51 protein-coding genes and 1 tRNA gene (1 of these 52 running past the window's edge) are annotated in these 57,671 nt (G+C 40.1%); 11 read left to right on the forward strand and 41 right to left on the reverse strand.

Going from position 1 to position 57,671, the window contains the following annotated elements; all coding sequences use genetic code 11:
* Positions 1-196 precede the first annotated feature (196 nt).
* From lysS to rbsR, 5 genes are all read right to left on the reverse strand, one after another.
* Positions 197-1,681: a lysine--tRNA ligase gene (lysS, locus tag ACJQWY_RS04520; RefSeq protein WP_407076562.1), complete on the reverse strand. Its 1,485-nt coding sequence runs from the start codon at positions 1,679-1,681 to the stop codon at positions 197-199.
* 26 nt (positions 1,682-1,707) lie between these two features.
* Positions 1,708-2,568: an Hsp33 family molecular chaperone HslO gene (locus tag ACJQWY_RS04525; RefSeq protein WP_407076563.1), complete on the reverse strand. Its 861-nt coding sequence runs from the start codon at positions 2,566-2,568 to the stop codon at positions 1,708-1,710.
* Between the two features lie 792 nt (positions 2,569-3,360).
* On the reverse strand, positions 3,361-4,035 hold the full coding sequence (gene rpiA / locus ACJQWY_RS04530) for a ribose-5-phosphate isomerase RpiA (protein WP_407076564.1): 675 nt from the start codon (positions 4,033-4,035) through the stop codon (positions 3,361-3,363).
* A gap of 19 nt (positions 4,036-4,054) precedes the next feature.
* Positions 4,055-4,981 (reverse strand): ribokinase, encoded by a 927-nt coding sequence (gene rbsK, locus ACJQWY_RS04535; RefSeq protein ID WP_407076565.1) that lies wholly within the window; start codon positions 4,979-4,981, stop codon positions 4,055-4,057.
* A gap of 138 nt (positions 4,982-5,119) precedes the next feature.
* Positions 5,120-6,124 (reverse strand): ribose utilization transcriptional repressor RbsR, encoded by a 1,005-nt coding sequence (rbsR, locus tag ACJQWY_RS04540; protein WP_407076566.1) that lies wholly within the window; start codon positions 6,122-6,124, stop codon positions 5,120-5,122.
* Between the two features lie 231 nt (positions 6,125-6,355).
* On the opposite strand from rbsR, the gene ACJQWY_RS04545 reads away from it, so the two are divergent.
* The 3 genes from ACJQWY_RS04545 to ACJQWY_RS04555 all read left to right on the forward strand — a co-directional run bounded on the left by ACJQWY_RS04545 (position 6,356) and on the right by ACJQWY_RS04555 (position 9,695).
* Positions 6,356-7,642: a NupC/NupG family nucleoside CNT transporter gene (locus ACJQWY_RS04545; RefSeq protein WP_407076567.1), complete on the forward strand. Its 1,287-nt coding sequence runs from the start codon at positions 6,356-6,358 to the stop codon at positions 7,640-7,642.
* 105 nt (positions 7,643-7,747) lie between these two features.
* Entirely contained in the window at positions 7,748-8,689 is a 942-nt protein-coding gene (gene rihC / locus ACJQWY_RS04550; protein WP_407076568.1) for a ribonucleoside hydrolase RihC, read from the forward strand.
* A 49-nt stretch (positions 8,690-8,738) separates the two neighbouring features.
* The gene (locus tag ACJQWY_RS04555; protein WP_407076569.1) at positions 8,739-9,695 is read left to right on the forward strand and encodes a nucleoside hydrolase; all 957 of its coding nucleotides are present in this window, start codon (positions 8,739-8,741) and stop codon (positions 9,693-9,695) included.
* Positions 9,696-10,049: 354 nt separating this feature from the next.
* Here ACJQWY_RS04555 and ftsH read toward each other — a convergent pair whose 3' ends face one another.
* The 8 genes from ftsH to pth form a co-directional block, all read right to left on the reverse strand.
* Positions 10,050-12,122, reverse strand: a complete 2,073-nt coding sequence (gene ftsH / locus ACJQWY_RS04560) for an ATP-dependent zinc metalloprotease FtsH (protein WP_407076570.1) — start codon at positions 12,120-12,122, stop codon at positions 10,050-10,052.
* 152 nt (positions 12,123-12,274) lie between these two features.
* Positions 12,275-12,865, reverse strand: a complete 591-nt coding sequence (gene hpt / locus ACJQWY_RS04565; RefSeq protein ID WP_407076620.1) for a hypoxanthine phosphoribosyltransferase — start codon at positions 12,863-12,865, stop codon at positions 12,275-12,277.
* Positions 12,866-12,956: 91 nt separating this feature from the next.
* On the reverse strand, positions 12,957-13,946 hold the full coding sequence (gene tilS, locus ACJQWY_RS04570; protein WP_407076571.1) for a tRNA lysidine(34) synthetase TilS: 990 nt from the start codon (positions 13,944-13,946) through the stop codon (positions 12,957-12,959).
* A gap of 77 nt (positions 13,947-14,023) precedes the next feature.
* Positions 14,024-14,407: an FtsB family cell division protein gene (locus ACJQWY_RS04575; protein WP_407076572.1), complete on the reverse strand. Its 384-nt coding sequence runs from the start codon at positions 14,405-14,407 to the stop codon at positions 14,024-14,026.
* A gap of 123 nt (positions 14,408-14,530) precedes the next feature.
* A complete protein-coding gene (locus ACJQWY_RS04580; protein ID WP_407076573.1) occupies positions 14,531-14,788 on the reverse strand; it encodes an RNA-binding S4 domain-containing protein in 258 nt (85 codons plus the stop codon).
* Positions 14,789-14,806: 18 nt separating this feature from the next.
* A complete protein-coding gene (locus ACJQWY_RS04585) occupies positions 14,807-16,414 on the reverse strand; it encodes a putative polysaccharide biosynthesis protein (RefSeq protein ID WP_407076574.1) in 1,608 nt (535 codons plus the stop codon).
* The gene (gene mfd, locus ACJQWY_RS04590; RefSeq protein ID WP_407076575.1) at positions 16,380-19,907 is read right to left on the reverse strand and encodes a transcription-repair coupling factor; all 3,528 of its coding nucleotides are present in this window, start codon (positions 19,905-19,907) and stop codon (positions 16,380-16,382) included. Before mfd ends, ACJQWY_RS04585 begins: the two co-directional genes overlap by 35 nt.
* Positions 19,908-20,006: 99 nt before the next feature.
* Positions 20,007-20,573, reverse strand: coding sequence for an aminoacyl-tRNA hydrolase (gene pth, locus ACJQWY_RS04595; protein ID WP_407076576.1), 567 nt, complete (start codon positions 20,571-20,573; stop codon positions 20,007-20,009).
* A gap of 256 nt (positions 20,574-20,829) precedes the next feature.
* Between pth and cbpA the strand changes: the two genes are divergently transcribed.
* Complete coding sequence (gene cbpA, locus ACJQWY_RS04600) at positions 20,830-21,480, forward strand: cyclic di-AMP binding protein CbpA (RefSeq protein ID WP_407076577.1); 651 nt, start codon at positions 20,830-20,832, stop codon at positions 21,478-21,480.
* A gap of 490 nt (positions 21,481-21,970) precedes the next feature.
* On the opposite strand, the gene ACJQWY_RS04605 is transcribed toward cbpA, so the two are convergent.
* From ACJQWY_RS04605 to ACJQWY_RS04655, 11 genes are all read right to left on the reverse strand, one after another.
* Positions 21,971-22,558, reverse strand: coding sequence for a DUF805 domain-containing protein (locus ACJQWY_RS04605; RefSeq protein ID WP_407076578.1), 588 nt, complete (start codon positions 22,556-22,558; stop codon positions 21,971-21,973).
* Between the two features lie 208 nt (positions 22,559-22,766).
* On the reverse strand, positions 22,767-23,078 hold the full coding sequence (gene trxA / locus ACJQWY_RS04610) for a thioredoxin (RefSeq protein ID WP_407076579.1): 312 nt from the start codon (positions 23,076-23,078) through the stop codon (positions 22,767-22,769).
* A 39-nt stretch (positions 23,079-23,117) separates the two neighbouring features.
* Positions 23,118-25,256 (reverse strand): cation:proton antiporter, encoded by a 2,139-nt coding sequence (locus tag ACJQWY_RS04615; RefSeq protein WP_407076580.1) that lies wholly within the window; start codon positions 25,254-25,256, stop codon positions 23,118-23,120.
* Between the two features lie 118 nt (positions 25,257-25,374).
* Positions 25,375-25,680: a hypothetical protein gene (locus ACJQWY_RS04620; protein WP_407076581.1), complete on the reverse strand. Its 306-nt coding sequence runs from the start codon at positions 25,678-25,680 to the stop codon at positions 25,375-25,377.
* 96 nt (positions 25,681-25,776) lie between these two features.
* Entirely contained in the window at positions 25,777-26,964 is a 1,188-nt protein-coding gene (locus ACJQWY_RS04625) for a sensor histidine kinase (protein ID WP_407076582.1), read from the reverse strand.
* Complete coding sequence (locus ACJQWY_RS04630; protein ID WP_407076583.1) at positions 26,961-27,662, reverse strand: response regulator transcription factor; 702 nt, start codon at positions 27,660-27,662, stop codon at positions 26,961-26,963. The genes ACJQWY_RS04625 and ACJQWY_RS04630 overlap by 4 nt, the downstream gene beginning before the upstream one ends.
* A gap of 127 nt (positions 27,663-27,789) precedes the next feature.
* Positions 27,790-28,110, reverse strand: a complete 321-nt coding sequence (locus tag ACJQWY_RS04635) for a YdbC family protein (RefSeq protein ID WP_407076584.1) — start codon at positions 28,108-28,110, stop codon at positions 27,790-27,792.
* Positions 28,111-28,147: 37 nt separating this feature from the next.
* Positions 28,148-29,146 (reverse strand): asparaginase, encoded by a 999-nt coding sequence (locus ACJQWY_RS04640; protein ID WP_407076585.1) that lies wholly within the window; start codon positions 29,144-29,146, stop codon positions 28,148-28,150.
* Positions 29,139-29,627, reverse strand: coding sequence for a phosphatidylglycerophosphatase A family protein (locus ACJQWY_RS04645; RefSeq protein WP_407076586.1), 489 nt, complete (start codon positions 29,625-29,627; stop codon positions 29,139-29,141). Before ACJQWY_RS04645 ends, ACJQWY_RS04640 begins: the two co-directional genes overlap by 8 nt.
* A gap of 220 nt (positions 29,628-29,847) precedes the next feature.
* The gene (locus ACJQWY_RS04650) at positions 29,848-30,540 is read right to left on the reverse strand and encodes an MIP/aquaporin family protein (RefSeq protein WP_407076587.1); all 693 of its coding nucleotides are present in this window, start codon (positions 30,538-30,540) and stop codon (positions 29,848-29,850) included.
* An 85-nt stretch (positions 30,541-30,625) separates the two neighbouring features.
* Complete coding sequence (locus tag ACJQWY_RS04655) at positions 30,626-30,967, reverse strand: hypothetical protein (protein WP_407076588.1); 342 nt, start codon at positions 30,965-30,967, stop codon at positions 30,626-30,628.
* A gap of 112 nt (positions 30,968-31,079) precedes the next feature.
* Here ACJQWY_RS04655 and ACJQWY_RS04660 point away from each other — a divergent pair, with 112 nt between their 5' ends.
* From ACJQWY_RS04660 to ACJQWY_RS04675, 4 genes are all read left to right on the forward strand, one after another.
* Complete coding sequence (locus ACJQWY_RS04660) at positions 31,080-31,751, forward strand: NAD(P)H-hydrate epimerase (protein WP_407076589.1); 672 nt, start codon at positions 31,080-31,082, stop codon at positions 31,749-31,751.
* A gap of 2 nt (positions 31,752-31,753) precedes the next feature.
* The gene (locus ACJQWY_RS04665) at positions 31,754-33,622 is read left to right on the forward strand and encodes an FAD/NAD(P)-binding protein (protein ID WP_407076590.1); all 1,869 of its coding nucleotides are present in this window, start codon (positions 31,754-31,756) and stop codon (positions 33,620-33,622) included.
* Between the two features lie 29 nt (positions 33,623-33,651).
* Entirely contained in the window at positions 33,652-34,893 is a 1,242-nt protein-coding gene (locus tag ACJQWY_RS04670) for an aminopeptidase (protein WP_407076591.1), read from the forward strand.
* A gap of 79 nt (positions 34,894-34,972) precedes the next feature.
* A tRNA-Lys gene (locus ACJQWY_RS04675) sits at positions 34,973-35,045 on the forward strand.
* Positions 35,046-35,168: 123 nt separating this feature from the next.
* Here ACJQWY_RS04675 and ACJQWY_RS04680 read toward each other — a convergent pair.
* Together ACJQWY_RS04680 and ACJQWY_RS04685 are read right to left on the reverse strand one after the other, a co-directional pair.
* Positions 35,169-36,125: a glycosyltransferase family 2 protein gene (locus ACJQWY_RS04680; protein ID WP_407076592.1), complete on the reverse strand. Its 957-nt coding sequence runs from the start codon at positions 36,123-36,125 to the stop codon at positions 35,169-35,171.
* 132 nt (positions 36,126-36,257) lie between these two features.
* Positions 36,258-36,683, reverse strand: a complete 426-nt coding sequence (locus ACJQWY_RS04685; protein WP_407076593.1) for a hypothetical protein — start codon at positions 36,681-36,683, stop codon at positions 36,258-36,260.
* Between the two features lie 181 nt (positions 36,684-36,864).
* Between ACJQWY_RS04685 and ACJQWY_RS04690 the strand changes: the two genes are divergently transcribed.
* Complete coding sequence (locus tag ACJQWY_RS04690; RefSeq protein WP_407076594.1) at positions 36,865-37,794, forward strand: glycosyltransferase family 2 protein; 930 nt, start codon at positions 36,865-36,867, stop codon at positions 37,792-37,794.
* A gap of 251 nt (positions 37,795-38,045) precedes the next feature.
* A complete protein-coding gene (locus ACJQWY_RS04695; RefSeq protein ID WP_407076595.1) occupies positions 38,046-39,833 on the forward strand; it encodes a glycoside hydrolase family 73 protein in 1,788 nt (595 codons plus the stop codon).
* A gap of 164 nt (positions 39,834-39,997) precedes the next feature.
* Here the strand turns inward: ACJQWY_RS04695 and ACJQWY_RS04700 are convergent, their stop codons facing one another.
* From ACJQWY_RS04700 to arcA, 8 genes are all read right to left on the reverse strand, one after another.
* Positions 39,998-40,552 (reverse strand): hypothetical protein, encoded by a 555-nt coding sequence (locus tag ACJQWY_RS04700; RefSeq protein ID WP_407076596.1) that lies wholly within the window; start codon positions 40,550-40,552, stop codon positions 39,998-40,000.
* A 96-nt stretch (positions 40,553-40,648) separates the two neighbouring features.
* Positions 40,649-42,481 carry an N-acetylmuramoyl-L-alanine amidase gene (locus tag ACJQWY_RS04705; protein WP_407076597.1) on the reverse strand — a complete coding sequence of 611 codons (1,833 nt, stop codon included), beginning with the start codon at positions 42,479-42,481 and terminating at the stop codon, positions 40,649-40,651.
* Between the two features lie 165 nt (positions 42,482-42,646).
* Positions 42,647-44,737 carry a hypothetical protein gene (locus ACJQWY_RS04710; RefSeq protein ID WP_407076598.1) on the reverse strand — a complete coding sequence of 697 codons (2,091 nt, stop codon included), beginning with the start codon at positions 44,735-44,737 and terminating at the stop codon, positions 42,647-42,649.
* A 226-nt stretch (positions 44,738-44,963) separates the two neighbouring features.
* Positions 44,964-46,115 (reverse strand): polysaccharide pyruvyl transferase family protein, encoded by a 1,152-nt coding sequence (locus tag ACJQWY_RS04715; RefSeq protein WP_407076599.1) that lies wholly within the window; start codon positions 46,113-46,115, stop codon positions 44,964-44,966.
* A gap of 191 nt (positions 46,116-46,306) precedes the next feature.
* The gene (arcC, locus tag ACJQWY_RS04720; protein WP_407076621.1) at positions 46,307-47,248 is read right to left on the reverse strand and encodes a carbamate kinase; all 942 of its coding nucleotides are present in this window, start codon (positions 47,246-47,248) and stop codon (positions 46,307-46,309) included.
* Positions 47,249-47,282: 34 nt separating this feature from the next.
* Complete coding sequence (locus tag ACJQWY_RS04725; protein ID WP_407076600.1) at positions 47,283-48,728, reverse strand: basic amino acid/polyamine antiporter; 1,446 nt, start codon at positions 48,726-48,728, stop codon at positions 47,283-47,285.
* 11 nt (positions 48,729-48,739) lie between these two features.
* Positions 48,740-49,786 carry an ornithine carbamoyltransferase gene (argF, locus tag ACJQWY_RS04730; protein WP_407076601.1) on the reverse strand — a complete coding sequence of 349 codons (1,047 nt, stop codon included), beginning with the start codon at positions 49,784-49,786 and terminating at the stop codon, positions 48,740-48,742.
* A 132-nt stretch (positions 49,787-49,918) separates the two neighbouring features.
* On the reverse strand, positions 49,919-51,160 hold the full coding sequence (gene arcA, locus ACJQWY_RS04735; protein ID WP_407076602.1) for an arginine deiminase: 1,242 nt from the start codon (positions 51,158-51,160) through the stop codon (positions 49,919-49,921).
* A gap of 435 nt (positions 51,161-51,595) precedes the next feature.
* Between arcA and ACJQWY_RS04740 the strand changes: the two genes are divergently transcribed.
* Positions 51,596-52,735, forward strand: a complete 1,140-nt coding sequence (locus ACJQWY_RS04740) for a PucR family transcriptional regulator (RefSeq protein ID WP_407076603.1) — start codon at positions 51,596-51,598, stop codon at positions 52,733-52,735.
* A 106-nt stretch (positions 52,736-52,841) separates the two neighbouring features.
* On the opposite strand, the gene ACJQWY_RS04745 is transcribed toward ACJQWY_RS04740, so the two are convergent.
* The 7 genes from ACJQWY_RS04745 to ACJQWY_RS04775 form a co-directional block, all read right to left on the reverse strand.
* On the reverse strand, positions 52,842-53,120 hold the full coding sequence (locus tag ACJQWY_RS04745; RefSeq protein ID WP_407076604.1) for a hypothetical protein: 279 nt from the start codon (positions 53,118-53,120) through the stop codon (positions 52,842-52,844).
* Positions 53,120-53,344 carry a hypothetical protein gene (locus ACJQWY_RS04750; protein WP_407076605.1) on the reverse strand — a complete coding sequence of 75 codons (225 nt, stop codon included), beginning with the start codon at positions 53,342-53,344 and terminating at the stop codon, positions 53,120-53,122. Before ACJQWY_RS04750 ends, ACJQWY_RS04745 begins: the two co-directional genes overlap by 1 nt.
* 201 nt (positions 53,345-53,545) lie before the next feature.
* Positions 53,546-54,436, reverse strand: a complete 891-nt coding sequence (locus ACJQWY_RS04755; protein ID WP_407076606.1) for a YihY/virulence factor BrkB family protein — start codon at positions 54,434-54,436, stop codon at positions 53,546-53,548.
* A gap of 143 nt (positions 54,437-54,579) precedes the next feature.
* Positions 54,580-55,434, reverse strand: coding sequence for an undecaprenyl-diphosphate phosphatase (locus tag ACJQWY_RS04760; protein ID WP_407076607.1), 855 nt, complete (start codon positions 55,432-55,434; stop codon positions 54,580-54,582).
* 52 nt (positions 55,435-55,486) lie between these two features.
* Positions 55,487-56,494: a DUF4097 family beta strand repeat-containing protein gene (locus ACJQWY_RS04765; RefSeq protein WP_407076608.1), complete on the reverse strand. Its 1,008-nt coding sequence runs from the start codon at positions 56,492-56,494 to the stop codon at positions 55,487-55,489.
* The gene (locus ACJQWY_RS04770) at positions 56,487-57,119 is read right to left on the reverse strand and encodes a DUF1700 domain-containing protein (protein ID WP_407076609.1); all 633 of its coding nucleotides are present in this window, start codon (positions 57,117-57,119) and stop codon (positions 56,487-56,489) included. Before ACJQWY_RS04770 ends, ACJQWY_RS04765 begins: the two co-directional genes overlap by 8 nt.
* Before the next feature lie 222 nt (positions 57,120-57,341).
* Positions 57,342-57,671, reverse strand: partial view of an LCP family glycopolymer transferase gene (locus ACJQWY_RS04775; RefSeq protein ID WP_407076610.1) — the 3' portion only. It continues 966 nt past the right edge of the window; 330 of the gene's 1,296 nt are visible here — the last part of the coding sequence; its start codon lies beyond the right edge, outside the window — the gene reads right to left on this strand; the stop codon is at positions 57,342-57,344.

The raw sequence follows: 57,671 nt of genomic DNA on the forward strand, positions 1-57,671 counted from the left end.
AATTAATATACAACATCCCCGAATGTTCGTCAACTCCTAATTTATATCTATTTTTACGAACATTAACTAACCCCTCCCATAACCGATTATGCTAATAAGTAATCAGCCTTCGCTACCTACCTTCTGTTATTAATTTTAAAAGCATCAAAAAAGCGTCAAGCTAAGCAAATCTTAGCTTGACGCTTTTCATAAATTTTTAACGCATTGTTGGGAATAACAAAACATCACGAATAGTATCTGTATCCGTTAATAACATTACTAACCGATCAATCCCAACGCCAAGTCCGCCAGTTGGTGGCATTCCATATTCTAAGGCCTCAATGAACTCTTCATCAATTCCCTCAGCCTCATCATTACCGTTAGCTGCTTCCGCTGCTTGAGCCTCAAACCGCTCGCGTTGATCAATTGGGTCATTTAATTCAGTAAAGGCATTGGCATATTCGCCGCCCATAATGAATAATTCAAAACGATCCGTAAAACGTGCATCATCAGCATTCTTCTTAGCCAAAGGTGACACTTCTACGGGGTGACCATATACAAATGTAGGTTGAACTAATGTCTTTTCCACAAATTCTTCAAAGAAGGCATTAATAATGTGTCCCACCGTCCAAAATGATTGAACTTCAATATTATTCTCAGATGCTAATTGCTTAGCCGCGGCTAAGTCCATTGGTTGCCAAAAATCAATTCCCGTCTTTTCCTTAATTAAATCAACCATATGCTTACGAGCAAACGGCTTCCCCAAATCTAAATCTGTTCCCTGATAAGTAACCTTTAAATCAGGAGATACTACGGCAGCCGCTGCTTTAACAATGTTTTCCGTCTCCACCATAACATCATTAAAGTCCCAATATGCAGCATAGGTTTCCATGACTGTAAATTCGGGGTTATGTTTTGGATCCATTCCCTCATTTCGGAAGACACGGCCAATTTCATATACCTTCTCCATACCACCTACGATAAGCCGTTTCAAATGGAGTTCTAAGGCGATTCGAAGATACATATCAATATCTAATGCATTATGATGTGTCACGAATGGACGGGCCGCGGCCCCTCCAGCAGCGTTTTGCAAGATTGGTGTCTCAACTTCAATAAAACCATCCCCATCCATATAACTCCGGATAGCCGTAATAATTTTTGAGCGCTGTTCAAAACGTTTGAACGATTCATTATTTGCGATTAAATCCAAATAACGCTTGCGATAACGTGTCTCGACATCGCTCAACCCATGAAACTTATCTGGAAGTGGGCGCAAAGCTTTTGACAAATGCGTGATCGTTTCAACATTCACTGACAATTCACCAGCCTTGGTCTTCATCATTGTCCCTGAAAAGCCAAGCAAGTCACCTAAATCTGACTTTTTTAATAATTCATATGCTTCTTCACCAACCACGGGCTTTTGCACAAAAATTTGGATTGATCCAGTCCGATCATTAATATTAGCAAATGTGATCTTACCTGAACGCCGCTTAGTCATCATCCGTCCAGCAATCGTTACTTGGACGTGCGCAGCTTCTAGTTCTTCCATAGTTTGCTCATCATAACTAGTATGTAGTTCTGCCGCATGGTGACTTGCTTTAAAATGATGTCCAAACGGGTCAATCCCGTTATCGCGTAATTCTTGCATTTTTTCGCGTCGTGCAATCATTTGATCATTTAATGATATTTCTTTTCCTGCCATTTTCTCTTCCTTTATTTTCAGTTTAGTTATTGCTGTTCCAAAATATTTTGTAATTCTGCAGTACTAAATTGGATTTTATTACCTGTAAAACGGTCTACAATTTCAGCTCCTTGACCATCATCAATCATTTCTTGCAACTGACTAGCATGCAAAGTTTCCAACATGCGAGCATAGTCTGCCTTAGTAATGTCTGGGTATAAGTTGACTTCTTCAATTGAAAGCTGCTTAACTTGACCTGCCCCAAACAGCGGGCTCAACAAATCCAATGGTGCATGATTTTCCATGAGCACATCCGCAAGATCTGGCATTTGATCCACTGCCGCATAAAATTGCTTAAGTGCATCTTCTTTGGCGTCAGGCAAGGCTGAAACAATTACTCCACCCGCAGCTTCTACTTGACCATTCGCATTAATTTTAACGCGAGCCATAACCACAGACGGAATTTGCTCTGATGTGAGCATATAATATGTAAAGTCGTCATCAATCTGCCCATTCGCTAATTGAACTGAACCAGTAAAGGGCTTGCTTTCTTCATCCATTTCCTTCGTGATTTGCAAAAAGCCATCAATTCCCACTGCAGCAGAAACACTATCTGTTACAATTCGGGGATTAGTGACATAGCCCCGGACTAATCCCGTAGCACTCGCTTCAGTTACGATTTTACCCGCAGGTCCTTGCCCATCTAACGTAACTGCTAATCGTTCGTCACCTTTTAAAACAGCATTAGCCACTAACAATGAGCTAATTAAAGCCTTACCTAAAATTTCTACCCCCAAAGGTGTTGCTTGGTGAAATTTTGATGCTTTTTGTAGCATCTGAGTCCCATCCATGGCGATTGCGCGAAAATTATTATCTTTTGTTACAGCACGTACAATTGTATCAGCCATTTCTTTCACCTCATTCTTTATTTTATTTAGTAATTTTAACATATATTTTAAGCGAAAGGACCGTTACCTAACAATCTTGCGCAATAAAAAAACTAATGTGCACTAAACCACATTAGTCAAATAAATCATCTTTTAGCCATAAAATATACACAATAAACTAAATATTTTATGGTTCAACTCAATCATTTTAGCTTTGCACAACAATAGTAATCACAAAATATTCAGTATACTAACAGTCCTTATGCTCAAACCCAATCGCTAATCGATTCATCAGTAGCTAACGTCTGATTCCTTTAAATTGCCGGGCGACCACTGATAACAATCTAATTATCAAACACATCATCATTTACAAAACGATTGACTGAAAGCATAACATTATTGCAGATTTGGCTTTTTCCAAAAATCGTCAGCATAATCCTCACATAACCATCGCTTCCTAATATCGGGTATCTTTCATTTTTACCAATCGGTCCTTTTTATTTAAATTAACATTATCCCTAAAACAGCTTTAACATTCACTGTAATATTAAAAGCATTACCAAGGTGATGCCAAACACACCCGATCCTCCAAGAACAGATACCACTGATTTTAATAAATTTACATCAAACTCGCCGATGTAACATTTATCTACTCTATTAAAATCAATCCAATTAATGCGCAGCACCTAAATGAATTTTTCGCCCATGAACACTTAAACCAAACGCTGATACATAAAAATGTTTTCCTGAATTTTTGTGGAATTGATTAAATAAAAAATGGCCTTGAGACCAGGGCTCAAAACCATTCAAAAATTAGTGCTGTCGATTCAAAACTTGGATTTCATCCCCACCAACAATTACTGTATCAGCAGTATTCAAGAACAAACCATGTTCTACAACACCAATTTCATTTGATAGGAATTGTGATAACAATTCTGGGCTATCAATGCCATTCAAATGCAAATCCAAAATATAGTGACCACCATCGGTTACTAATTTCTCACCGGAATCTGTCATCCGGAAGGTTGGGTTCAAGCCCTTCGCTGCCAATTTACGTTCCAATTGACCACTTCCATAAGGGACGACTTCAACTGGCAAGGGGAAGGTTCCTAAAGTTGGCTTAACTTTACTTTCATCCACAATCCAAATGTTCTTATTTGAATTTTTAGCTACAATCTTTTCCATCAATAGGGCAGCTCCCCCACCTTTGATTCCATTCAAATAAGTATCAACTTGATCTGCTCCGTCAACTGTGACATCGATATGATCAACCTCATCAACATCGACAATCTTCAAGCCTAATTCAGCCCCACGTTCTGCCGTGCGGTTTGACGTGGTAACACCGGTAAATTCAATGTTCTTTTCCGCTAAAGCATCTAAGAAAAAGGCCACAGTTGAACCTGTTCCGAGTCCCACAGTCATTCCGGCTTCAATATATTTTGTCGCAAATTCAGCGGCTTTCTTTTTATTTAAATCTTGTACATTCATCTTTTCATCTCCATTAAATTTATTCAGCTGCTAATCCCGCGTCGACTTCAGCCTTCATTGGAATCGAAGCAATCGCCCCTGAGCGCGATACCGCTAAAGAGCTTGCCTTACTACTACGCTGGACCATCGTTTGAATATCGCCCGTTATCTTCCAATTTGCTGCCAAAGTTCCAATAAAAGTATCACCAGCAGCGGTTGTATCAATCGCTTGAACTTTAAAAATTGGAGCTGTGCCTTGCTGATCAGCTACGTTATAGTATACCCCATCGCCACCCAAAGTGATAATTAAATTCTTCACACCTTGACTCTGCAAACGCTCGACAATCGTCGCTTCTAAAAGTGCAACATCAGTGGTTGGATTGGTTCCAGCCAGGGCCGCCGCTTCCGTTTCGTTGGGCACTATCAAATCTGTTGCTGCCAACAACGCCGTGTCTAATGTTGCCGTTACCGGAGCGGGATTTAAAATCGTCGTAGCTCCATGCGCTTTTGCAAGTTCAAAGCCAGCCACCACCGCTGCACTTGGTACTTCTAACTGTGCCACGACCACATCAGCTTCCATTAAGGCTGCTGCGGCTGCTTGCACATCTGCCACTGTCAAAGCCATATTGGCACCACCATGCACCATGATAGTATTGTGCCCGTCAGCTTCTAGTAAAATCGTCGCTGAACCAGTGGGTTGTTGTTCCTTAGTATAGATATATTGGGTATCAATTCCCTCATCTGCTAATAAGGCTTTAAAAGCTTTTCCCCGTTCATCAGCCCCCACGGCACCAATAAATGTCACTTCGGCTCCTTGACGAACAGCCGCCACCGCTTGGTTAGCACCTTTACCACCAAAATTTTCCGCTTCGTCTTCCACCGTAATCGTTGCCCCCTGCGCTGGCAAATGATCAAGCATCAAAGCAACATCAATATTTAGACTTCCAATCACCACAACTTTTTGCATTTAGCATCCCCTTATAATCTCTAAACCGTGTTCCTACTTTAGGTAAAACGTTTTACTCAACTCAAGGATATCTTATTAATTTTCCCACCAATTGTCAATCTTTAATTATGCCAAATGAGCAGCATAAAATACTTATCATTAAGCTGTGCCCCCAGGGACTGGGCCTGTTGATTCACGTTCAATCAATTGTAAATCTAACATATTCATCTGTTGTGACCGATTCAAATTTTCTAACCGTTTAATGATTAAATTTAAGGCGGCTCTGCCAATTTGTTGCACAGGTTGGCGCACCGTCGTTAAGGCCGGCACAGTAAATTCAGCATAATCCGTATCGTCATAGCCCACCACTGAAATATCCGCGGGCACCTGAACCCCTTGATTATATAAACCACGTACTAATCCAATCGCAATTTCATCATTTAACGCAAAAACCGCCGTGGCCCCACTTGCTATCACGGCATCGGTTGCGGCTAAACCACCATGTTTTGATAAGGCCGTTTGCAGGCGTGCTACTGGTTTTAAATGATGCTGCGTTAATGTTTCTAAAAAGCCGTATTCGCGTTGATGCATATTATCAGTCATCGTGTCAGCCATTAATAACGCAATTTTTTGGTGCCCCAAAGCCACTAAATGTTCAGCAGCTAAATGCCCGCCTTGCTTTTCTTGCACCATCACGCGATCTTTCGCTCCTAAATCGACACTTTGATCTAATGAAAGGAATGGGATTCCGCGTTTATTTAAAAACTGGCTCACAGCTTTATGCTTGGGGATGGGGCGTCCAAAAATCAACGCGTCCACGCCACGATCAACCAATGCATAAATTGATTTCTCCAAATTTTCATCTGTAGCACCCATGAAAACCAAGTCAATGTGGTCTGGCACATTCATCTGCATACTTTGAATTAAATCCGCAAAAAATGGCAACCGAAAAGAAGGGATAATAACCCCAATTAGAGGACTTTTTGAGCCTTTCAATTCTTTGGCCGCCACATTGGCAACGTAACCTAACTCATCTCGAGCGGCTATCACTTTATTAATTGTTTCTTCAGAAAAGCGTTCTTGTTTATTATTAATAATTTGTGACACGGTTGCAATTGAGACCCCGGCAAGTTTAGCAACATCCTTAATCGAAGCTTTTTTCATACTTTTAACATCCTTATCGTCGGTTCCTTAAATATAACTTAAATGTAACCGTTTTTTTATCATAGATATAGTATAATACATAATAACTTTTATTGTTTAACAGAAATCGATAATATTGTTTGAAAGCGGTTGCAATCGAACTTTAATTAGTGTATTCTTTGTTTCAGTTAAACGATTTAACGTTGTTGGTATTTTTTTGTTTCTCATCTGTATTTTCGAAAGGATTCGATCATGTATTTACTTATTAACATCGTCGGAATTTTCGTTACGATTGGAGTGGCGTATCTCTTCTCTCGTGATAGAAAGCATATTCAATGGAAGTCCGTTGGAATTGTAACGGCCTTGCAATTATTCTTAGCTTGGTTCTTCGTCAACTTCAGCGCTGGACGCCAAGCCGTCGTAGCCGCTGCCAATGGGTTCAATTGGCTTGTAGCAACTTCATACAAAGGAATTGCCTTTGCGCTTCCTGATTTTGTTTCAAAAACAATTCCCGGGGCTGGGGGAACTCTTGATGGTAACATGAATTTCGTTACCTCTGCCTTGATGCCAATTCTTTTGGTCGTACCTTTATTTGACATCCTAACTTACATCGGCTTCTTACCTTGGCTAGTTAAATGGATTGGGAAGGGTCTTTCATTCATCACTGGTCAACCACGTTTTGAAGCTTTCTTCTCAATCGAAATGATGTTTCTTGGAAACACAGAGGTTCTGGCCGTTTCTAAGGGTCAATTAACCCAAATGAACGAAGAGCGTAACTTAACAATCGCTTTGATGTCAATGAGCTGTGTTACTGCTTCAATCATCGGAGCATATACACAAATGATGCCTGGACAATACGTTTTGACGGCGGTGCCTTTGAACATCCTAGGCGCTATCATCATTTCCGCAATCTTAAATCCAGTTGTCGTTGATCAAAAAGATGATATTATCGTCGAAGTGAATGAACCGGTTGAAGTTCAACAAGCTGACGGTACCGTTAAGATGGAACGTCCTAAGAAAGAGCCTTTCTTCTCATTCTTGGGAGACTCAATTCTTGGTGCTGGAAAGTTGATTTTAATCATCGCTGCTTCAGTTATGGCCTTCGTGGCTTTGGCTAATTTGATTGACCAAGTCTTCTTATTGACTGGTTTGAAGTGGCTTTCATTAGAAAACATCTTCGGAGTAATCATGTTCCCATTCGCTTGGTTACTTGGTTTCAACCCACAAGACGCTTTCCAAATCGCGCAATACATGGGGACGAAGTTAGTTACAAACGAATTCGTTGTTATGGGTGAAGTTTCAAAGAGCGTCATGGCCGGAACTGGTTTGTTTGCTAACAAGCACGCCATCGCTGTCTTGACTGTCTTCGTTACTTCATTTGCCAACTTTGGAACGGTCGGAATGATTATTGGAGCCTTCAAGGGCTTGGTTTCAAATGAAAAGGTGAATTTAATTTCTAAAAATGTACCTTTGATGCTGATTTCAGGAATCTTAGTTTCATTGCTTTCTGCCGGAATGGCCGGGCTGTTTGCTTGGTAATCTAGCTTATTTTAAAGAGGTTTGGAAGCGTACTCCTGCCTCTTTTTATTTCAACTTTTTTCAAAATTAACTCTAAATATGCATAATATCGAAAGGAATTACATCATGGCTGAAAAAGAAGCACTTATTTTAGATATGGACCCAGGGATTGACGATGCGGTTGCTTTATCAATTGCCTTAACTCACTCCGAATTTGACCTCAAACTCTTGACCGGGGTCGCAGGAAATGTCAGTGTTGAAAAAACAACGGCTAACCTCTTGAAGCTCGAAGAATTCTTCGGTCGAACTGATATTCCAGTCGCCATGGGAGCTAAAGCCCCTTTGAAACGTGAATTCAAAGATGCTTCATATATTCATGGTGAATCAGGCATGCCTGGCTATGATTTCCCAGCCCTTACCCATCAACCTATTACTAAAGACGCCATTGAAGCTATGGTTGAAGTCTTAGATAATGCTGAACAGGCCATGACGATTGTAGCAACGGGAGCTTACACTAACATTGCCCTCCTATTGCAACAACATCCTGAAGTTAAACCAAAAATTAAGCGTTTAATTTTAATGGGTGGTTCATTATCAGGCGGAAACGTTTCGTCAGTAGCCGAATTTAACGTCTTTACTGATCCTGACGCCGCTGACATTGTCTTCCAAAGTGGTTTAGATATTACAATGATTGGTTTAGATGTGACTTTGAAAGCTTTGCTCTCAAATCAATCAATTAAAGACATTGCCAAGATGGGGGAAGTTGGCGCAATGATTTCTGGAGTCATGACAGCTTATAACGATGCCGAAGGTGATGGTAAGCCAATGCACGACGTTAATACAATTCTATATCTCCTACATCCTGAATTCTTTACGGTTGAAGACCACATGATTTATGTCATTACTGAGGGCCCCGCAATCGGTGGAACCATTTCTGACTTCCAAGATCGGTGGTCAAGCGGTCAAAAGAACAGTCATGTGGCCGTCGATATTGATGCCAAGGCGTTTGAAGACTGGTTCTTAACTGAAATTCCAAAAATGAATGCGGCTAAAGCGGCTAATCAATAATTAGTACATGTTACCGGCTGAAATACAAGTTAATTAAGGGGGAACTTTCATGGCAATTAAAAAAATGATTTTAGATTTAGACACTGGTGTTGACGATGCTTTGGCCCTAGCTTTAGCGGTAGAAGATCCACGCGTAGACCTCATTGGGATTATTGCTTCTTATGGAAATACGCTGGTTGAAACCGCTGCTCAAAATTCGTTAAATTTGCTCCACCTGCTGGGCGCAGATGATGTCCCCGTTTTTATCGGCGAGGCACACTCATCAACTACTAACCATTTCGATGTCATGCCCATTTCAATGGCAATCCATGGCGAAAACGGAGTAGGAAATGTTGAATTACCAACCACCACTCGCAATGTTGAAACCAAGTCGGGAGTTCAATTTTTAATTGATGCGGCCCATGAATTTGGCGAGCATTTAATTTATTTACCAACTGGACCTCTAACTAATTTGGCTGCAGCCATTCAAATTGATCCAGAAGTTGCTACCTTAATCGGCCAAACTACCTTAATGGGTGGGGCGTTAACCGTACCAGGAAACGTCACCCCATTTACTGAGGCCAATATTCATCAAGACCCCGAAGCAGCTGATTTTGCCTTTACTCATCAACAGAATTTAACCATGGTCGGTTTAGATGTAACTTTACGGACCTTAATGACCAAAACGCATACGCAAGCTTGGCGTGAATTAGGAACTGAAGCCGGTCGCTTATATGCCGATTTAATGGACTACTACATTGATGCCTACGACCGTCTTGATATTGATCACCGCGGCGCTGCTTTGCATGATCCTTTAGCAGTGGCCGTCGCAATTGATCCTGACTATGTCCAAACCATTGATTTGAATACTCGGGTCACCTATGATCAAACATCTGGTGATTACGGGCGGACAATTGGCGATCGTGAACGGCTCAATGACCCGACAACGACAAAGATTGCTGTCGATGTTGACGTTGAACGCTTCGTCCGTGATTTCCAAGACTTTATGCTTGATGTTTTGAAATAAAATACCGTATATTGCGTGAAAAAAAGGAAGGTCGTCTCATGAGATGACCTTCCTTTTCTATTTTCCTCCAACCAAACGAGGCAGAATCACCTCCTGGTTTACATCTGCATCCTTGGCTTGTTGGGCATCTTTGAAATAACACCACAAACGTCGTAAGACAATGAATGAAAGCATTAATATGAACCTGTCTGCTGGCTATCACTAACTATTTATAATTTTGACCAATCTGCTTATTTATTATTTTTCCAAACCAGACAATTTTTTTATCCGCCGAACATGCCCTTCGCAAAAGACTCCTGGGTACAAAAAAAGTCATCCATTGCTGAACAATGGATGACCCTTTTCACTTAATTTTTAATTCCGTGGATATAAGATTTCAACCTTTACATCTGATTGAACGTGTTCTTCCTTACGTTCTTCAACCGCTTCGGCAACTTTCTTATTCGCCACTTTTTTAGCTTCTTCGTATGACATTGGTGTTACTTCATCAGTTCCATCACCTGATTTCTCAGGCATTTTACCAGTTTCATACAAACTTAGAATTTGTTTTTCGTCCAAAGTCTCATACTCAAGAAGGGCTTTGGCAATCGCCGCATGTTTATCTGCATATTGCACAATAATATCATGCGCTTGGGCATAACCTTCTGTTGTCAGACGCCGCACTTCTTGATCAATCAACCGCGCTGTATCTTCAGAATATCCAGCACCTTGTCCATGTTGACCATTAAAAGGTTGCCCATTCTTGGCTAATTGCACCATTCCAACCTTATCAGACATTCCGTACTCTGTTACCATCGCACGGGCGATATTAGTCGCCTGCTCAAAGTCATTTGAAGCGCCAGATGATTGTTGCTTAAAGATAACCATTTCGGCAGCCCGACCACCCATCAATCCAGCGATTTGATCTTCAGCATTATCCTTTGACATCAACATCTGATCTTCACGCGGCAACATAATGGCATAACCACCGGCGCGACCACGTGGAACAATCGTGACCTTATGAACAACCCGGGCTTCATTCAAAACCAAGCCCACAATCGCGTGTCCAGCTTCATGATAAGCAACCGTCTCACGTTCCTTCTTCGAAACAACACGATCCTTCTTGGCTGGACCAGCAATCACCCGATCTTCGGCTTCATCCACATCATCGGCTTCAATCTGCTTTTTACCTTGACGCGCAGCTAACAATGCCGCTTCATTCAAAAGATTAGCTAAATCGGCCCCTACAAAGCCAGGGGTCTGTTTTGCAATTTCTTTCAAGTCCACATCTTGGGCCAAAGGCTTATCCTTAGAATGCACTTTCAAGATGGCTTCACGCCCCTTGACATCAGGTTGACCAACCAAAATCTTGCGGTCGAAACGACCTGGCCGTAACAAAGCTGGATCCAAAACGTCCGAACGATTAGTGGCCGCGATCACAATGACACCCTCATTACCTGAGAACCCATCCATCTCAATCAACATTTGATTCAACGTCTGCTCGCGTTCATCATTTCCGCCACCCATTCCTGAGCCACGTTGCCGACCAACGGCATCAATTTCATCAATAAAAATAATTGAAGGGGCAGCCTTTTTAGCATTTTCAAACAAATCACGGACACGACTTGCTCCAACTCCCACAAACATCTCAACGAAATCTGATCCTGAAATTGAGAAGAATGGTACACCAGCTTCACCAGCAACCGCACGTGCTAACAAAGTTTTACCAGTTCCGGGAGGCCCCTCAAGCAAAACTCCTTTGGGAATCTTTGCACCCAACTTAGTAAACTTGCTTGGGCTCTTTAAGAATTCAACCACTTCGACCAATTCTTGCTTTTCTTCTTCGGCTCCAGCCACATCAGAGAACCGGACTTTATTATCGGCAGGATCAGCTGGTTTAGCCTTCGACTTACCGATATTCATCATCCCGCTCGCTCCGCCGCGACCACCTTGGCTCATTCCACTCATCATAAACCAAAGGAACCCTAGCATAACAATCATTGGTAAGAAACTAACAGCTAATGAACCCCAAACATTGGAATCTTCTGGCTTGGTGGTCATTTTAGTGTTCGTCTTGGCCGCTGCATCACTAATCTGCTTGACTGATGAATCATTTGGCAAAACGCTTGCCTCAAAATTAGTTACTTTTGGCACGGCGCTACCCATGACTTTGGCAAAAATACTATTGTTATCAACCTTGAACTTTTTATCTTCAAGAGGTTTGCGGTATTCACCCTTCACCTCATAGACGCCAGCCCCCGGTTGAACTTGAATTGACTTAATTTTTTTCTCATCCAGCTGCTTTATAAACGTCGAAGTATCAACCTTCTTTACTGTTGTCGTATCTTTAGGACCCATAACCCAATATACAAGTCCCAAAATAGCCAACAACATGATTACGTAGAATAAACTTTGCCGAACAAAATTACCACTAGGGCGATTCTTCATTCTTCTACTCTCCTTTTAAGAATATATTTTAACTATACTCTTACTTTATACTGATATTAAATTACTTTATCATGTCCCTCACGCTCGCATAAATATGTAACAAACATTTTGTTCGCCATCATCGGCTAAGCTATGAAGATTATGAATTAAATTTAATGCGTTGGTGTAATCGCATCGTCTACGAGCCCGATGTGTTCTGGTGCATAAACTGATTTCTTTAAGACACCGACATATGGCAAATTGCGGTAAAGCTCTTTTCCATCAACACTATAATCCAGACCATAACCGACCACAAACGCTTTTGGTACATCAAAACCAATATACTCCACGGTCTCAGAGACAACCCGGCCTTCTTTTTTATCTAATAGGCTTGCTGTTTTAACACTCTTGGCGCCACGATCCATCAAAAGTTGCTTCATAAACTTTAATGACCGTCCAGTATCGACAATATCCTCCATAATGATGATATCACGACCATGCACGTCACTTTGAATATCAGTTACTAATGAAACTTCGCCTGAACTGGCAATTCCACCGTTATAACTTGAAACGTTGATAAATTCAACTTCAGTGTACTCCATATAACGCATCACATCGACTGCCCATAATGCGGCACCTTTTAAGACGACTAAAATAATGGGTGTTTTACCTTCATAATCATGTGCCAATTGATGCCCAACGCGCGCCGCCGCTTCCGCAATTTCTGCTTGGCTGTACAGAACACGTTCGATATCGTTATCCATTTTCCATTCACTCATTGAATAGCCCTTTCGCGTTATGTTAATTTTTTAAATATACGTTATTATTTTACCACGAATCAACCATTTTAAGACATTAGTTTTTGTCTGAATCCTGCTTTAAAATCAATTTCTTACCCTGACGATAAACGACCCATGGTTTTACTAATTGAACCATCCCTTGATTGACACTTTGATTACGCATTAACTGCCAAATTTGGGTTAACTGCCGATGTTTCACTTGGTAATATCTTTGCTGCTGCAACCACGCTTGCAATACTAAGCTTGTCTGCATTTCATCGGCTTGCATAAAATCATACGTGCCAGCTTGAATCCGCGCAACGGCTGCTAATATTTCCGGTTGGGCGAGCGCTTCTAACGCCATTAATTGTTGCCCACTGCGTACCATATTTTCGGCAAAATTTTGATTCAACTGCCCTAAAGCTGGCATAATCGTTTGCCGGATCAAATTACGAGCATAATTAGTATCTTGATTCGTACTATCAACAATATAATTTTCAATCGGTGTATCAACTAATAACGGTAGCTCTGTCTTCTTCAGCGCTAAAAACGGTCGGCGAATTTCAAAGTCAGGCATCATCTGACGCGCAGGCATCCCACCTAATTGATGCAGCTGGCTGCCCCGTGCTAATTTAAACAAGATGGTTTCTGCTTGATCATCTTGATGATGCGCAGTAACTATAATCGACGTTCCCCATTGTAAAGCTTGTTGCTTAAGCAAAACATAACGTTGCTGCCGAGCCTGTTCTTCCACTCCATGCTCCGGTCTTACCGGCCAATCCATTTTTAACATTGCCACTTGTTTGAATTGCCTACGATGCTGTTGTAACCAATCTGTGACAAATGCTTCTTCAACCTCTGCGTCGGCACGCAGTTGATGATTTATATAAACTACGCTAACTACTGGTTGCAGGGCTTGTGGTAAATGGCCTTCTGTCAACCATTGCGCTAAATGCAAAGAATCAAAGCCCCCAGATAAAGCTACCACCACGTGTTCACCCGCCCTAAATAATTGTTGCTCTTTTACCGTTTGAATCAACTGGCGTCGGACCTGTTGCTTTTTCATGATTTCCGCTCCAACTTTCATATTAAAATAAAAAAAGCCTAAAACTATTTACTGTTTTAGCCTTTATTCTAACGCAATTACTGATTACTAGGTAGATTAAACACAATCTCCCCATCTTTAGTATACATATACCGTTGCCGCACATACTGTTCAGCAAAGTCTTCATTACTTAAATTATTTTTTAGCGTTGTTAACTGCTTATTATCAGCCTGCGCTTTTTTCACTTGTTTGGTTAAATTCACACTTTGTGCTTCCGCGGCACGCATCTGTGAATAATTTCCAATTCCAGTAATAGTAGCCACCACCACCACCATAAACATTACGCCATAAATAATGCGTTGATGCATTTGCCGGATGCGCCGGATATGCAGGGCTTGACGCTGCGCGTTATAGCGCATAAATTCAGCACCGGCTGAATCTATGGGATAAATTTTGCCATTTTTTTGCTTGTTTTGCGCCATGCGATGCCCCCTGAAACTACTCCTTTGATACCGCTATCATGTCACAAAAAAACAGATTAGTCGACTAATGCACCAAGACCTTAATAAATTCATAATATTTATTATTACCTGAACCAATCCAACCTAATTTAGGTCTTCCTCACGTAAAATTCGATACATGTGCTCCGCATCATCTTTTTTGGTTGTTTCCATGATACGTTCAATTTCTAACACCATCAGCCGATTTCCAAATTTAATCGCGAGCTCATCCCCGACCTTTACATCAGAAGAAGACTTAGCCACCTTACCATTAATCGTAATTCGCCCTTGATCAGCAATTTCTTTGGCGACGGTCCGCCGTTTAATCAAGCGCGAAACTTTTAAAAATTTATCAATTCGCATTTTTATTCCTCATTCATTTCATCTTATTTTAAATCTCTGAATTAGCCGTTCGCCGTATGGTAGTAATTGCCATTCATCAACTGTTAATAATTTACCATAAATCGTTAAAAAAGCACTAATTGCTCCACCTAAAATCACGCCCAAAAATAACAAGACGCTGCTCATTAAACGGGTATTGGGCAATTGCTTCCCAAGCAAAAATAGCGCTAATGCCACAATTATTCCCATTAAGCCGGTGAAACATATACTTTTTAGTAACCAACGAGGGGCAAACGGTGTAGATTGCCGGAGCATTTGGGGCAATTGCCACCAAACGAGGAACCATACCAGGCTAAGACTCAGCACTGTAGAGCAGCTCGCCCCTACCAAGCCCATGCTAGGCATCAAGGCTTGATTTAATAACCATTTACAGCCAATGCCTAACATTAATTTCCAACATAAATACCGTGTTTGGTCTAAGCTCTGTAAAACTGTCACACCAACAGTCATTAAGGTTGCGGGTATCATACTTAAAACATATACATCTAATATGACTGTGCCTTGGCGACTCCCAAATAAAGTTTGATTCAAATAAGGCATCACCGCTATCATACCAACCGTCGTAAGCAGAATCAGAAACAATGAGAGGCGGAAGGAACGTTGAAAATCAAGCTGAAACGCCTGCTTTTTTTGTTGGACGAAAAACTGCCGTAAATTAGGTAACAAAACGGTTCCTAAACTTGTAGCCAAGACCATCCCTAATTGAACGAGGGGCTGACCACGGTCATAAATTCCTTTCCAACTTTCAGCTTGCGTCGCTAAAAAGCCGGAATGAACCAGTAAACCTTTAACCGAAAATGAATCCATCAACTGAAACAAAACTAATAGGGCAGTGACTAAAACGAGCAAGCCGCCTTCATACCATAAACGTTTTACCAAAACTGTCCAACGTAACTGAGGCCAGGCGTCGCGTTCATCCGTCCGCACTTGAATCATCCCAAATTGGCGAAAAGTAGGCCACAAGACCAGACTCGCTACTAAAGCTGCCAAAGGTGCTCCCGCCATGGTACCTTGCCCAGTTTGATAGATTGTCCACTTTTGGGTATTGGCCCACCAAGCTACCCCAACAATAATTAAAACACGTACTAACTGCTCAACAATCTGGGAGATGGCGGTTGGCTTCATATTTAATAAACCTTGAGAATACCCACGGGTGGTGGCTAAAATAGGCATAAATAAAAACATCCATGCCACCATTTGAATCACAGGAATCAACTGTAAATCACCGCCCATCCAACAGGCTAACGTTGGCGCCCCAAAATAGATACTACTAAATAAAATTAAACTGATGACCACCAAAATTCGATGGAGGCGTGCCGCTGCAATTTGAGCCTGGCGCTGACTACTTTGCTCACTAACCACTTTAGCAATCAACATTGGCCACCCACTTAACGCCAAAACAACTCCAATTCCATATAGGGGATATACTTGCTGATAAACATAAAAGCCCGCATTGCCCACCATATTTTGCAAAGGAATCCGATACATTGCGCTTAGAACTTTCGCTATTAAGCCCGTCAGCGTTAAAAGTCCCACCCCTTGCGCCAAGTGCCTACTTGGTGACTGATTCAACATTTGTTTGCTCATTTAAAGCCTCCAAGAAATGCTCTAGACCCAGTAGCCAATCAGCTTCCGTCATTTTCGGTTGAATCACAATATCAATCCGCGCCGGATTAAGCCCCACCGCTTGACCACGCAAATGTTGCGCCTCCAAAACCTTTAACCAATCAACATGTTCCAAATCAGCATCCGCTCCAAAGGTCACATGTAATAAATTATTGGTTTGGCGATCGTGATCAATTTTAATTATACCAACTTGATCCGCATATCGTTTGATTGAAGCCACTTGTAATAATTTAACCGCAGCCGTTGGTAACTCACCATACCGATCCAGTAAGTCATCTTCAATTTCCATAAATTGATTATTATTTTTCGCCCGACTAATGCGTTGATAGAACTCAATCTTTTGTGCGCCTCCAGGAATATAATTAACTGGCAAATAAGCTTCCACATTCAAATTCAATTCTGCATCAGCCTTCTTTTGCTCAACAACTTTGCCTTGCTTAGCTTGAACCGCTTCTTGTAACATTTGCGTGTATAGATCGTAACCAACACTATTAATAAAGCCATGTTGCTGCGAACCTAGGAGGTCTCCAGCACCGCGAATCGACAAATCACGCATCGCAATTTTAAAGCCGGAACCTAACTCCGTAAAATCACGAATCGCTTCCAACCGATGCTCACCCACCTCACTTAACGTTCGATTTGCTGGGTACATAAAGTAAGCATAAGCTAAATTATGCGACCGCCCAACCCGACCGCGAATTTGGTACAGCTGAGCCAAGCCCATCCGATCAGCAGCTTCCACGATTAATGTATTTGCATTGGGGATATCTACGCCAGTTTCAATAATCGTTGTCGTGACTAAGACGTCGTAGTCGCCTTGAATAAAGTCGTACAAAATGCCTTCCAATTGCGTTTCCGTCATGCGACCATGAATGACTGCGACACGCGCATCGGGCACCAAGCTTTCAACATAGGCTTGTGCTTTTCCAATATCCTCAACACGGTTATGCAAGTAGAAAGTCTGCCCCCCACGCGCCATTTCCCGTTCAATCGCTAAAGCAATCTCGCGACCATTTTGTTCCATAACATAGGTTTGAATCGGGAAACGGTTCGCTGGTGGTGTCTCCAAGACTGACAAGTCACGGGCCCCAACCATTGCCATGTTTAAAGTACGTGGAATTGGCGTTGCCGTCAGCGTCAGCACGTCTACAGAAGTTTTCAATTGCTTCAAACGTTCTTTATGCTTAACCCCAAACCGTTGCTCTTCATCGATAATCAATAAGCCTAAATCCTCAAACCCCATCGTTTTACTCAAAATTTTGTGCGTCCCAACGACCATGTCCAAAGTATGGTCCTTTAAGGCCTGCGTAATCTCCCGAGTTTCTTTAGCCGTTTGGAATCGTGACAACATCGCCATTTTAACTCCTGTACCTTCAAAGCGCGCCTGCATGGATTCAAAATGTTGTTGCGCTAAAATAGTGGTTGGTACCAGCATCGCCACTTGCTTATGATCATTGAGCGCCTTAAAGGCCGCCCGGAAAGCAACCTCAGTTTTACCAAAACCAACGTCCCCAACCAACAAACGATCCATCGGCTGAATTTTTTCCATATCTTTTTTAATTTCCGTGGTTGCTTGAAGCTGATCAGGAGTCTCCGGGTAGGGAAAAGCCGCTTCAAATTGACGCATCCGATTATTATCGGGCGAAAATGCAAAACCGCGCTTGGCTTCACGTTCAGCGTACAACTGCAACAATTCATCTGCAATATCTTCAACTTTAGCCGCAACTTTGCGTTTCGCCTTCGCCCATTCCGTACCGCCTAGTTTATTTAGCTTCGGCGCCTTTTCACCAGCACTCACATATTTTTGCACTAAATCTAATTGTGTAATAGGAATAAATACTTTTCCTGACCCTTGATATTGAATCGTGATGTAGTCTTGCTTCACACCCCGAGTTTCAATGGTCGTAATTCCTTGGTAAATTCCGATTCCGTGATTTACGTGCACCACATAATCACCGACTTGAAGTTCGTTATAACTTTTAATTCGTTCTGCATTTGATAAGGTCTGTCGACGAGGCGCCCGTTTCACAACCGTCTGAAAAATTTCCTTTTCGGTCAGAACCACCAATTTTAAGCTTGGAATCTCAAAACCACCATGTAATTCCAAAATTCCAATTTGCGTGCGTCCCACTTTATAGTCCTGATTATTTACTTGATTTGCAGTAATTTTAAAATCACTAAACGTCTGCGCTAATTTCTGTTGCCGTTCACTCGTATTAGTTAAAAAAATGACGGTAAATTGCTGCTTTTGCCAGCGATCGAGTTCGCTTTTTAACACAGGCATCTGGTTATAAAATTGCTGGGCTGGCCGCACAATCACCTGGGTCAAAGAATCTTGCTTCAAATTACCAATACTACGCGCTAACGGTGATAAAACTAAACTCCGATGCTCATCGGCTGCTACCCCAGCAGCTAGGGGTGTTCCCAAATCAGGGCTTTGTAAAACTAATTGCTCTGCTTGGCGATCAGTCCACCATTCTAAGGTATCCAGCTCAACTTGCTTAGCATTTTCTAACGCTCGAGGATAGTCGTCTAAAACTAAGAGTCCGTCAGCTGGTAAATAATCCATCAAGCGCGTCTTATCGGGATATAAATATCCTAAATACTGCCGCATCTCCGGCATAATAGTACCCTGTTTTAAGGCTTCAATCAACGGTCCTAAATTTTCCGTTAAATGGCGTTTCTGCGCGCCTTCCAAGGCATCACGTGCCTTAGTAAAGGCTAATTCAAAGTTAGTTTGCGCGGCTTTTAGTTGCTGCGGCGTCGCAATTAAATCCGTAACTGGCAAAATCTGTAATTCATCAAGGGGCTCTAAGCTCTTTTGATCCTCAGGATTGAAATAACGTAACGAATCCAATTCGGTATCAAAGAAATCCATCCGCACAGGATTCTCATGATTTAACGGATAAACATCAATAATTGACCCTCGCACTGAAAATTCGCCAGGATTAAAAACAGCTTCCGCGCGTTGATATCCCATCATCATTAATTGCGCTTGCAAATTTTTTAAATCGTAATCTGTTTTTTGAAAATTAATTTTTAATTGCGCTTGATTGAAGGTTTCCACCGTGGGTAAATATTGCGTTACACCGGTATAACCAGTCACGACGACTGCAAGTGGATCATTTTGTAAGTGCTCTAACGCCTCTACGCGTGCCTGCACAACTTCTAATGACGTAATTGCCACTTGGGCACTGATTGTTTCTTCTGTAGGAAAATATACCACATGCTCAGCTCCCACTAAGCTCGTTAAATCTTCCGTTAATTGTTGCGCATGAAATTGGCTATCGGCCACCACTAAGAAAGGAATTTGTAATTTTGACCATAAGCCATGCAGATAAACCGCGCGTGCGCCACCTAAGACCCCCGTTAAAACATGCCGACCACCCGTAGCTAGTTGCTGAGTTAACTTTTCAAATTGATTATTCTTCACTAATATATCTGATAATTGCATTAATTTCTCCTGTTGCAAGGTTTTATCCGGTCAACTGCATGCTAGCACAAGCTAACCGGCCTCATGATCCAATAATCACAATCAATTTTAATTTTTTAATTAATTAAATTGATTCATTAGCTCAGACATTGATGTGCCTTGACAAAAGGCTTCCATAATCGCCACAGCCCGATCCAAACTAGCCTGTACGGTAATTGTCTCCTCAGCTTTAAACTTTCCTAAAACAAAATTAACCACTGCCCGTTGATCATGTTTTGGATGGGCAATGCCAAACTTCAAACGGTTAAATTCTGATGTTTTCAAATGCGCAATAATAGATTTTATTCCATTATGCCCTCCAGCTGAACCTTTCATGCGGAGCCGTAGACGCCCTAATTCCATATCCATATCATCTTGAATCACCAACAAATCGTCTAGATTCAATTGATAATACCGCACCAGGCTACCAACAGTTTCACCTGATAAATTCATATAAGTCGTGGGTTTTACTAATAGCACTTTTTCATTATTAACCATCCCCGTCGCAATCAATGCTTGGTGGTTAGCTTCTTGCTTGAAAGTAATTCCTAATTTAGCCGCCATTGCATCGACAGTCATAAACCCAATATTATGCCTGGTTTGATCATATTCTTTTCCGATATTTCCTAAACCAACGATAATTTTCATCTTTTTTTCCTTTTCTTTCCAAATAGATTTGGGGCTGAGTTCAATGCGAACCCACCCCTATTGTCTAAATTTAATTTTTGCTAATTGATTGTATTATTAGTTTACACTTAATAAATGGGTTTTGCCAATCATTTTCACAAAAACCCATTTTGTTTTCAAAACGCGGTGTAATCCCCTTTTATTTCTAGAGCCGCTCTTTTAAAAAGTGGAAATCCATGTTAAAATTATTAGATAAATATTAGAGAAAGAGAATATTATGCTTGAATCACTTATTAAGCCCAAAGATGAGCTGGTTACAGTCAGTGAAGATACCACCATCGCTGATGCCCTTAAAATTTTTGAAACAACGTCTTTCCGTGCATTGCCAATCTTAGATAAAACCGGCAATCTTTTTCGCGGTGTCGTTTATAAAATGCACATCTACAAGGAACAAATTGACCATACAAATTTAAATAATCCGGTCACTTCAATTATGCGTAATAGCACTAAATTTATTCAAGAAGATGCAACCTTTTATGACGTCATCTTTTCTCTACAAGATTTACCATTTATTTCCGTCATTGATTCTAACCATAACTTTATCGGGATTTTGACCCACGCTACGCTCCTCAACATGCTTGCCAACTCATGGCAAACCAACAATGGTAAATATACGCTAACCCTTTTAACTGATGGTGAACGCGGAAGCCTCGTACGTGCGGCCAAATACGTCGCTCGCTATACTAGCATTTCTAGTGCTGTCACGCTAAACCCTGATCAAAACGAATTAACTCAACGGATTGTCTTCACGCTTCCCGATCAAGTTAATGAAGATACCCTTTCCAAAATCATTAAATTATTATCTCGAAAAGGCTTCCGCTTAGAATCTATCGAAGATTTAAATGAAAAATCGTTCTTAGCTAAATAATGCTGTAATTTAAACCCCAGCCAGTCGCTTTGCTCGACTAACTGGGGTTTTCTTTTGTTAAATGATTGTTCTCCTCATATCAATGAATTACATCTCCAATTCACCATAATATATAAACAAGCTGGGCAGCAGATACCAAAATAAGACTAATAATAATCCTGGCCATTTTGCCTACAAACCGTATCATGCAGGCGTGGGCGCAATCCAAAACAAGGGTCTAAATGAGACTAACATACTTTCATTAATTAAGATTTGCATTAATAACATATCGCAGTTCATCAAACAGAGGGGCACCCACAAATCCAACCGACAATAAAATCCTCATCAAAATGAGAACGCTAATCATGATAAAGCAGACTACTGTTCATTAAAATTCGATACGCGTTGCCCGCCCTTGAAAATCAAAACCATGATGCTAAAAATTTTCAAATGCTTGTTCCATACCTACCCATAATGCACAACCCATCTCAATCTTCAGCTGAGTGCAATGTTATTTTTCATCAGAATTTTTAGGATACAAAACCTCAACGGTCACTTCAGTATCAGTTAATTCATTGTCACTAAGATTAGCCCCATTTTGTCCCGTCAAATTCATTTCCTCACGGCCAATCCACTTTAAATTCTTCAACTGATCAGTTTCTAGCACTGTGCAAATAAAAATAATCAATGCTACTAAACGCTCTAAAACCGTAAACAGGTTCATCTCCATATTCACACGCGTCGTAGGATTAGGCAATACAAAGTACAAAACTAATAAGACCCAAATTATCCACGTTTTAAGCCCTGCATCTCGTAAACGGCGAACAGTTAGCGCCATAGCTGGAATAAAAATAACTAAGCCTAAAATGACCATAATAATCATAATCATTGGTAAATTAGCATAAAAAGGGTTAAGCGGCATAGACAACCCTTCCCCAAAAATCACGCCAAAAACACCAGCCACTAGAATCAATAATCCAATTAACCCAAGGATCACCCCCCAAAGTGCCATCCACCAATATTCAGCACGGGTTGCCTGCCCTTTAAAATCAAAACCGTGGCGCCAAAAATTTTTAAATGCTTGTCCCATTCCTACCATATAATCTATCTCCTTAAATAATATCTATCCTCATTGATGTAAAAATTGTACCTTAATAAAAATTATCCGACAAGTAACATGTCGTAACCCTTACCACAAAATGCACTAATAATACATTTTTCAGGTTTCCATATAACGATTTTCTTGGTTTAAAATATCCAAAAGAAAAAAGCCCCAACTACTTCCATAGTTAGGACATTACATTATTTTATGCATACTTTTGTAACGTCTGTTTAACCAAGTTCAAAGGATGGTACCCAATCAAACGGTCAACCACTTTTCCATCTTTTTTAATCAAAAGGGTTGGAATTGCTTGAATCCCTAGTTCCTCAGATGTTTTTGGATTTGCATCAACATCCATCTTCATAAATTTAACATCATCAACTTGGTCTGCAGCAGCTTCAATCACGGGACTCTGCATCCGACATGGTCCACACCAAGCCGCCCACATATCAACCAAAACTAGACCCTGGCTGGTCTTCTCATCAAAATCAAGATCATTCACTTCTGTCACTGTCATAATTGATACCTCGCTTTTATTCTTAGTATATCAAACGCGTCAATCCCCAGCCGCAATCGCCGTCAACGGGACATGCTCGACAACATTTGTATCATTCAGTTGCTGGATTTGGAGCGATTGCGCTTGATTAATTTCATCATATAATTCTGCCGCTAAAGCCTGCGGAATTATATCATTTTGTACCAACTGGCGAACATACGTCATCTCGTACTGGAAGGCTTGAATAAATAAATCTGAATTGATTTGGACATCGCTTTTTAAATTGCGTTGCATTTTTTGGAAATAACGATCCAAATTTTTTCGCATCACATCAATATATTGATTATCGCCGTGCTTATCTTGAAGGCGCTGCTTTAGCATCTGGTCTAATTTTTGATCAGTAGCCTCAATTACTTCATTAGTCAAATCGGTCACTTCTTGTTTCATCCGCAACCGTAACTGGCGCATTTCTTCATGTGAACTAACCGCCTGCCACTGTTGGCGCAATTGCCGCATTTCCATCATTTTTTGCTGTTGCTGAGGGTCACGTTGTAATTGTACATCCCAGCGAATTTTGCGTCGAGCATGCTTGAGACGATATTTAATTTTCTTGAACCACCAAATTTGGTGGTGTTTTGGTAATTTCTCAACCTGAATCCGATCCACAAATTTTTCAAACAACATAATTGTTGAACGGCTATATTTCTTCCGCATATCTGGACTATGAATAAAATCACTAATAAAATCTTTAATTTCCAACATGCCGTTTTGATAATCTTGCGTTAATTGATTTCGATCAACCGTCCCCCAGCCTTTTTGGGATTGAAGTTGTTGCGATAAGGCTTCTCGCACTGCGTGGTCAGGAATCTGATCATGCATTTGTAATATCGCATAGTCAACCATTTTGCCACGGACGACTTCTAAATCGTCTCTGCTATAATTCTCAACCTTAACTGGTAATAAGAGTGGCAAAACAATTGCGCTGACCAACATACTGATTAAAATCACCATTGTAGCGACCAAAATCAACTGGTCACGGAAGGGGAAGACATGACCATTTATCATTTGAGGTAACGAAAAAGCCATCGCAAGCGTCATAGTCCCATGGATTCCACTGACCGCAAAAATTTTTGAATAAAAATGATGTTGTTGCATATCCTTAGCCCCTAGTAACTGGACCGCTGAACCTTCATGTTCCCAAAGCGCCCAAAAATAGCGGACTAATAACATACTAATATAAATAATAATCGCTAGACCAACTAATCCTAGTAATTCACCCGGTACCATCTTAACAATACTACGTGCTACGGTTGGTAAAGTAATTCCTAAAATTAAAAACACAACACTGTTTAATATATTAGAAATTGTGGCCCAAATCACTCGTTGTGAAATTTGTACCTGTGTCGCTGAGAGGCGCAAACGATTTGATTCCCAATTGTGAATAATTCCCGTGGCAACAACAGCTAAAATTCCCGACATTCCTAAGTGCTCTGCCACCAAATAAACCACAAATGGCGTCAATAAACTCACCGGAATAACAGAATATTCAGGATGATCAATCTCAATATTAAGACTAAGGCGGACCCGCAACAAAACAATCAGCCAACCAAGGAGTAATCCTACCGCAATGCCACCAACCGCTACAAATAAGAACCGGCCAATCCCATCAACTACGGATAAACTTTGATTACCTAACACTGATAGGGCTAAATCTAAAATCACCAAGCCCGTCGCATCATTAAATAATGACTCCAATTCCAAAGCCTGATTAACCCCTTCAGGCATTTGATTACTACTAGTCATCGATGAAACAGCTACTGAATCGGTCGGCGTAACGATTGCTGCCAAGGCCATTGCTAAAGGTAACGTCCAAGCCACTTCAATTAAATTCGTCACTGCTCCAACAATCGCCACCGTGACGACTGCCAGCACCACAGACAAAATTACAATTACGTTAAAGCGGCTCCGAATTGTCGCAAAGCTTTGCCGTTGCCCATCCTCAAACATCAATGGCGCAATCACAACCAACATAAAAAACTCAGGCTCTAATTCGAAATTTTGAAACACCTTGGTAAATGACAGCGCAATCCCTAAGCCAATTAAAATGAAGGGCTCTGGAATCTTAGGAAAATATTTTTTTAAAATATTGGTTCCTATCACGCCCATTATTAAAAACCCTATTACATATAATATTTGCATCTTAACCTTTCATATACCTCCTACCACCATTTAAGTATGATCCTTCAAGCAAAACGAAATTCTTAAAAATAAAAAAGAGCAAGTGGATCACTCTTTTTGTGTGTATTTATCAAATCGTCTACTTATCAGGAGGTGTCACATCTTTAATTCCAGGGTGCCCGTAATTATTTTTGGTGATATCAGGTCCAGCATGATAATAATAAGTACGCTGCTGATAATCTCCACCAGGTGTACCATCAAACTGATTCATTGCCCTTTTCCAACGCGCACGCCAATAAGCGCCAAGTGCCACCACAATTAAAATTCCTAAAAGCACTAAACTACCAATTAATTTAAATGTTATCCCTAAAGTTCTTGGTGATAACAAGCCAACTAATACAATAATACCAATAAACCAAGCAAATCGCTGTCCGAATCGATTCATAACGATTCCCCCTTTTCTTCATGCCCTAATTTATTTCATTTAATCTTTTTGGTGCCCCTATTATAGTCACACTTTAAATAAAAGTCCATAAAACTTTTATGCTTTTTTATGATGCAAAGGTAGCACCACATCAAACGTTGTTCCATGTGGAAGCGTATCAGCAACATCAATGCGTCCCCCATGGCCTTCAACAATCCATTTAACAATTGATAACCCTAAACCATGCCCACCACTAGCCCTTGATCGTGATTTATCAACACGGTAAAAGCGATCAAATAGATGTCGTTTATCATCATCTGAAATACCTTCACCGGTATCGATAATTTTCAAGTGCGCGGTATTTCGACTGGATGTTAGCTTCACGGTAATCGTCGTTTCAGCTCCAGCATACTTTTGAGCATTATCAACCAAATTTAAGATTAGTTGACGCAAGCGTTGCTCATCACCATCTAAAATCAACTGTTTGGGTAAGTCCAGGACTAACCTTTGCTGTTTTTCAGCCATTTTTAACTCAATAATTTCACTGACTTCACGAATAATTTGAACCAAATCAATCGCTTTAAACTCAAACATTACAACTTCCGCATCAGATTGAGCTAATTTCAACATATCCGCGATTAATTTATTTAAATGGCGAACTTCCGTTAAAGAATTTGCCACATTTTCCACCTGATCCAAAACGGAATCATTGGGATGTTCTAACATTGTTTCCAATTTATTTTGAATTACTGTCATCGGCGTTTTAAATTCATGAGCTGCATCGGCGACGAAGGTTCGCTGTTGCTTTAACGCCCGAGTAATTGGAATCATACTGGCCTGCGATAAAATCAAAGCCATAAAGAGCAAAATGGCCTCCGTCGTCATAAAGATAATGATCAATCGATTAGAGAAGCGTTCCACCACATCATGTTCGATACTGACATTTTGATATGAAACGAATTGATTGTGCCGGTAAAACATATACCAGCCTTGTTCATAATATTTAATATAAACTTGATTTTCATGCGGCAACCGAACCTTTTGGCGTTTTAAATATGAATAGTCAACAAGATTAGAATCCGTGACCATATTTTCTTGATTTTGACTAAAGGGCTGCTTCACACGAGCCACCGGATTACTATAGACTACATCCCGAAATTGTCGATCAATAAACGTACCAACACTAATAAAGACCAAGGTAAATCCCACAGCAGTTAAAATCGTCAATTTTGTGCGTGTAGACATCGCTTTTCGAATTTTATGGAAATAACGACCTAAATGCGTATGTTTGAACCAATCAATCATGCATCTTCCTCATCCATCACATTTAAAGTGTAGCCAACATTGCGCAGCGTCTTAATATTTAAATTAGCGCCCGCCTTACGCAAATTTTTCCGCAGATTAGACATATAAACTTCTACGACCGTTAGCGAAGTTTCGGAATCAAAGCCCCACAGGCGATCAAAAATCTGTTCTTTAGTAACAATTTGATCTTGATGTTGCACCAAATAAACTAATAATCCAAATTCACGGCCTTGAATATTGACCGGCTCATCGTTGACTGCAATCTGATGCTTTTCTACGTTAATTTCAACATTTCCGACGTGCAGTAACCCTTCATCCCCAATCAAACCAGCCTGACGCAATAAGGCCTTAGCCCGCGCTAGAAGTTCTTCCTTATAGAAAGGCTTGGTAATATATTCGTCAGCGCCTAAATCAAAACCATGCATCTTATCTTCTAACTCATCTTTGGCCGTCAGCATCAAAATGGGCAACTTAGGGAACTCCTCACGCGCTCGCTTTAAAATCGTATAACCATCCATTTCTGGTAACATCACATCTAGCAAGACCAAATCATAGATTCCCGATTGAACTTCAAAAAGCGCTTCACGTCCATCATAGACTTGCGTTGTTTCACCCAGCGATTGCACAGTGTTTTTGACCGTTTCGCTCAACGCTTCGTCATCTTCCACAATTAAAATTTTCACTGCTTTTGCAACCATTCAAATCACCTCTAAAATCATCTTCACTCAATTTAGTCTTTCAATTAATTGCTGACCACCGCCAGTTGTAATTAAATAACTGTTTTCAATACCTTAACAACCAAACCTTAAAATTGACTTACTTCATCTAATCACTTAAACGAGTCACACGTGGCCGATCTGGCTCTGCATCATCGGAGGCTTCATCCTCTTGGTTGCGCAAATTTTCTTCTTGTTCAAAAGCCAAAATCCCCGTCATAATCTTGTTTAATTTTTTCATTTCATCATGATTAAGACCAACGCCTTTTCCCATTTTAGTATGCGTCGGATCCCACGCCCGAATATCAAACTTGGGCTGATTTTCGCCCCACTGTACTAGATTCAATTCTAAATTCCAACCTGATTTACTGGTTGACAACACTCCATATTTTTCAATAATTTCAAATTTAATTTTTCCACGTTCTGCCATCTAAAGCTGCTCCTTTCAACTAAATGCTAACCCCGCATTAATCAAAACCCATATCGTGTGCCATTGGTGTCTGCAAAAGATGCGTAATTTCAGCCATATCTTGGGTATAAGCCAATAACCACATCAGCTTAGCTACAATCGCCTCTGTATTCATATCACCAGCAGTAATCCCACCAGCTTCAACCACCCGCTGACCTACTTCATACAAAGCGATGTCTTGACCCTCTTCTAAAATTTGCGTCGTAATCACTACAGGAATTCCTGCATCAGTTAACTTTTGAATTCCGGGCAAGAGATTTCGCCGTTCAAATGGTAAACCACCATTTCCAAAGCTTTCAATGATTACTGCGTGGGCATGTTCTAACAAATAATCAAAAATATCAACGGTCATCCCGGGAAATGCTTTTAGCATAAAGATATTAGGATCTAAGACCAACTTATTACGGGCTGGTAGATCCAAACTCTCTGGCTTAGGTTGATACATATGATTAATTTTGCCATGCATAATCCGTGCCACATATGGATAATTAATCGATTCAAACGCATCATAACTTTGCGTTTTTGTTTTTACCGCACGAGTCCCCACCATTGCTAAGCCATTAAAGACAATAAAAACACCGGTTAAATCCGTATCACTAATAAATAAAAGGGCATCTTGTAAATTCGATTCTGCATCCGTATACTGCATCCCCAAAGGAATTTGTGAACCCGTCATCACCACCGGCTTAGTAAAGCGATACAATAAATATGATAATGCAGCAGCTGTATAAGCCATGGTATCTGTTCCATGTGTAACAATGAAGCCGTCGTAATTTTTTTCTTCGGCTTTAATGTTTTCAGCAATCAGCAACCAATCTTCTGGCTGCATATTAGTTGAGTCCTTGGCCATCAAAGGCTTTACATCCAATTCAGTCTCTGGATTAGGTTTAAAATAAGTCACTAATTCTTCTGGACTCATCTTGGGAGCTAATCCTTTTTCCGTTACGGCTGAAGCAATGGTGCCCCCTGTGGTAATTACTAAATATTTTTTATTCATGTGCTATACGTGCCTCCGCTGCCGCCGCTACCGCTGCAACTAAATCATCAATAAACGTATTGACGCGTCCCCCATTTTTTTGAGCATTATTTAATTCACCAATAATACCAGGCTTTACACGATCTAAATAACCAAAATTTGTCCAAGAAATCGTGCCATAAACTCCTAAAATCGCCATGACCATATTTTCATCAGTTCCATATGTTAAACTATCTGCGCGTACTCGGCTTAACAATGGTTCAGGTAAGACCTTAGCTTCCGCCAAATCATCGAGTGCTAAACCAGTTAAAATCGCATCTTGGACTTCCGTTTTATGCAAAACATGTTTAACACTATCCAAAGCATCAGTTGGGGTCATCGTAGGAATAAATTCTTTTTGTCCGTCATACACCAATTCAGCAATGGTTGATAATGCTACCCCTTTAGCCTGAAATTGATTAACAACCACTTGATAATTATCTTGTTCCGTTGTCGGTTCCATGTTATGTCCCCACTTTCTTCTTGGTTTATCTTTTAAGATTTAGTTCAAAATTAATTTTAATTACACTTCATTTTACCATTATGTTTAAGTGTTCGGCAGCTTTTCATCGAACTATCAACAATTAAAAAATTTCCTTTTATCTATTAAAAACCCAAATCTCCAAATCAGCACAAAAAAAGCTACTTAGTTCAAAAAACTAAGCAGCCTTTCTTTTTTAAAATTAATCTTCAGTACGCATTAAATACTTTGCAACAAGCGCAGCCAAAGCACCACCAACCATTGGCCCGATGATGTAAGGAGCGATGTTAGTCAAAGCACCCGTGCTACCCATAAAGGCAAGCACAACGGCTGGAGCTAATGAACGAGCAGGATTCAAACCTGCTCCGGTCAATCCAATTCCCAAAACGATCAAAGCAGCCAAAGTAATTCCGATTGCAATTGGAGCGAATTGATTTCCCATTTCATTCTTTGGAGCAGTAATAGCTAAGATACTTAAAACAAAGATAAAGGTCAAAATAAATTCAACCCAAGTGGCACCCCAGATTGTAATTGGTGATTGGAAGTTAGTGGCTCCCAAAGCGGTTACAACCATTTGTTCCTTGCTAGCCTTCAAAGTTGACATCATTGATACCAAAATTCCAGTTCCAACAAAGGCACCCAAAATTTGCGCTACCACATACCACAAGAATTCCATCCAAGTGATACGCTTATTCATCGCCATTCCTAATGAAATCGCTGGATTAAAGTGCGCACCTGAGATGCTACCAAAAGCATAACCACCAACAATAATTGCAAATCCAAAGGCTAAAGCAATTGGCATTGAACCAAATGATGTTCCACCAAAGACGACACTACCAGTTCCAAATGCAACTAGCATCATTGTCCCGAAGAACTCTGCATAATACTTACGCATAAATAATTTCCCCTTTTTATATGATTTAAAGAATTATAATACAAAATCAAATTAAAATCACGCTTGATTAAAATTTAAATAAAGTCTAACGTCCCACTAATTGACTAACCGCGGTATCCAAATTAAACCAAAACATATCGGTATTGGTCTTAAATTGGTCAATCCAGGCTGGTTGACCCGCTTCTGGTTCAATGTCGCCAACATGTTCATCCCCAAAGCCAATTACTTCAAGACTCTTAAAGTCTACATCCCAATGCACTGTATAATAATGCCCAGACATTTGTTCATCTAACAAGGCTTGAAGACCATCTTTAATCGCTTCTTTAATGACATCATCGACTGCCACTGGGAAGCCAACTTGTTTCATCATCGCCACACGGACCTCAACAGCCTCCATCGTTTCTGGTATTTTATCCATATCATTCATTGTTGCATCAACTCCTTCCTGCATCAAATCTCTGGTAATTAACGTTCAAAATTAATTTTATCAAATTTGAGTTATAATGAAAGCATATTATTTACTTTATGAGGAGGCCCTTATGCCTAATGCTATCACTGCACATGAAATGCAGCAATACGATCAATATACAATCAATGAAATTGGCGTTTCCCCTTTAGTCTTAATGGAAAAAACCGCCCTATCCACCATCGAAGTGCTCGCGGCGAGTCAATTTGATTTATCACACGTTTTAGTTATTTCTGGGCTTGGTAATAACGGGGGCGATGGAATTGCCACTGCTCGGATCCTCCAGCAAAAAGGGGTCAACGTTGAATTACTCTTTGTGGGGGATGAAGCACGAGCTGCTAACAACACAAGTCAACAATTAGAAATCGCCAAGAATTACGGCCTTGAGCCCATTCAACGGGTTAAAGATTTCCGCCAATACACCGTCATTGTCGACGCTCTCTTTGGAATTGGCCTCGTCAAACCCGTTCCGGTTAAACTTGGTGAAATGATTAAACGCATTAACGCCGCAAATATTCCTGTCATTGCCCTAGACGTCCCATCAGGTTTAAACGCCACCACTGGTGAAATTTTGGGCGCGGCAATTCGGGCGACTGCGACTGTGACTTTTGCTTATCCAAAAACTGGATTATTGAGGGGCGAAGGTCCCAAGCGTGCCGGCACTGTCTATGTAAAAGATATTGGAATTTATGCTCCTGAAGAAATCACCAGTTTCAAAGATTCTAATGAAAGCAAAGGTAATTAACTATGCAAATTGCATTAATCGGGGCAGGTCCACGAAACTTGGCCCTATTAGCGCGTTTAACCGCCTATGCTAAACAAAGCCATCAAAAAACCGATGTCCACCTCTTTGACCCCGCTGGGATTGGCGGAAAAGTCTGGCGCCCGAATCAAGACCCCACTTTTATTATGAATACTGTCACCTCACAACTGACTTTATTTACTGATACAACGATTGAACATTTTGCGCCAGCGCTACAGGGACCTTCCTTCTATCAATGGGCTTGTGATTACGGGACTCAATATGTCAAAAATAACCATTTTGAAAATGAAGCCGTTTTTCTAAATGAATTAGCGACCATTAATCCTAACCGCTTTAGTTCGCGGGCTTTATTTGGAGTGTATATGCAATGGTTCTTTGATGAAATCATCAATAATTTGACTGCAGAAGTCCAAGTTCATTTTTATCCTCAATTGGTCACCCAGCTAAAACGGCACGCCGCTAAATTTAAAATTCAAGCTCAGCCCGACTTTAATCTAATTGTCGATCAAGTCATTTTGGCGCCTGGGCACGCGGACCAAACCAATTCCCCTGAGGAAGAGCGTTTAACCGATTTTGCCCAGGCAGAGCAACTATTGTATTTACCAGCCAATCACCCGGCAGATGCCCCGTTAGAAGAAATTCAAGCTCAACAAAATGTCATTTTGAGAGGCTTAGGACTGAGTTTCTTTGACTACATGGCCAAATTAACAATTGGCCGAGGTGGACATTTCAAACGCGAACCTTCTGGCAAATTAATTTATCAGCCTGCTGGGACAGAACCGCATCTGATTGCAGGATCCCGTCACGGGGTGCCTTTACACGCACGCGGGGTTAATCAAAAGATTGGTGGACAAAGCTACCAACCACGTTTCTTCACGCCTGCCGCTCTTGATCATTTTGCTGAAGATCATAATGGTCATGTTTCATTTGATTTTTTTATTCATCTTTTGAAAAAAGAAATGAGCTACAAGCATTACTTCAATGTGGTTAGCGATTCCGCGATCAATTGGCCGTTTGCTGTGACTGATTTCTTACAAGCCCTAAACAGTGCGGATAATCTCGATGCCACCGCTAAAGCTTGGGGCTTACCCGAGCAACAAATTATTAATTGGGCAACAATTATCGCCCCATTTGATAACACAAAGAATGTCAATGAATATCAGCAAACTTTCTTAGCATATCTAATCAGCGATATCCAAGATGCACGTTTAGGAAATCGGGACGCTCCATTTGCTGGTGCCTTCGACCTTTTGCGCGATGTGCGTAGTACGATTCGTTATTATGTCACCAATAATTATCTCAATGATGCTGAATATGCCAAATTCTTGCAAAAATTCAATCCCTTTAATAACATTGTTTCAGTCGGACCGCCTGTTTTCCGCGTGGAACAAATGGCTGCACTCATGGAAGCTGGGATTTTAACCATTGTTGGACCGGGGATGCAAATACAATGCCAACCCGCTAACCAACAACATCCTGCCCAATTCTTAGTCACGGATAATCTACATCAACAATTCAAAGCACAACAATTGGTTGAAGCACGTTTGCACGGCGTCAATGTCAAAACCAGTGCCGATGCTTTAATTCAAAACTTAGTGACCCAAAAAATGTTAAACACTCGCGACTATCAACAAAATAATGGACAAGTCTTAAAAGTTGGCGGCGCCATGATTGATCGGAAAACCATGCGGGTGCTCGATGAAAATAATCAACCCATTACTGGATTGCGCTTATGGGGAGCTTTGACTGAGGGTTGGTCGTGGTTTACTACTTTTTCACCGCGTCCTAATTCACACGATAAAATTTTGCAAGATGCTGAAAATATTGCTAATGGCATCTTTACTAACCTTTAACTTTAAAAATTTAACCTAAGGAGAATCAGATGCCAATTCAAAATTTCGATCAATATTTAGAAAAGTACGCAGAACTCATTATCACAACTGGGATTAATGTCCAACCTGCCCAAAGCGTCATCATTTATGCCGAAGTAACCCAACAACCCTTAGTCCACGCTTTAATCGACTGTGCTTATCAATATGGGGCTAAGGATGTTCAGGTGGAATGGAAGGATGACTACATTACGCACGCATTAATTCAAAATGCATCAGATGAAACATTAAATCAAGTACCTACTTCAACCACAATCAAAGCTCAAGAAATTGCCTCAAACCGTATTTCACGCATTAGTATTATGTCAGAAGATCCGGATAGTCTCGGAGATTTGGATCAACAAAAGGTGGCAATCTTCTCGAAGAGCCAAGCATATGGCAAAAAGCCCGTCATGGATGCCACAATGAACAATGACCTCGCTTGGGTCGTCGTCGCAGCGGCTAGCCCCGCCTGGGCAAAAAAAGTTTTTCCAAAATTAAATCCAGCAGCAGCCTACGAACAACTTTGGCTAAATATCTTTAAATTTAACCGGATTGAGCTCAATCAAGATCCAACTGTGGCTTGGAAAAAACACATTACCCAGCTGAATCGACATGCCACTTGGCTCAATCAAGAAAATTTCAAGGCACTGCATTACCTTTCGCCCCGCACTGACATCACCGTTGGATTGGCGGAAAATCACCATTGGGAGGGCGCTGATTCAACTGATAAAGCGGGAAATTACTTTACTGCCAATCTCCCCACGGAAGAAGTCTTTACTTCCCCCGATTATCGCCATATCGATGGGTACGTCACAGCAACGAAACCTTTATCGTATGGAGGCGTTTTAATTAACGATATTCGATTAACCTTTGAAAATGGGATTGTCACTAAAGCGACCGCTAGTACTGGACAAGCGGTTTTGGATCAACTTCTGGCTAGTGACTCAGGTGCTAAATCCTTAGGTGAAGTGGCCCTCGTGCCAAATCCTTCCCCTATTTCTCAAGCTGGTTTAATTTTCTACAATACCTTAATTGATGAAAATGCTTCAAATCATATGGCTTTGGGCGCTGCTTACCCTTTTAACATCAATAATGGAACCCAGATGGATAAGGCAACCCGCCAAGCGCATGGACAAAATCAATCTATTATCCATGTTGACTTTATGATGGGATCTGCTGATTTAAATATTGATGGCATTAAAGCAGATGGTTCAATAGTTCCAGTTTTCCGTCAAGGTGATTGGGCTAAATAATATTTTTATTTTTTACTTGCATTCCACAATAATATTTGTTAAGATTATATCTGTTGTTGAGTTACAACAGATATTTGATGGACAGTTAGCTCAGTTGGTAGAGCAACGGACTCTTAATCTGTGGGTCCAGGGTTCGAGCCCCTGACTGTCCACTACTTAAAGCATCCAAGTTAAAGCTTGGGTGTTTTTTTATTTTTATCAAATCGCGCTTACCGATACCATAAAATTTGGAAAATATAAAAGTCTTCCCCGTATACGGAGAAGACTTTCGTTCTTTACTTAAGTTTTGTTTCAATGACATACCGGGGGCGGTGCTTAACTTCCATGAAGATTTTACCGATATACTCACCAATTATACCAATTCCCATTAATTGAATTCCACCAATTAACCAAACCGAAATCATGAGCATAGGCCATCCATCAGTCGTATTTTTCAAAAAATATTGCCATAATACATAAATCATAAAGATGACACTAACTGTAAACATGGCAATTCCTAAATTACGAACCATCGTGATGGGCTTAACTGAGAACGATGTAATCCCATTTGTCGCAAACTTCAACATTTTGCGCAAAGGATATTTGGTCTCGCCAGCTTCCCGTTCAGCTCGTGCGTAGTAAACTTCGGCTGAATTAAAGCCAATTGAAGGGAAAATACCACGTAAGAACATATCCCGCTCATCATATTGCTTAAAGACGTTCAAAACTTTTTGATCCATCAACCTAAAATCAGCGTGATTGGGGATAGTCTGCACGCCTAACAAATTCATCACTTTATAGAACGACTGCGCTGAAACCCGCTTAAACCACGAATCACTAGTCCGATCATTACGCACGCCGTAAACTAAATCTTTACCACCATTGGCTAACTTAACCATCTCTACAATTGAATTAGGATCATCTTGCAAATCGGCATCAATGGTCACAACATAATCAACATCCGTATCAGTTAATTCTGTCATTCCGGCGATTAAAGCATTTTGATGCCCAAAATTACGGCTAAAGTGAATCCCCTTCACCCGTGAATCTTGAGCATAGAGGCTTTGCATTAAAGCCCATGTCTTGTCTTTACTACCATCATCAACATAGACAATAAAACTATCTGCTGAAATCAATGTTTCTTGCACCATTTTGTCTAAGAGTGCCAAAAGAATGTGCGTCGTTTTTTCAATAACTGGTTCTTCATTATATGCTGGCAAAACAATTGCCAACTTTTTTTCTTTAACTGACACAGTTACTTCCTCCCACCTGCTTAATTAATTATTCTTATTTTACTTTAAATTGAGTAGTTATGCCACGCCATTTCACAAACCCGTTCATCTTTTTTTACTTTTATCGTATTTTATTGATGAACGCTCAAAATTTTAATCAAAATAATGCGGGTAAATTGCTTGGACCGCTTGTTTTAAATCTAAACTCTCCGAATTAGCCTTATCGATTACTTTCGCAATATCTAAATCGGAAAAATCCCCATCATTAATGCCTTGTTGGCGCAATTGTTGCCGAGCTTCTTGAATATCATCTTTCGTAATTTTAGCACCACTCTTTGCGGTCATTAATTCAGATTGATCATCAGCCGCCTGTCCTGCCTCCCCACCAGCTGAAAAACTCGAATCAACGGAATAACTCTTAGCCTTTTTGTCACTACTAGATACCTGCTTTTCTGCCTGCGATGACGTTGCTGTATCATGCGTTTTCTGTTGTTGCTGTCCAAAATAGTATGCGCCGCTGGCTACTAATATAATTCCTATAAGACCCACAACCGTCCAAATGGTTTTTTTCATCATCATTAACTCCATCTCACAATTAATTAATTTAAGTATGGTGGATTCAGAAAATAAATGCAAGGTTTACGTCCAAACCTAGCCTATTAGATGTTATTTTATCTTTAAATTCTAGGATTTTAACCTGTCTAGACTAAGTTAATGTGCTAAAATTTAAATAATATTAGCCTAAAGAGGTGGCTTTCCGATGTCAAAATTATCAATTATTATCCCCGTTCTTAATGAACAAACGACAATCCCGATTTTTTTTGAGGCGGTCGAAAAGGTCCATGCCACGCTGAAAGAATTAACCTTTGAATACTGGTTCATTGATGACGGCTCAACTGACCAAACAATCGCCACAATTGAATCAATTCAACGTAACCATACCAATGTACATTATATCGAATTTTCCAGAAATTTCGGAAAAGAAGCCGCCCTCTATGCTGGACTAGAATATGCGACGGGGGATTTAGTCGCGGTTATGGACGTCGACTTACAAGATCCACCCGAATTATTGCCAGAAATGATTGCCGGCGTTGAGTCTGGAGGGTGGGACGCTGTCAGTGCCCGGCGCGTCAACCGCGATGGTGAGCCACGGATTCGTAGCTTCTTTTCGGCTTTATTTTACAAACTAATCAATAAAATATCTGACACCCATATTGTTGAGGGCGCCCGCGATTATCGAGTGATGACTCGTCAAATGGTTGATGCCATCTTAGCAATGCCAGAATATAATCGTTTTTCAAAAGGTATTTTTACCTGGGTTGGTTTTAAACAAAAATACCTTGAATATCACAATGTTGACCGAATCGCCGGTCGCTCATCATGGTCTTTTCGCAAGCTAATCCGCTACTCAATCGAAGGAATTATCAGTTTTTCACCAGTACCACTATTAATTGCCTTTGTCTTAGGCCTAGTTTCTTTCTCATTAGCTTTGGTATTTATTATAATTTTAATCTTCCGTCACTTTATCTCACCGGATGCCGCTATCAATGGTTGGACTTCCATGGTCATCATCATCTTAATGATGTCTGGAATTCAACTTCTAAGCCTCGGGATTATCGGTCGCTATATTTCAAATATTTATCTGGAAGTGAAAAATCGGCCTATTTACCTCGCGCGCAAGATTAAATAATACATCCCCGCTCACCAAATGAGTGGGATTTTTATTTTTATGCATACCGTTCACAATTTTTTCAAAATTTTCTAATACTTAGTTTTTCGCCATTTTCAACAAAAAAATAGCTTTGATTCGCTAATTAAAGTTATTTATCCTTTAATTTCATCCTTTCACAATGCTATAATTACTAACGCTGACTGGCACTTGCACGGTTGCCAATATGCAAACATATTTAATGTATATAAAATTACTTAAGGAGTATCTTAATGGCCAATAAACTTTCTCGGTTTTATCAATCTACATCTATTATTATTTCAGCCAGTGCACTTGGTATGGTAGCGAACCTTGACCAAGCTAGTGCTAACAGTACTGTCAATAATTTTACCAACCGTGTCGCCCCCGGCGTAAAACACGCTTCTCGCTACTATAACGTTTGGGGGTCCGTGATGATGGCTCAAGCGGCTTTAGAATCTGGCTGGGGGCAATCCCAATTATCTATTCAAGCCAACAATTACTTTGGTATCAAAGGTTCATACAACGGTCAATCAATCACGATGCGGACGGCCGAATACGATGAAAATGGTAATTTATACTATACCGATGCTAAGTTTAAAAAATATCCTTCTCCAACAGAATCCATGAATGATAATGGTTATTTATTGCGTAACGGGACATCGTGGAACCACAAATATTATTCAGGTGCATGGAAGGAAAATGCCGATACTTACGTCAAAGCTGCGCATGCTTTAACCGGGAAATATGCCACTGATCCAAATTACGCTACTAAATTAATTAATGTTATTCAGTCCAACCATTTCGATAAATTAATTGACGGACCCGTGTACAAAGCTAAATATCATGTTGGACAACGCGTTCAGTTGCTCAACACAGCTAGTTACGAAACCAACGGGAATCCCATCTCAGATAAACGCGGTAAAATCGGTATTATCAAAAAGGTCACCCGCAAAAACTATAGTAATTCGCACTTTGAATACTACGTGGCCTGGGAAGATGGAACGCAAGCCAGCTATTACCTGGCGGAACAAGATTTAACGAATAAAATTGTTAATTATAAGGCTAAATATCATGTTGGCCAACAAGTCCAAGTTTTGAACACGGCGAGCTATGAAACCAATGGAAATCGCATCGTGGATAAGCGTGGTAAAATCGGAACTGTTAAAAAAGTCACGCGTAAAGATTATAGTAACTCACACTTCGAGTATTATGTGGCCTGGAATGACGGAACTCAGGCCAGTTATTATATGGCCGAGCAAGACTTGACGAATAAAATCATTAATTATAAGGCCAAATATCATGCCGGACAACGGGTTCAAGTTTTGAACACGGCGAGTTATGAAACCAATGGAAATTGGATTGGTGATAAGCGGGGCAAGGTCGGAACCATTGCCAAAGTGACCCGCAAAGACTATAGTAATTCCCATTTTGAATACTATATCGTCTGGAACGATGGCTCAACAGATAGTTATTATATGGCGGAACAAGATTTAACCGAGCATATTACGACCTACCAAGCTAAATTCAAAGTAGGGCAACGGGTTCAAGTTTTAAATACCGCAATTTATGAAACCAATGGAAACCGCATCGTAGATAAGCGCGGTAAAATCGGAACTGTTAAAAAAGTGACACGTAAAGATTATAGTAATTCCCATTTCGAATACTATGTCGCTTGGAATGATGGAACCCAAGCTAGCTATTACCTGGCTGAACAAGACTTAAAGCTTGCAACGGGTCGTTTCAATGCTCCAATGCCAAATCGCTCTGAAAACAATAGTTCAGATGTATCAACAACTAGTGCTAGTTCAACAACTGCTAATTCTAGTTTTAACGATGCATCTATCTCAACCTCAAATGCGCCCACATATAAAATAAATCAACAGGTTAATGTCTCACTCATGCAAGATGGTATTGTCAATAAGCACGCTGGACGAGTAATTAAGATTAATAATAATCAATCTAAAACTAGTTATGATATTCAATTATCAAATGGTTCTGTCATTAAACAACTACCAACGTATACCTTAACTGCTAAATAAATCTTAACTACCTTAGTTCTACGAGTTAAATTAACTCGTAGAACTTTTTTATTACATATTTCAATGTTTTTAAACATCAAAAAAAGACAAGAATTAGGTTTTCACCTTATTTCTTGTCTTATCTTTAACCTAACTTACCCCACAAAATAATCAGCCACTTATTGTTACCGTGCTAATAAATCATTGGCAAATACATTATTTAAAATTGAACCATCGACAAATTGTACCTGATAAGCTTCACCTTGCGCACCTGGCTTTACGCCAATAATCATTCCAATCCGTGTTTCCTTTCGCCCGTCCCGATTAACTTTAACAAAGACTTGTTGTCCGTTCTTATATGTTACTGCATTTTGACTTGAGATGGTATTAGTAGCATCAGACGCGCTCGTCGCCTGCGCTGAATTTGATCCAGCTGAAGATGCATCTTTTGGTTGCTCATTTTCCAAGCTGAGACGTCGCTGTGCAGATGCCTTCAAATCTTGTTCGGCCATATAGTAGTTAGCTTGGCTACCATCATCCCAGGCCACATAGTATTCATAGTGAGAATAACTATAATCCTTGCGCGTCACCTTTTTGACAACTCCGGTCTTACCACGCTTGTCCACGATGCGGTGTCCATTGGTTTCATAAATAGCGGTGTTCAAAACTTGAACCCGATGCCCTACTTTGAATTTAGCTTGGTAGGCCTTAATATGATCAGTTAAATCTTGTTCCGCCATATAGTAGTTAGCTTGGCTACCATCGTCCCAGGCGACATAATACTCGAAGTGTGAGTTACTATAATCTTTACGCGTGACTTTATTAACGGTTCCGGTCTAACCACGCTTGTCCACGATGCGGTTTCCAGTGGTTTCATAAATTGCGGTGTTCAAAACTAGAACCCGTTGCCCTACTTTGAATTTAGCGTGGTAGGCCTTAATATGATCAGTTAAATCTAGTTCCGCCATATAGTAGTTAGCTTGGCTACCATCGTCCCAGGCGACATAATACTCGAAGTGTGAGTTACTATAATCTTTACGCGTGACTTTTTTAACGGTTCCGGTCTTACCACGCTTGTCCACGATGCGGTTTCCATTGGTTTCATAAATTGCGGTGTTCAAAACTTGAACCCGTTGCCCGACGTGATATTTGGCCTTATAATTAACAATTTTATTCGTCAAGTCTTGCTCAGCTATATAATAACTAGCCTGAGTCCCATCATTCCAGGCGATATAGTATTCAAAATGCGAATTGCTATAATCTCTGCGCGTGACTTTCTTTACGGTTCCAACCTTATTCCGTTTATCAACAATTGAATTTCCATTAGTTTCATAAATCGCACNTATATAATAACTAGCCTGAGTCCCATCATTCCAGGCGATATAGTATTCAAAATGCGAATTGCTATAATCTCTGCGCGTGACTTTCTTTACGGTTCCAACCTTATTCCGTTTATCAACAATTGAATTTCCATTAGTTTCATAAATCGCACTGTTTAAGACTTGAACTTGTTGGCCAACATGATATTTAGCCTTATAATAAACAATTTTATTCGTCAAGTCTTGCTCAGCAACATAATAATTAGCTTGAGTGCCATCATCCCAGGCTACGTAATATTCAAAATGCGAATGACTGTAATTTTTTCCGGTCACTTTTTTAATCGTTCCAACTTTACCGCGTCGATCAACAATCGAATGCCCATTGGTTTCATAAATCGCACTGTCTAACAATTGGACCTTTTGCCCAACATGATACTTCGCGTGATAAATAATTTTATCTGTTATATCCTGTTCAGCAATATGTTGATTAGTTACTCCATGACCAAAATCAATGACATATTCAAAATGCGAATTACTGTAATCCTTGCGCGTCACCTTTTTAACCGTTCCAATTCGTCCACGCCGGTTTACAATTGAATTCCCATTTGTCTCATAAATCGCCGTATTCAAAACTTGAACCCGTTGGCCCACGTGGTACTTAGCAGTATATTGACTATCATAAACTTTTTCTAACAATTGTTCATAATCATTCATCGTATACGTTGAGCCAAAAAATTGGCTGGCGCTATTTGCCCAATATCCATCTGGATCAGTATGATCAGTGCCACCTAAATTTCGCGAAACCATCGCATGGCTCCACACTGTTTTACCTAACGCTGGCTTTAGTCCAAATTGATGTAAATAATCCGCCTGTAAATTAGCCAAATTCCAAATTTCGCGCGCAAAGGCATCCTTACTATTAACTTCCGTTTGTTCCGTTTGAATAAAACGTCGGTTTCCTTCTGCCCCAGACCCCCACGATTTATAACTAGGGTCTGCAATCGCCACTACGTTATTCGCATCCACAAATGAATGTACAAAGGCGCTATCGGCATGGTTTAACATATAATTAATTTCATTCCAAATGGCATTATCACTATATTTATCACTGGGATTGGCCGTTTCGTGCACGACAACCCCCTCTGGCTTACCATGCCGATATTGCATATCAGCGCCCAACCAATTCGGGTGATTCAACCAACTATTCACCTTATTTTGCGTTGGTAATTTTTTATACTTTTGCGCAAAAATATAATCATTAACTCGATTTGCACTAATTACTTGTTGATTAGTGATTAAGCCTAACCCCAAAGTCAGCCCCGCAGCTCCAATTAATTCTCCCTTATTCATCCCTTAACTCCTAATATCTATGTATCCATACATTAACCTTAACAATTCATATTTATAATAGCATAATTCCAGATAAACTACGTAATTTTCACATATTATTCAAAATCTTAACTAGTTAAAAAGCCATACCTAATTCATTAGATATGACTTTTATCATGATTGATTTTATTCTAAAGCTCGACGTTGCCGTGCCCGTCTGATTAGATAAAAATTAATTATCCCTATAAGCATATACATTCCAAAGATTAGATAATACTTCGGGTAATCAACCAACGTCTGCTTTGCTTGCCGTTCAAGTGTAAAGGTTGGTTCAATACCATTATCCTGCTTTTGATTCCGCTTTACTTTCGCATCATCTGGCCAAGCAATCTTCTTGGTTGTATAAATAAACATCCGTGAATCAGCAATATCATGTTGATTTTGATTCACAACTTGCATCGTATAAGTACCCGGATGTAATTTTACCGGATAACGATTCGTGGCGTTGACCGGCAAATCAGCAACTAGCTTCTTTTTCGCATAAATTTTAATATGCACCTTCGCCGCTTCTTCCGGTGTCAATGCAGCATCCCGAATTTTTGCGTTTAAACGATTTGAGAAATTATACACCTTAAACTTAAACTCATATTCCGAGTTCGCCTTTAATTTAATCGGGCGTGAAAAAGTATAATCTTCATACGTATGCGACAAAGTCGGTTGATTAATAATCTGTCGTTCCCCTAGGATTGGCCGATTAGTAATCGCCCCCACTAGCAACAATGACATACCAAGGGCACCCAAACTCAATAAGATTTTCGACTGATTTTGCCAGGCAAGTGGTCTCCCTTCATCCTCCACAAACCCTGATAACATAAATAAGAACGGCCAAATTACAATCCCGTATCGATCACGCGTTTCCCATAGTAAAACATGAAACAAAAAGACACCAACGATTGCCAAAGTACTAAAAATAATAATTGATTTTCGTTCATCGTGAATTTTAAATGCTTGCCATAGCGTAATTAACGCTAAAGTAATTAGCGCGATATAAATTGGTTGCGTCAATTGCGCCATCACATAACTAGCCGATATAACATTCAAATGCTTTTGCACACTAATTACATTTGAGAAATCCATTAATGTTAAGCCGCGCGCAAAAGTATAGCGAATTTTATGCCAAAAATGCTCTAATAAAGCTCGCTTAGACATAAAATCAAGCCGAGCTTGAATCGAATTTTTTAATTCTACCGTCCGTTTGGGTTCTTTCAAACCATACCAACCCCAGGTATCCTCGACATTTGTTTCACCAGAAGTACCTGGGTTTAATCCCATATTAATCCACGAAACCGTGGGCATTTTGATTTGCTCGGTCGTCTGGAAATTAGTCTGTTTTTCAACCGATTGGCCTACTACATTGACTGCCCCAAAAACAACCAAAATCAAGCTCAGCATCCCCAACTTTTTAAACCAAGATTGTTTCACTGTAAAAATTAAAGCTAAAATTAGCGCAATCCCAATAATTAACAAATTTTCGCGCACAAGCATTCCAAAGGCCAAACATAAGCCGGCTCCCGCTAGCGCCCACCAGCGCTGTGCGGTGCTTTGCGCATAAACAAATTTAATCCATAGGCCTAGCGTAAGATAAAGCACGGTCACGCCTAAAATATCATTATAGATGAAAAGATTAAACAGCCACATTGGGAAATAGGCTAGCCCAAGTACTAAAAACCATTTCGCATTAAACTTTGGAATTTTACGACTCTGTTGAACTGCAAACCCTAAACTAAGATCATATAAAAGCGTTTGAACTACTACTGCCCCCAAATAATGATTAGTAATACCTAATACATTAAATCCCCTATAAATCACGGACCAAAACAGTGAAATCATGACATTGTTGGGGTAAATTTGAAAATACTTTAGCCAATTAAAATTTCCATTGGCTAATTGTTCCGCCTGATCAAAAACATAACCAGTATCGGTACCAACTGGCCGCTGAAAATTGAAAATAAATAAAGCCTGTACCAATAAAATTCCTAAAATAATAAATAATAATTTATTTTTATTCAACTGCCGCAGCTTCCGCATACTAAATAGTAAGGCCAAGACCGCAACCATCGTCGCCCCCAATCGGTAAAACGCGTCCATTAACAAAGGCGTTTCATTCGGCGCAACATTAAAAGGCTGACTAAAAAGCGCACTGGCTAATATCAGCAAACTAATAACGATTCCAAAGCCTAAAAACACGGCATTAAAAAAACTAATACTTTTTTTCATCGATCCTATCCTATATATTAAATTTTAAAGCCTCTTTGGCACTCTTTAGGCAGTATATCATTATTTACTACCTTTTTAAGCCCGAACGTTTTTATGTTATATATTCTTAAAGACTTCTATCAGCATTGATAATCCCATTATTAGTAATTACCAAATAAGATATTAAAAAAGCATGACTATACTGAACATACCGTCATACTTTTTCACAGACAAACTGTCACAGATTCTATTTCTTAGGATAGAGGTCATTTTTGGCCATGCGGATTTTATTCTTAGCATTTTGTCGAATTCCCATCAGCTTCCAACTATTAATTGCCGGCTGAATCGTTGCATGCTCATCCAAGGGATTCAAAATTTGCCAACCAGTTCCTAATTCATTCAAGGAATGATGCTTATTTTCATAATAATCACCGCCTACTAATACAGCCGTCCCTTTAACCCCTAGTAGCGCTCCAATTACGTGGAAATGATACCGTGTGCTAAGCCAAACCTGATCTTCTTTATATGGTAATCCTTTTTGCCACAAATCCCAAAAACCAAAGAAAGTCATTCGCGCTTTAATTTCTGGATATTGATCAAAATAATCGCTGAAAAATAGCCAATTATCTTGTTCAATCATTGCTTCCATCACCCCAATACTCTTCTTAGCATTTTCTTCAGTTTGCAAATAAGCCACCAATTCGTTCAAAAAGGCATCACGCTGTTCATCAGTAGCAAACGATTGAATAGCTAACAATATATCTGGATGGGCGGAATTTTCATCAAGTTGAATTGCGTCCAATTTCTTCGCCATAAAGACATCGTCTAGCTCCAAAGTCGTCCCTGCAATTTCAGCGCTGCGTGCATCACGCACCCCCAAGTAATCAAATATAGGAATATAATCTTGGGCGAGACTCGCTTGATATTCAGGCGTTATGGGCGTCAGGCCAAGACCGGTAGCTAAAAGCTTAACTTTAGGATTTTGGTCTTTCACAAACTTCAATAATGGGAAAAAGAGATAAGTTTTTTTAAATGCTTCAGAAGTCACATCAAAATAACCGCCACCCAATAAATGAATTGAATCCGCCCTTAACAAAAAGTCAATGCCAGCCTGGTTCCGCGGATCACCCCCGGATAAAGCTGCAATTAAAGCTTCTGGATGATCTAAATCAGCGCCATCATGCTCCGCCTTATAGATGGCATTCCAGACCGTATCTACGAATTTAACATGGGGGAAATCATCCCCAAACAAAAATTGAGCCCGTGCTGGGAACGGAACATCTAACGTCAATTCAACATTTGCTCGATTTTTACTAAAGAATTTTAACCAAGTGCGCACGATTTGTTCATCCCCATAATTCGGATAACCGGCCGTTGAAATTAAATATACCTTATTCATCTAATAGTCACCTTCTTTCAATTTATTTTCCATATTATTTTTCATAATTTTACCATTTTTCCTTCATTTTTGCATAATCATTCTTGATTTAACCTTTTTAAATAAGGCTACCAAAACACAAAAAATGCTCCAACTTGAAGCAGTTAGAGCATTTTATCTGAATCTTATTTCAAATGGGGATTTGAAAAATTTTACTTTACAATATGCGTTCCCGCATTATCGTTCATCAAAGCTTCAACATTATCCAAACCAGTCACAACGGCTTCATTTCCAGTCGCCTTAACGAAATCCATCGCTGCGATAACCTTAGGCAACATTGAGCCCTTCGCAAATTGATTATCAGCCATGTAAGCTTCCATTTCAGCAACCGTGACTTCAGAAAGCTTCTTTTCATCTGGCTTGCCAAAGTTAATAGCGATATTATCAACAGCTGTCAAAATAATCAATTGATCTGCGTGAACTAATTCAGCGAGCTTTTCAGAAGTAAAGTCCTTATCAATCACGGCTTCACTACCAACATAGGCCCCGTCTTTTTCAATGACAGGAACACCACCACCACCACCAGCTACCAAAACAGTTCCAGCGTCAACTAAGGTTGAAATCGATTCGCTCTCGACGATATTAATTGGCTTTGGTGAAGCAACAACGCGCCGGAATCCCCGACCCGCATCTTCAACCATGGTCCAGGTTGGATTAGCTGCCTTTACTGCCTCAACTTCGTCAGACGAATAGAAAGGTCCGATTGGTTTTGAAGGGTTTTGATAAGCGACATCATTGGCATCAACTTGCGTCCGTGTCAACATGGTTGCCACGTGCTTATCGCCTAGACCTGCCTTCTTTAACTCTTTATTCAAAGCATTTGAAAGCCACAAACCAATTTCACCTTGAGTCATTGCCCCAACCGTGTCCAATGGCATTGATGGATTCTTTTCACTTGAACCCGCCTCTTGTTGTAACAAAAGGTTTCCAACTTGTGGCCCGTTTCCGTGGGTAATAATAATTTGATACCCATTCTTAACGAACTTAACTAATTGATGTGCTGTGGCTTCCAAAGCCAATTCTTGCCCTTTAGCAGATGGATCATCAGTTAAAATGGCATTTCCGCCAAGCGCTACTACGATTCGCTTCATTATTCATTCTCCTCATTTGTTATTATTCTTATTAAGCCTAAATTGTGATAAATCCAGTTGCCAAGGCAATAATGGCCCCAATTGCGACTAGAATTAAGACAACTGATGCAATCTTTTCGTGATTAGAAACTTCATAACCATACTCCTTACGAGCACGGAAGTAGAAGATTAAACCAATGGCATACAAGACTGTCGTTAACCAAAGATAAGTTAACCCTGCTAACAAAATAGCCATCAATTGGAAGGCCAAGGCAATCAAACCTTCAACAATCCAACCAGCCTTCTTCTCTTGCATTCCTAACTTCATTTGGTAAGCACCAACCAAGAAATAACATACAATAATCGCTGAAGTACACAATGAGTAGGCGAATGTATAAGCTTGATCAGTAAACAAAATTGAAATCAAGAAAATTTGAATAAATCCTTGCGTTAGCCACAATGAATTGGCTGGAGCATTATTTTTATTCATCACTCCAAACCATGATGGCAAAATTTGCTGCTTAGTCATCAAACTTGTTGCTTCAGATGGCAAGATTGTCCAGCTAATCCAAGCTCCAAAAATGGTGATAATCATTCCCACGGCGATGAACGCACCACCTAAGGTTCCAGTCATTGATTGGAAGAGGTACAAAATAGCAGGGCTCTTCATCTTAACTAATTCTGATTGTGGTAAGTACCCATATGGTAACATCGTTAGGAACACATAGATAACTAACAATGAAATCAATCCGATAACAGTAGCCTTACCAGCATCAGACTTCTTCTTGGCACGGCTAGCCAACATGGCGGCCCCTTCAATACCAACGAAGACCCACATCATCGCCATCAAGCAGCCTTTCATTTGTTCCATGAAGCTCCCTGATCCGGTGAAACTTAAACCTGAAAAATTAACTTGTCCGGCTGTATTGACAATAAAATTACTCCAAAAATGAGCTGTAAATACGTCAAATTTAAAACTAATTGCTGCCATCAACGCAAATGCTGCCAACGGTACCAACTTACATACGGTTACAATGGCATTAATCGCAGCAGCTGATTCCACGCCACGAGCCACAAACCAAGTCAAGAACCATGAAAGCAATGATGCCACCAACACAGCTTGCCAACTATTTCCAGATTCAAAGGATGGGAAGAAATATCCTACCGCTGACATCATCATTGTAGCAAAGGCAATATTGCCTAGCCACGCTGATAACCAGTAACCCCAACCAGATACGAAGCCTACATAGTCACCAAAGCCGGCACGGGCGTAATCCGAAACACCTTCTAATTCCGGTTTAAAGAGCACCAAGTTCTTCAATGACAAGGCCAGCGCCATGATTCCAATTCCAGTAATTCCCCACGTTAAGAGAGTCACTCCTGGTGTCGCTGCACGCGCCAAAGTGGTTGGTAAGTCAAAGATTCCTGCACCAATCGCACTTGTAATAACCATCGCAATCAATGCAAATAATGAAATTCCGTTATTCTGCTTTGCGTTGTCCATGGTCTAACCCCTTAGTCTTCTAATGCTGGTACTTCAGGGATAAAGAGATTTCCCAAAGTGGCAGCCATAATGGCCTTAATTGAGTGCATCCGGTTTTCAGCTTCATCGAATTGACGAGCATACTTACTACGGAAGACTTCATCAGTAACTTCCATTTCAGTGATACCATACTTAGCCTTAACATCTTGACCGTACTCAGTTTCAGCATCATGGAAGGCTGGCAAGCAGTGCATGAAGATCAATTGATCATCAGGAGTTCCTGTCATCTTCATCATCTCCATGTTAACTTGGTAAGGCTTCAACATGTTGACACGCTCTTCCCAATTAGTCTCACCCATTGAGACCCAAACATCGGTATAAATAACATTTGAACCTTTAACACCAGCAGCGATGTCATCGGTAACCATTGGCTTAGCACCACTATTCTTAGCAAAACTGTTGGCAAAGTCAACCACTTCTTGTGATGGGTGCAATTCCTTAGGAGCAACGATGTGGATATTTACCCCAAGCATTGATCCAGTAACCAACAATGAATTAGCCATGTTGTTGCGACCATCTCCAACGTAAGTCAAAGTCAAGCCCTTCAAGTGACCAAAGTTTTCCTTTACAGTCATAAAGTCGGCAATCATTTGCGTTGGGTGCCATTCGTCAGTTAAACCGTTCCAAACTGGAACACCTGAATACTTTGCCAATCCCTCAACATCTTCTTGCTTGAATCCACGATATTCAATTCCATCAAACATGCTTCCCAAAACAATCGCAGTGTCTTCAACAGATTCCTTCTTACCAAGTTGGATATCATTGGCTCCCAAGTATTCTGGGTGAGCACCTAAGTCGATGGCTGCAGTAGTAAAGGCTGAGCGAGTCCGTGTTGATGCCTTAGCAAACAATAAGGCAATGTTCTTACCTTCAAGATAACGGTGTGGGATGTGTTGTTGCTTCAAAGCCTTCAAATGCAATCCAAAATCAACGAAATATTGAATTTCAGCAGGTGTGAAATCTTTTTCAGCTAACAATGAACGTCCTTGGAATACTGAGTTTACTTTTGCTTCAGTCATAATCTATTATTCTCCTAAAATTTTTAAGGTCTGTAACGTCAAATCCAGACCATCGTTTGGGATACGAGTGGATATCCGAATTTCAATGATCTGGCTTTAACTTGCGATGCTATTCGATTTTAATGAACTAAATTAGTTCAAATTATCACGCCACAATGGTTGGCTCATGCAACGAGGACCACCACGACCACGTGACAACTCACTTGAAATAACCTCGTGTACTAAGATTCCGTGCTCACGTAACATTTGGTTTGATACGTAGTTACGGTTATACGTAACAACTTCACCAGGGGCGATGGTCAAGGTATTTGAACCATCATTCCATTGCTCGCGAGGGGCAACAATTGGATCACCATTTCCGGTTTGGATCAAATCAAGTTCTGAAACCTTCAAAACATCCTTCAAAACTTGCTCCAAGTTAGTGCGGTGCTCCATGTGGATTTCACCATCTTTACCAGGAGTCAAGATGTAAATGTTCATTGAACCTTCAGCGTCCATGATACCTGGGAAGACAGTAAATTGATTGTAGTTAACCATCGTAAAGACTGTATCCAAGTGCATCATTGCGTGGTTATGAGGGATCTCAACGGCAACCACAGTATCGAAGTGACTGTTTGGATTTGAGAAGAACTCTTTAGCCAAACCTTCGATTGAACGTGATGAAGTACGTTGTGAAACTCCAATGGCCATAACGTGATCATTCAAGATCAATTCGTCTCCACCTTCAATGCGAGTATCGTGATTCCGGTCGCGCCAGATATCAACCTTACCAGCAAAGCGGGTGTGGTACTTCATGATGTACTCAGTAAAGAGTGACTCAGGACGACGAGCTTGGAATGTCATATGGTTAATCGTCATTCCACTACCCATTGATGCTTGTGGGTCACGCGTAAAGTAAGCATTTGGCAATGGATCCAAGAAGAATGGATTTGCGGCATCGCTTCCAGCCAAGTCGTGCAATGAGGCAGTCTTGATTGAAAGCTCATTCCGACGAACTCCAGCGTATAACTTTGTGACCATGTCCTTAACTGACATGCTCGTCAAATACTCCTTCAAAGCGTCATGTGTTGCACCCATGGCATATCCTTCTTCGGTCAAATATGTTTCCAAGAAGTTGTCGCGAATTTCTGGTGACATTGAAAGGGTCTCAGCCGCTAAGTCTTCAATGTACAAAACTTCAGCTCCGTTTTCCTTCAAAACATTAGCGAAGTAATCATGCTCTTTTTGTGCAATTTCCAAAAATGGAATATCATCAAACAACAACCGTTCCATTGTGTCAGGTGTGATGTTTTCAATTTCAGCACCAGGACGCTTCAACAAAACTGACTTCAACTTACCAATTTCTGAATTGACTTGAATAGCTTTTTCAGTCATGATCGTGCTCCTTTGTAATATATAATCTTAAAATGTGTTGTGTGTAGTTCAGAAGTTCTTAACTTCCTTACGCTGTCTATAATAAAGCGTTTACATTACTTTCGAATAGGGTCATAATAACAATGATGATTGTACATTTGCACAATGAAATTTTTAAAACTTTTTGGTATTAATTTTTGCATTGAAAAGCTGACTTTTTTGGCCTTATAATGAAGGATATCTTCAGGCTTTGTTATCTTTTGAATAATTTTTTACCATCTATGTCGCAACCGTATGCCAATTGCGTAACATTTAAGGCTGCTTTTCAAATAAAAGTAATAAATATTCATTTATCACCAATTTAATTTTTATAAACACTTTATTAATACATACTTTTTAAATAATTATGCAAATACACAATTGTTCAATCTGATTTTAAGAAAGTAGGTCCACATCATGGGAATCTCAAAAAAAGCAGCTCAAGAATTACTCAACCAAAACTTCTACCATCATGAATTAAACTTAACTATTCTTGACCCCAAAGGTAATATTCTTGCCACCAATTACAATTCAGCTTCAGGACGTCTCTCAACCAAACGTATTCAAGCCCTGATGCAACATGTCAACCAGAGTACCTCAAAATGGGTTGAATCCTCTGACTTAGACGGTAACACCACTTGTATTAACACACTTTTTCAAGAAGAACTTTTAATCGGTTATCTCTTAATCTTTGGTCCCACTGAAAAAGTGCAAGGCGCCAATCAGCTAATTTTAACCATCGTTAATATGTATTTAAATAGTAACTACAAGTTCGACTCTAATGTGCCTTTAACTGATCGTGAACGGTCTGATATCTTCGTTCGTGAGTTACTGCTTACCAGTAAAAATCCGCGGCCTTCCCTCAAAGAAGAGGCTGAACATTTTAATCTAAATATTGAAAATCCTGTATATGTAGCTGTTATTTATGCATCACAACCAATTAAGAAAAAGCATCCACTCTACAATTTACGTAACCGTATCAATGGACGCTCCCTGCTATTAAAAAACAACGTTTTGGTGTTAGTATTTTCATCCAATACCGCGTTAGAATATATTAATTCCTGGAAAGACGACACTATGCATATTGGTGTTTCCACCAAACGGCGCGACTTTTCCGCGGCCTATCATGAAGCTGTCGAAACAATTCTATTCTTGGAATGGCTGGATCCAGAACAATGCACCGAGAATCAAATTCACACTTTCAATGAATTTGAAGCCTTGTTACCTCTAATTGACGCCCAAATTGATGTTCAAAATTTAGTCGAAAACTTGGCCCAATTAGATCGGAATTATGAGCACCATGAATTAATTCATACTTTTTGGTATCTTTTGAAAAACGATGGGCATATCAAGCCAACTGCCGATAATTTGCATATTCATCGCAATACTCTCACCTTTCGCATTGAATCCCTCAGCAAGTTATTAAATATGGAACTCCAAGCATTCGATCAACGAGTACTAGTTTATATTGCTTTATTGAAATACTTTACCTATGGACTCACTGCCGCTCTAGAAATGGCTGATAAACTTTTAGAAGCAGATGTTCATAATGTATAAACATTCACACAAACCAAAACTTATTTATGTATATTTAATCAAAAGTCGCAAGAAAATTCCTGCGACTTATTTATTTTGTTTTAATTAAAACTATAAATATTCATTTTTAAAATAATAATTCATACTTTCGACGAGCATAACGGGCATGTACCGCACGCGTTTCAAACGGCAGACGCCGATTTCCCTTACTATCAACTAACCATTTCATCTTTAACATTGTATCCATCACCCGTCGAATCACATCTGGTGATAAATGATCTTGGACCTGGGTTAAACGAATAATCACTAATTTGCCCGTTTCAGTATTATTAGCAGGCTTCAATTCAAATAATAAATCTAACTGTAATTCATCCTTAGGTAAATATTTTGGATTCCGTTCCACCATTATTGATTCTCCTTTTGATTCATTTTATGCGCCTTAGTATCAATTAAGCGAATTTCATGGGTTGTACTTTCCACCCCTAGCTCAAGTAACAAGTGCGCTAAACCTTCGACTTCATTTTCATGAGTATCTGGACTAATCATAAACGTCCGCGTAATTTTTTTCCCATCGTGCGTTTGATTAATAATCGCCGCCTTCTTCGTATGCATCGTCGTCTGAATTACCATAAATTAAATTCTCCTTCTTTTTTGCAGCTGCTTTTTGCTCCCGGTACTATTAATAACGTTTCCCTTCGAATCTTGTGCTCAAAAAAAGCCAACATTTCTGTTGACTGACCTTTTAACGGCTCAAAAACCGATAATTCAATTTTAAAATGTAATTTATCAACATGCCATCAAGACTTGGTATCTTCATCTAACGCCGGTGTCTTACTTTTTTTCTTCTTGATATTCCGTCCGATTTAACGTCTTATTAATTTTATCTAACCAGCGACTCTGACTAGGCCAAATTTGATTTAAGACCGACGTCACAATCGTCCCAAATAAAACAATCGTCGCAATTAGATTCAACCACAGCATCAAGATAATGACCGAACCCACCGCCTGATAGAATGAGTATGAACGCCCCGCAAAGTGGACATACAGTCCAAATCCCTTGGCCAATAACAACATCCCCAAAACTTGCACTAGCGAACCAACTAAAACCCACTTAAACCGGGGTTTAATGGCTGGTATGACAAAGTTAAAAAGCGTTAATCCAATAAACAGACCTGTCGGAACCGCCGCACTTTTAATTAAATCAATTTTTTGAACAATCTCCATCGGCAAAGGTAAAGCCTCTAATAAGTTATTACCAATTGAAGCGATGATCACCAAGGCCCCCATGCAGCCAATTAAAAAAATCATCCAAATTAATGAAATAGCACGCCCTAACAGCGTATTTTGTTTTATTTCAATATCATAAATCGTATTTTGTGCTTTCCGAATACTCGCTACGACCTTAGAAAATGACCACAATGCAAACAAAATTGTAATCGAAACCGTCCCAACACCGGGATGCTGCAAAATTGACTTAATCATTGGAAATAAGATATTCGTAACCGTTGCTGGTACATTTGCATCCAAAAAATGCATTACATTTTGCGTTGTTAGACCAAAGAACGGCAAAATTGTCGCCAATATAATAATCGCGGGAAATAGCGATAATAAACTATAATAAGCAATCGCTGCCGTATCCATTGATAAATCTGCTCGATTAAAGGTTTCCAGTGAGATTTTAAAATATGGGTTATTGATTAATTTCTTAATTATTTTCTTCATTGCTTTCCCTTACAATTTCTAATCCATATCTACCACGAGGATTGTAATGCCTTAATTTTAAGATATCAAAGAATACATTTCAACCTTGAACCCTAAAAGACAGAAAAAAGCTTAGGTCCAGCGACCTAAGCTTAAATTGATGCTTACATATACAAAACGCCAAAAACTCCCAAAATAACAACCACAATTCCAAGAACGATTCGGTACCACCCAAAAGCCTTGAAATTATTATTTTTAATGTAATTCAACATAAACTTAATCGCAAAGAAGGCTACCAACCATGAAATCAAAAAGCCTAGAATTAATACCAAGCTTTGCATGCCGGTAAAAGCACCACCTTTCGCGAAGAAGCTCCCTAATTTAAGGATTGAAACTCCCACCATGACTGGAATACTTAAGAAGAATGAGAATTCTGCAGCGGCAACCCGTGAAACACCTAAGAACATTGCCCCCAAAATTGTTGCCCCAGAGCGTGAAGTTCCTGGAACAATTGATAAGATTTGGATCAAACCGATTGCCAAGGCCAACTTATATGACATCTTATTTAAATCGGTCATCCAAGGTTGCACATCTTCGCGCGCATTATAATTTTCCAATAAGATAAATAGAATTCCATAAAACATCAAAGCGCCTGCAACCACCGTCGTTGTCATAAAATGCGCATCCATATAATCATTAAGAAGCAAACCAATCACTGCCGCCGGGATGCAAGCGACAATGACCTTCATCCACAAGCTCCACGTTTGCTTTTGTTCAAAATGGGTTTTACTAGGAGAAAATGGATTCAACTTATGGAAATACAGTTGAATTACCGCCATAATCGCTCCCAATTGAATGACATAATCAAAAACATTCATAAAAGATTTGGTCCAAACCGCACCACCAGGGATATGCATCAATGATTCAGCAATAATGATATGACCAGTTGATGAAACGGGTAAGAACTCCGTTAATCCTTCCACAATTCCAATAACTATGGCTTTAATAATTTCAATCATAAGTTTTCCTCTTCTAAATTTGATATTTATCAGTATACTACAAAATTAAATTTTATTGATTCACCGTAATATTTCCATCATACGTTGCCAAAACGACTTGATCATCAACATGATTATTTTTCATAAATGAACGCGGCTTCTTTTGGCCGTGCCACATATTAACACCAGTATTTTGGACTTCCAAGCGATAGCCTTTGACTTGCAACTGTTTAGTTGTAATATTTCCATGATTAGTCATCATGAAATTCGTACCGTGCAATTGAACTTGCTCAAGTTGGTAATTGCCTTCACCCGTTTGCGCTAACAACTCTTGCGCCGAGACATGTTTCCAATTTGTATTCCCACTCCCGATATTCAATGATGTTTGGCCCAACTGACTTTGAGTCACATTGACATCCGCTTGCACCACGTGCATTTGCGTTTGTTCAAGTTTCGCGCCATGCACCTGCAACAAACCAGTTGTACTATCTAATTTCAAATGTTTAGCCTGACTACGATCAAAATTTAATAATCCCGCTTGGCTTGCTAATGTAATTTGATGCCCCTTTGTCTGTTGCAAGCTCGTTTGACCAAAATTATTTCTCGTTTTTAACTTCAAAATTTGTACTTGCTTGAGCGTCAAATCACCACTTATAGTTTCCAGTTTCACATCTTGTAATTTAGTATTAGCCGGCACTTGAATTACGACTTGTTCGTTAACGTTAACCGCATCCGAAAAACTAGGCATCTTATTAACCGCGTCATGATAACTTAAGGTTAGTTTTTGCTGGTTAGTTTGCATTGATAGACCCGCCGCATTCGTGACATGCCCAGTCACCTGCATCCCTTTTTTCAGCTTGGGATTGCTTTTAACCGTAATATCTAAATTATCGCCCTGAACGTCTAGGCTCTGGATATTAGGATAATTGGCCTGAATCTGTTTATTTTGCGGCACCCAAAAATGACCATGATGCCAAAACACTTCCGACCCGCCCCCTCGCCAAGAGCCAACCAAAACCATACTCAAACCGACCGCAACAATGAGAAAGCCAATCACAATTGAACGTAGCGCTTTACCCATTTTGCACCTCCGTAATTTGGGCATATCGTAAGCCAACGGACTTCGTATACTGCATCAACCAACCCATTAAACCACGCATCATCACGCTCATAATCGGCCAAGCGATAAATTGAATTCCAATTAATATTACACCAATCCCGCCTTGGAAAACTCCCACCGCAGCATGGTGTCCCAAAATCGCAATCCCCGCCACAATTTGATAAATCCCCAATAATAGCATAATCATTAACAAAATATCAGCTAAAACAACAATCACAATCAAGACAAATAATGCCAAAAAGATTAGGAACATGGTCGGATACCAGGCAATATTAGAAGCCATTGAACCAATAATCAGACCGAGTAAACTAAATTGACGTTGAATCCGGCGTATTCGGTATTTAAATATACTTTCGCCCCGATTTGGCACCGCGTTTTCATCAATCGTGTCAACATCAATCGAATATTCAATCATAGCTTTTTGTGCTAATTGCCGTGGCGTCCCTAAAGCTTTAATTAACGCTTCACCACTTAGCGTATGTTCCGCCGCATAATTTCGATAATCTTGTATAATTTCATTGCGTTTCTCAGCTGGTAAATTTGACAAGTGTCCTTCCAACTGCGAAAAGTAAATATTACTTTCCATTGTTAACCCCTCTTACTCCAAGCAGTTATGCACCGTCAGCATATTTTATCTTTGAAGACTAATCCTCACTGCAATTTTATAATACTATTCTCTATATAATACACAAAATTCAACAATTATTAAAGCCTCTCACTCATGATTATCAAACAAAACCCAATTTACCCAATTAAAAAACCGACCGTTTGGACAATGCCAACCAGCCAGTTTTTCTTAAATCTTTAATTATTGTCCATATCCATCTAGCGTTTCATTCGCCGTAGTAGATGCGCCGGCATTACCTAAGGTACTACCAGTTGTGCCTGCCGTACTACTATTATCATCAGCTGTTTCTTCAGCTGCTGTTGGTAACTGGTACAAGGCCAATTTAGCATTTGAGACATTCCCCGCATAAAGCGGACCAGTTTTCGCCTTCTTCAACCCTAATGACGACCGTAACTTATTCGTAACTCGCTGCTTCTCTGATTGCGTCACGTGTTCATATGAAGTGCCCGCAATCATATAACCACCACCTTGCAAATGATCATTTTTAATATTAGAGGCGGCTGAAACATA

This window comes from Weissella kandleri, assembly GCF_045504165.1.
GTDB lineage: Bacteria > Bacillota > Bacilli > Lactobacillales > Lactobacillaceae > Weissella > Weissella kandleri_A.

What these genes read in the sequence shown, in the direction of transcription:
- lysS (WP_407076562.1), bottom strand. Translation starts at nt 1,681, where the DNA reads ATGGCAGGAAAAGAAATATCATTAAATGATCAAATGATTGCACGACGC.
- ACJQWY_RS04525 (WP_407076563.1), bottom strand. Translation starts at nt 2,568, where the DNA reads ATGGCTGATACAATTGTACGTGCTGTAACAAAAGATAATAATTTTCGC.
- rpiA (WP_407076564.1), bottom strand. Translation starts at nt 4,035, where the DNA reads ATGAATGTACAAGATTTAAATAAAAAGAAAGCCGCTGAATTTGCGACA.
- rbsK (WP_407076565.1), bottom strand. Translation starts at nt 4,981, where the DNA reads ATGCAAAAAGTTGTGGTGATTGGAAGTCTAAATATTGATGTTGCTTTG.
- rbsR (WP_407076566.1), bottom strand. Translation starts at nt 6,124, where the DNA reads ATGAAAAAAGCTTCGATTAAGGATGTTGCTAAACTTGCCGGGGTCTCA.
- ACJQWY_RS04545 (WP_407076567.1), top strand. Translation starts at nt 6,356, where the DNA reads ATGTATTTACTTATTAACATCGTCGGAATTTTCGTTACGATTGGAGTG.
- rihC (WP_407076568.1), top strand. Translation starts at nt 7,748, where the DNA reads ATGGCTGAAAAAGAAGCACTTATTTTAGATATGGACCCAGGGATTGAC.
- ACJQWY_RS04555 (WP_407076569.1), top strand. Translation starts at nt 8,739, where the DNA reads ATGGCAATTAAAAAAATGATTTTAGATTTAGACACTGGTGTTGACGAT.
- ftsH (WP_407076570.1), bottom strand. Translation starts at nt 12,122, where the DNA reads ATGAAGAATCGCCCTAGTGGTAATTTTGTTCGGCAAAGTTTATTCTAC.
- hpt (WP_407076620.1), bottom strand. Translation starts at nt 12,865, where the DNA reads ATGGATAACGATATCGAACGTGTTCTGTACAGCCAAGCAGAAATTGCG.
- tilS (WP_407076571.1), bottom strand. Translation starts at nt 13,946, where the DNA reads ATGAAAAAGCAACAGGTCCGACGCCAGTTGATTCAAACGGTAAAAGAG.
- ACJQWY_RS04575 (WP_407076572.1), bottom strand. Translation starts at nt 14,407, where the DNA reads ATGGCGCAAAACAAGCAAAAAAATGGCAAAATTTATCCCATAGATTCA.
- ACJQWY_RS04580 (WP_407076573.1), bottom strand. Translation starts at nt 14,788, where the DNA reads ATGCGAATTGATAAATTTTTAAAAGTTTCGCGCTTGATTAAACGGCGG.
- ACJQWY_RS04585 (WP_407076574.1), bottom strand. Translation starts at nt 16,414, where the DNA reads ATGAGCAAACAAATGTTGAATCAGTCACCAAGTAGGCACTTGGCGCAA.
- mfd (WP_407076575.1), bottom strand. Translation starts at nt 19,907, where the DNA reads ATGCAATTATCAGATATATTAGTGAAGAATAATCAATTTGAAAAGTTA.
- pth (WP_407076576.1), bottom strand. Translation starts at nt 20,573, where the DNA reads ATGAAAATTATCGTTGGTTTAGGAAATATCGGAAAAGAATATGATCAA.
- cbpA (WP_407076577.1), top strand. Translation starts at nt 20,830, where the DNA reads ATGCTTGAATCACTTATTAAGCCCAAAGATGAGCTGGTTACAGTCAGT.
- ACJQWY_RS04605 (WP_407076578.1), bottom strand. Translation starts at nt 22,558, where the DNA reads ATGGTAGGAATGGGACAAGCATTTAAAAATTTTTGGCGCCACGGTTTT.
- trxA (WP_407076579.1), bottom strand. Translation starts at nt 23,078, where the DNA reads ATGACAGTGACAGAAGTGAATGATCTTGATTTTGATGAGAAGACCAGC.
- ACJQWY_RS04615 (WP_407076580.1), bottom strand. Translation starts at nt 25,256, where the DNA reads ATGCAAATATTATATGTAATAGGGTTTTTAATAATGGGCGTGATAGGA.
- ACJQWY_RS04620 (WP_407076581.1), bottom strand. Translation starts at nt 25,680, where the DNA reads ATGAATCGATTCGGACAGCGATTTGCTTGGTTTATTGGTATTATTGTA.
- ACJQWY_RS04625 (WP_407076582.1), bottom strand. Translation starts at nt 26,964, where the DNA reads ATGATTGATTGGTTCAAACATACGCATTTAGGTCGTTATTTCCATAAA.
- ACJQWY_RS04630 (WP_407076583.1), bottom strand. Translation starts at nt 27,662, where the DNA reads ATGGTTGCAAAAGCAGTGAAAATTTTAATTGTGGAAGATGACGAAGCG.
- ACJQWY_RS04635 (WP_407076584.1), bottom strand. Translation starts at nt 28,110, where the DNA reads ATGGCAGAACGTGGAAAAATTAAATTTGAAATTATTGAAAAATATGGA.
- ACJQWY_RS04640 (WP_407076585.1), bottom strand. Translation starts at nt 29,146, where the DNA reads ATGAATAAAAAATATTTAGTAATTACCACAGGGGGCACCATTGCTTCA.
- ACJQWY_RS04645 (WP_407076586.1), bottom strand. Translation starts at nt 29,627, where the DNA reads ATGGAACCGACAACGGAACAAGATAATTATCAAGTGGTTGTTAATCAA.
- ACJQWY_RS04650 (WP_407076587.1), bottom strand. Translation starts at nt 30,540, where the DNA reads ATGCGTAAGTATTATGCAGAGTTCTTCGGGACAATGATGCTAGTTGCA.
- ACJQWY_RS04655 (WP_407076588.1), bottom strand. Translation starts at nt 30,967, where the DNA reads ATGAATGATATGGATAAAATACCAGAAACGATGGAGGCTGTTGAGGTC.
- ACJQWY_RS04660 (WP_407076589.1), top strand. Translation starts at nt 31,080, where the DNA reads ATGCCTAATGCTATCACTGCACATGAAATGCAGCAATACGATCAATAT.
- ACJQWY_RS04665 (WP_407076590.1), top strand. Translation starts at nt 31,754, where the DNA reads ATGCAAATTGCATTAATCGGGGCAGGTCCACGAAACTTGGCCCTATTA.
- ACJQWY_RS04670 (WP_407076591.1), top strand. Translation starts at nt 33,652, where the DNA reads ATGCCAATTCAAAATTTCGATCAATATTTAGAAAAGTACGCAGAACTC.
- ACJQWY_RS04685 (WP_407076593.1), bottom strand. Translation starts at nt 36,683, where the DNA reads ATGATGATGAAAAAAACCATTTGGACGGTTGTGGGTCTTATAGGAATT.
- ACJQWY_RS04690 (WP_407076594.1), top strand. Translation starts at nt 36,865, where the DNA reads ATGTCAAAATTATCAATTATTATCCCCGTTCTTAATGAACAAACGACA.
- ACJQWY_RS04695 (WP_407076595.1), top strand. Translation starts at nt 38,046, where the DNA reads ATGGCCAATAAACTTTCTCGGTTTTATCAATCTACATCTATTATTATT.
- ACJQWY_RS04700 (WP_407076596.1), bottom strand. Translation starts at nt 40,552, where the DNA reads ATGGCGGAACAAGATTTAACTGATCATATTAAGGCCTACCAAGCTAAA.
- ACJQWY_RS04710 (WP_407076598.1), bottom strand. Translation starts at nt 44,737, where the DNA reads ATGAAAAAAAGTATTAGTTTTTTTAATGCCGTGTTTTTAGGCTTTGGA.
- ACJQWY_RS04715 (WP_407076599.1), bottom strand. Translation starts at nt 46,115, where the DNA reads ATGAATAAGGTATATTTAATTTCAACGGCCGGTTATCCGAATTATGGG.
- ACJQWY_RS04725 (WP_407076600.1), bottom strand. Translation starts at nt 48,728, where the DNA reads ATGGACAACGCAAAGCAGAATAACGGAATTTCATTATTTGCATTGATT.
- argF (WP_407076601.1), bottom strand. Translation starts at nt 49,786, where the DNA reads ATGACTGAAGCAAAAGTAAACTCAGTATTCCAAGGACGTTCATTGTTA.
- arcA (WP_407076602.1), bottom strand. Translation starts at nt 51,160, where the DNA reads ATGACTGAAAAAGCTATTCAAGTCAATTCAGAAATTGGTAAGTTGAAG.
- ACJQWY_RS04740 (WP_407076603.1), top strand. Translation starts at nt 51,596, where the DNA reads ATGGGAATCTCAAAAAAAGCAGCTCAAGAATTACTCAACCAAAACTTC.
- ACJQWY_RS04745 (WP_407076604.1), bottom strand. Translation starts at nt 53,120, where the DNA reads ATGGTGGAACGGAATCCAAAATATTTACCTAAGGATGAATTACAGTTA.
- ACJQWY_RS04750 (WP_407076605.1), bottom strand. Translation starts at nt 53,344, where the DNA reads ATGGTAATTCAGACGACGATGCATACGAAGAAGGCGGCGATTATTAAT.
- ACJQWY_RS04755 (WP_407076606.1), bottom strand. Translation starts at nt 54,436, where the DNA reads ATGAAGAAAATAATTAAGAAATTAATCAATAACCCATATTTTAAAATC.
- ACJQWY_RS04760 (WP_407076607.1), bottom strand. Translation starts at nt 55,434, where the DNA reads ATGATTGAAATTATTAAAGCCATAGTTATTGGAATTGTGGAAGGATTA.
- ACJQWY_RS04765 (WP_407076608.1), bottom strand. Translation starts at nt 56,494, where the DNA reads ATGGGTAAAGCGCTACGTTCAATTGTGATTGGCTTTCTCATTGTTGCG.
- ACJQWY_RS04770 (WP_407076609.1), bottom strand. Translation starts at nt 57,119, where the DNA reads ATGGAAAGTAATATTTACTTTTCGCAGTTGGAAGGACACTTGTCAAAT.